Source organism: Candidatus Electronema sp. JM (assembly GCF_048287415.1).
Lineage (GTDB): Bacteria > Desulfobacterota > Desulfobulbia > Desulfobulbales > Desulfobulbaceae > Electronema.
Window position 1 is genome coordinate 1 of the sequence record NZ_JBLWEN010000016.1, and the last position, 54,506, is coordinate 54,506.

Annotated in this window: 59 protein-coding genes, 2 tRNA genes and 1 pseudogene (1 of these 62 running past the window's edge); 31 read left to right on the top strand and 31 right to left on the bottom strand. The window is 56.1% G+C overall.

Annotated features, from left to right (window positions below; all coding sequences use genetic code 11):
- Nucleotides 1–117: 117 nt before the first annotated feature.
- The gene (gene cobO, locus ACNKH6_RS03765; RefSeq protein ID WP_417914212.1) at nt 118–732 is read right to left on the bottom strand and encodes a cob(I)yrinic acid a,c-diamide adenosyltransferase; all 615 of its coding nucleotides are present in this window, start codon (nt 730–732) and stop codon (nt 118–120) included.
- A 193-nt stretch (nt 733–925) separates the two neighbouring features.
- Between cobO and ACNKH6_RS03770 the strand changes: the two genes are divergently transcribed.
- Nucleotides 926–3,382 (top strand): EAL domain-containing protein, encoded by a 2,457-nt coding sequence (locus ACNKH6_RS03770; RefSeq protein WP_417914213.1) that lies wholly within the window; start codon nt 926–928, stop codon nt 3,380–3,382.
- A 3-nt stretch (nt 3,383–3,385) separates the two neighbouring features.
- On the opposite strand, the gene ACNKH6_RS03775 is transcribed toward ACNKH6_RS03770, so the two are convergent.
- From ACNKH6_RS03775 to ACNKH6_RS03785, 3 genes are all read right to left on the bottom strand, one after another.
- A complete protein-coding gene (locus ACNKH6_RS03775; RefSeq protein ID WP_417914214.1) occupies nt 3,386–4,129 on the bottom strand; it encodes a 16S rRNA (uracil(1498)-N(3))-methyltransferase in 744 nt (247 codons plus the stop codon).
- 27 nt (nt 4,130–4,156) lie between these two features.
- On the bottom strand, nt 4,157–5,467 hold the full coding sequence (locus tag ACNKH6_RS03780; protein ID WP_417914215.1) for a pyridoxal phosphate-dependent aminotransferase: 1,311 nt from the start codon (nt 5,465–5,467) through the stop codon (nt 4,157–4,159).
- A gap of 122 nt (nt 5,468–5,589) precedes the next feature.
- On the bottom strand, nt 5,590–6,957 hold the full coding sequence (locus ACNKH6_RS03785; protein ID WP_417914216.1) for a sigma-54-dependent transcriptional regulator: 1,368 nt from the start codon (nt 6,955–6,957) through the stop codon (nt 5,590–5,592).
- 150 nt (nt 6,958–7,107) lie between these two features.
- Between ACNKH6_RS03785 and ACNKH6_RS03790 the strand changes: the two genes are divergently transcribed.
- Nucleotides 7,108–7,389, top strand: coding sequence for a hypothetical protein (locus ACNKH6_RS03790; protein ID WP_417914217.1), 282 nt, complete (start codon nt 7,108–7,110; stop codon nt 7,387–7,389).
- Nucleotides 7,390–7,426: 37 nt separating this feature from the next.
- Here the strand turns inward: ACNKH6_RS03790 and ACNKH6_RS03795 are convergent, their stop codons facing one another.
- The 9 genes and pseudogenes from ACNKH6_RS03795 to ACNKH6_RS03835 form a co-directional block, all read right to left on the bottom strand.
- Nucleotides 7,427–8,113, bottom strand: a complete 687-nt coding sequence (locus ACNKH6_RS03795) for an ABC transporter ATP-binding protein (RefSeq protein WP_417914218.1) — start codon at nt 8,111–8,113, stop codon at nt 7,427–7,429.
- Between the two features lie 5 nt (nt 8,114–8,118).
- Nucleotides 8,119–9,309 (bottom strand): ABC transporter permease, encoded by a 1,191-nt coding sequence (locus ACNKH6_RS03800; protein ID WP_417914219.1) that lies wholly within the window; start codon nt 9,307–9,309, stop codon nt 8,119–8,121.
- An 84-nt stretch (nt 9,310–9,393) separates the two neighbouring features.
- A complete protein-coding gene (locus tag ACNKH6_RS03805; RefSeq protein ID WP_417914220.1) occupies nt 9,394–10,776 on the bottom strand; it encodes a cytochrome C in 1,383 nt (460 codons plus the stop codon).
- A 146-nt stretch (nt 10,777–10,922) separates the two neighbouring features.
- Nucleotides 10,923–11,558 (bottom strand): hypothetical protein, encoded by a 636-nt coding sequence (locus ACNKH6_RS03810; RefSeq protein WP_417914221.1) that lies wholly within the window; start codon nt 11,556–11,558, stop codon nt 10,923–10,925.
- Nucleotides 11,559–11,774: 216 nt separating this feature from the next.
- Nucleotides 11,775–12,752 carry a hypothetical protein gene (locus ACNKH6_RS03815; protein WP_417914222.1) on the bottom strand — a complete coding sequence of 326 codons (978 nt, stop codon included), beginning with the start codon at nt 12,750–12,752 and terminating at the stop codon, nt 11,775–11,777.
- 2 nt (nt 12,753–12,754) lie between these two features.
- Nucleotides 12,755–13,189, bottom strand: a complete 435-nt coding sequence (locus ACNKH6_RS03820) for a FixH family protein (protein ID WP_417914223.1) — start codon at nt 13,187–13,189, stop codon at nt 12,755–12,757.
- A 57-nt stretch (nt 13,190–13,246) separates the two neighbouring features.
- Nucleotides 13,247–13,726, bottom strand: coding sequence for a hypothetical protein (locus ACNKH6_RS03825; protein WP_417914224.1), 480 nt, complete (start codon nt 13,724–13,726; stop codon nt 13,247–13,249).
- Nucleotides 13,727–13,893: 167 nt separating this feature from the next.
- Complete coding sequence (locus ACNKH6_RS03830; protein WP_417914267.1) at nt 13,894–15,423, bottom strand: cytochrome c family protein; 1,530 nt, start codon at nt 15,421–15,423, stop codon at nt 13,894–13,896.
- An 84-nt stretch (nt 15,424–15,507) separates the two neighbouring features.
- Nucleotides 15,508–15,936 (bottom strand): annotated as a pseudogene (locus ACNKH6_RS03835) (group I truncated hemoglobin); the annotation flags it as partial.
- A gap of 276 nt (nt 15,937–16,212) precedes the next feature.
- Between ACNKH6_RS03835 and ACNKH6_RS03840 the strand changes: the two are divergent.
- Nucleotides 16,213–16,962: a M23 family metallopeptidase gene (locus ACNKH6_RS03840; protein WP_417914225.1), complete on the top strand. Its 750-nt coding sequence runs from the start codon at nt 16,213–16,215 to the stop codon at nt 16,960–16,962.
- Here ACNKH6_RS03840 and ACNKH6_RS03845 read toward each other — a convergent pair whose 3' ends face one another.
- Genes ACNKH6_RS03845 through ACNKH6_RS03875 form a run of 7 tightly spaced genes read right to left on the bottom strand, consistent with a single transcriptional unit; the run spans nt 16,963 to nt 22,346 of the window.
- A complete protein-coding gene (locus tag ACNKH6_RS03845) occupies nt 16,963–17,844 on the bottom strand; it encodes a hypothetical protein (RefSeq protein ID WP_417914226.1) in 882 nt (293 codons plus the stop codon).
- Nucleotides 17,845–17,850: 6 nt separating this feature from the next.
- A complete protein-coding gene (locus ACNKH6_RS03850) occupies nt 17,851–19,455 on the bottom strand; it encodes a glycogen synthase (protein ID WP_417914227.1) in 1,605 nt (534 codons plus the stop codon).
- 28 nt (nt 19,456–19,483) lie between these two features.
- Entirely contained in the window at nt 19,484–19,699 is a 216-nt protein-coding gene (locus tag ACNKH6_RS03855) for a prevent-host-death protein (RefSeq protein ID WP_417914228.1), read from the bottom strand.
- Entirely contained in the window at nt 19,696–20,094 is a 399-nt protein-coding gene (locus tag ACNKH6_RS03860; protein WP_417914229.1) for a type II toxin-antitoxin system VapC family toxin, read from the bottom strand. The genes ACNKH6_RS03855 and ACNKH6_RS03860 overlap by 4 nt, the downstream gene beginning before the upstream one ends.
- A gap of 12 nt (nt 20,095–20,106) precedes the next feature.
- On the bottom strand, nt 20,107–21,189 hold the full coding sequence (gene aroC, locus ACNKH6_RS03865; protein WP_417914230.1) for a chorismate synthase: 1,083 nt from the start codon (nt 21,187–21,189) through the stop codon (nt 20,107–20,109).
- 6 nt (nt 21,190–21,195) lie between these two features.
- Nucleotides 21,196–21,822 carry a hypothetical protein gene (locus ACNKH6_RS03870; protein ID WP_417914231.1) on the bottom strand — a complete coding sequence of 209 codons (627 nt, stop codon included), beginning with the start codon at nt 21,820–21,822 and terminating at the stop codon, nt 21,196–21,198.
- The gene (locus ACNKH6_RS03875) at nt 21,819–22,346 is read right to left on the bottom strand and encodes a shikimate kinase (protein ID WP_417914232.1); all 528 of its coding nucleotides are present in this window, start codon (nt 22,344–22,346) and stop codon (nt 21,819–21,821) included. Before ACNKH6_RS03875 ends, ACNKH6_RS03870 begins: the two co-directional genes overlap by 4 nt.
- Between ACNKH6_RS03875 and ACNKH6_RS03880 the strand changes: the two genes are divergently transcribed.
- The 7 genes from ACNKH6_RS03880 to ACNKH6_RS03910 all read left to right on the top strand — a co-directional run bounded on the left by ACNKH6_RS03880 (nt 22,284) and on the right by ACNKH6_RS03910 (nt 28,882).
- Entirely contained in the window at nt 22,284–22,589 is a 306-nt protein-coding gene (locus tag ACNKH6_RS03880; RefSeq protein ID WP_417914270.1) for a hypothetical protein, read from the top strand. The genes ACNKH6_RS03875 and ACNKH6_RS03880 overlap by 63 nt on opposite strands.
- A 9-nt stretch (nt 22,590–22,598) precedes the next feature.
- Nucleotides 22,599–23,018, top strand: coding sequence for a hypothetical protein (locus tag ACNKH6_RS03885; RefSeq protein WP_417914233.1), 420 nt, complete (start codon nt 22,599–22,601; stop codon nt 23,016–23,018).
- Between the two features lie 261 nt (nt 23,019–23,279).
- Entirely contained in the window at nt 23,280–24,776 is a 1,497-nt protein-coding gene (locus ACNKH6_RS03890) for a peptidoglycan DD-metalloendopeptidase family protein (RefSeq protein ID WP_417914234.1), read from the top strand.
- A 90-nt stretch (nt 24,777–24,866) separates the two neighbouring features.
- Nucleotides 24,867–26,012 (top strand): hypothetical protein, encoded by a 1,146-nt coding sequence (locus tag ACNKH6_RS03895; protein ID WP_417914235.1) that lies wholly within the window; start codon nt 24,867–24,869, stop codon nt 26,010–26,012.
- Between the two features lie 123 nt (nt 26,013–26,135).
- Complete coding sequence (locus ACNKH6_RS03900; protein WP_417914236.1) at nt 26,136–26,987, top strand: universal stress protein; 852 nt, start codon at nt 26,136–26,138, stop codon at nt 26,985–26,987.
- Between the two features lie 45 nt (nt 26,988–27,032).
- Nucleotides 27,033–28,214, top strand: a complete 1,182-nt coding sequence (locus ACNKH6_RS03905; protein WP_417914237.1) for an aminotransferase class I/II-fold pyridoxal phosphate-dependent enzyme — start codon at nt 27,033–27,035, stop codon at nt 28,212–28,214.
- A complete protein-coding gene (locus tag ACNKH6_RS03910) occupies nt 28,211–28,882 on the top strand; it encodes a pimeloyl-ACP methyl esterase BioG family protein (protein ID WP_417914238.1) in 672 nt (223 codons plus the stop codon). The genes ACNKH6_RS03905 and ACNKH6_RS03910 overlap by 4 nt, the downstream gene beginning before the upstream one ends.
- Here ACNKH6_RS03910 and ACNKH6_RS03915 read toward each other — a convergent pair.
- From ACNKH6_RS03915 to hemL, 6 genes are all read right to left on the bottom strand, one after another.
- Nucleotides 28,842–29,015 (bottom strand): Trm112 family protein, encoded by a 174-nt coding sequence (locus ACNKH6_RS03915; RefSeq protein WP_417914239.1) that lies wholly within the window; start codon nt 29,013–29,015, stop codon nt 28,842–28,844. The two genes, ACNKH6_RS03910 and ACNKH6_RS03915, sit on opposite strands and share 41 nt — an antisense overlap.
- A 94-nt stretch (nt 29,016–29,109) precedes the next feature.
- Nucleotides 29,110–29,373 carry an ATP synthase F0 subunit C gene (gene atpE / locus ACNKH6_RS03920; protein ID WP_417914240.1) on the bottom strand — a complete coding sequence of 88 codons (264 nt, stop codon included), beginning with the start codon at nt 29,371–29,373 and terminating at the stop codon, nt 29,110–29,112.
- Between the two features lie 67 nt (nt 29,374–29,440).
- Nucleotides 29,441–30,163, bottom strand: coding sequence for a F0F1 ATP synthase subunit A (atpB, locus tag ACNKH6_RS03925; protein ID WP_417914241.1), 723 nt, complete (start codon nt 30,161–30,163; stop codon nt 29,441–29,443).
- Between the two features lie 3 nt (nt 30,164–30,166).
- Entirely contained in the window at nt 30,167–30,595 is a 429-nt protein-coding gene (locus tag ACNKH6_RS03930; protein WP_417914242.1) for an ATP synthase subunit I, read from the bottom strand.
- A complete protein-coding gene (locus ACNKH6_RS03935) occupies nt 30,585–30,779 on the bottom strand; it encodes an AtpZ/AtpI family protein (RefSeq protein WP_417914243.1) in 195 nt (64 codons plus the stop codon). The genes ACNKH6_RS03930 and ACNKH6_RS03935 overlap by 11 nt, the downstream gene beginning before the upstream one ends.
- A 97-nt stretch (nt 30,780–30,876) precedes the next feature.
- The gene (hemL, locus tag ACNKH6_RS03940; RefSeq protein ID WP_417914244.1) at nt 30,877–32,169 is read right to left on the bottom strand and encodes a glutamate-1-semialdehyde 2,1-aminomutase; all 1,293 of its coding nucleotides are present in this window, start codon (nt 32,167–32,169) and stop codon (nt 30,877–30,879) included.
- Nucleotides 32,170–32,407: 238 nt separating this feature from the next.
- Between hemL and ACNKH6_RS03945 the strand changes: the two genes are divergently transcribed.
- The 7 genes from ACNKH6_RS03945 to ACNKH6_RS03975 are packed head-to-tail and all read left to right on the top strand — an operon-like array spanning nt 32,408 to nt 38,513.
- Nucleotides 32,408–33,334, top strand: a complete 927-nt coding sequence (locus tag ACNKH6_RS03945) for a DNA-methyltransferase (protein ID WP_417914268.1) — start codon at nt 32,408–32,410, stop codon at nt 33,332–33,334.
- Complete coding sequence (locus tag ACNKH6_RS03950) at nt 33,249–34,016, top strand: PmeII family type II restriction endonuclease (protein ID WP_417914245.1); 768 nt, start codon at nt 33,249–33,251, stop codon at nt 34,014–34,016. The genes ACNKH6_RS03945 and ACNKH6_RS03950 overlap by 86 nt, the downstream gene beginning before the upstream one ends.
- Nucleotides 34,013–34,480 carry a hypothetical protein gene (locus ACNKH6_RS03955; protein ID WP_417914246.1) on the top strand — a complete coding sequence of 156 codons (468 nt, stop codon included), beginning with the start codon at nt 34,013–34,015 and terminating at the stop codon, nt 34,478–34,480. Before ACNKH6_RS03950 ends, ACNKH6_RS03955 begins: the two co-directional genes overlap by 4 nt.
- Before the next feature lie 49 nt (nt 34,481–34,529).
- Nucleotides 34,530–34,859, top strand: a complete 330-nt coding sequence (trxA, locus tag ACNKH6_RS03960) for a thioredoxin (RefSeq protein ID WP_417914247.1) — start codon at nt 34,530–34,532, stop codon at nt 34,857–34,859.
- A 60-nt stretch (nt 34,860–34,919) separates the two neighbouring features.
- Entirely contained in the window at nt 34,920–35,855 is a 936-nt protein-coding gene (gene trxB, locus ACNKH6_RS03965) for a thioredoxin-disulfide reductase (RefSeq protein WP_417914248.1), read from the top strand.
- A gap of 30 nt (nt 35,856–35,885) precedes the next feature.
- Nucleotides 35,886–36,707, top strand: coding sequence for an outer membrane protein assembly factor BamD (gene bamD, locus ACNKH6_RS03970; protein WP_417914249.1), 822 nt, complete (start codon nt 35,886–35,888; stop codon nt 36,705–36,707).
- 3 nt (nt 36,708–36,710) lie between these two features.
- On the top strand, nt 36,711–38,513 hold the full coding sequence (locus ACNKH6_RS03975; RefSeq protein WP_417914250.1) for a GspE/PulE family protein: 1,803 nt from the start codon (nt 36,711–36,713) through the stop codon (nt 38,511–38,513).
- Nucleotides 38,514–38,629: 116 nt separating this feature from the next.
- Here the strand turns inward: ACNKH6_RS03975 and ACNKH6_RS03980 are convergent, their stop codons facing one another.
- Both ACNKH6_RS03980 and ACNKH6_RS03985 read right to left on the bottom strand, forming a co-directional pair.
- Entirely contained in the window at nt 38,630–39,397 is a 768-nt protein-coding gene (locus ACNKH6_RS03980; protein ID WP_417914251.1) for a succinate dehydrogenase/fumarate reductase iron-sulfur subunit, read from the bottom strand.
- Between the two features lie 1,235 nt (nt 39,398–40,632).
- Nucleotides 40,633–42,252 carry a sigma 54-interacting transcriptional regulator gene (locus tag ACNKH6_RS03985; RefSeq protein ID WP_417914269.1) on the bottom strand — a complete coding sequence of 540 codons (1,620 nt, stop codon included), beginning with the start codon at nt 42,250–42,252 and terminating at the stop codon, nt 40,633–40,635.
- Between the two features lie 68 nt (nt 42,253–42,320).
- On the opposite strand from ACNKH6_RS03985, the gene ACNKH6_RS03990 reads away from it, so the two are divergent.
- A tRNA-Ser gene (locus ACNKH6_RS03990) sits at nt 42,321–42,406 on the top strand.
- Between the two features lie 19 nt (nt 42,407–42,425).
- Nucleotides 42,426–42,519: transfer RNA gene (locus ACNKH6_RS03995), tRNA-Ser, on the top strand.
- 69 nt (nt 42,520–42,588) lie between these two features.
- On the opposite strand, the gene ACNKH6_RS04000 is transcribed toward ACNKH6_RS03995, so the two are convergent.
- The 3 genes from ACNKH6_RS04000 to ACNKH6_RS04010 are packed head-to-tail and all read right to left on the bottom strand — an operon-like array spanning nt 42,589 to nt 44,151.
- Nucleotides 42,589–43,038: an SH3 domain-containing protein gene (locus ACNKH6_RS04000; protein ID WP_417914252.1), complete on the bottom strand. Its 450-nt coding sequence runs from the start codon at nt 43,036–43,038 to the stop codon at nt 42,589–42,591.
- Nucleotides 43,039–43,059: 21 nt separating this feature from the next.
- Nucleotides 43,060–43,995 carry a 4Fe-4S binding protein gene (locus tag ACNKH6_RS04005; protein WP_417914253.1) on the bottom strand — a complete coding sequence of 312 codons (936 nt, stop codon included), beginning with the start codon at nt 43,993–43,995 and terminating at the stop codon, nt 43,060–43,062.
- Nucleotides 43,996–44,001: 6 nt separating this feature from the next.
- Entirely contained in the window at nt 44,002–44,151 is a 150-nt protein-coding gene (locus ACNKH6_RS04010; protein ID WP_417914254.1) for a hypothetical protein, read from the bottom strand.
- A gap of 222 nt (nt 44,152–44,373) precedes the next feature.
- On the opposite strand from ACNKH6_RS04010, the gene ACNKH6_RS04015 reads away from it, so the two are divergent.
- From ACNKH6_RS04015 to hypD, 12 genes are all read left to right on the top strand, one after another.
- Nucleotides 44,374–45,699: a hemolysin family protein gene (locus tag ACNKH6_RS04015; protein WP_417914255.1), complete on the top strand. Its 1,326-nt coding sequence runs from the start codon at nt 44,374–44,376 to the stop codon at nt 45,697–45,699.
- An 8-nt stretch (nt 45,700–45,707) separates the two neighbouring features.
- Entirely contained in the window at nt 45,708–47,303 is a 1,596-nt protein-coding gene (gene nadB / locus ACNKH6_RS04020; RefSeq protein ID WP_417914256.1) for an L-aspartate oxidase, read from the top strand.
- 43 nt (nt 47,304–47,346) lie between these two features.
- Nucleotides 47,347–47,883, top strand: a complete 537-nt coding sequence (locus ACNKH6_RS04025; RefSeq protein ID WP_417914257.1) for a hydrogenase maturation protease — start codon at nt 47,347–47,349, stop codon at nt 47,881–47,883.
- A 3-nt stretch (nt 47,884–47,886) separates the two neighbouring features.
- Nucleotides 47,887–48,219 (top strand): hydrogenase maturation nickel metallochaperone HypA, encoded by a 333-nt coding sequence (gene hypA, locus ACNKH6_RS04030; protein ID WP_417914258.1) that lies wholly within the window; start codon nt 47,887–47,889, stop codon nt 48,217–48,219.
- Nucleotides 48,220–48,239: 20 nt separating this feature from the next.
- Nucleotides 48,240–48,920 carry a hydrogenase nickel incorporation protein HypB gene (hypB, locus tag ACNKH6_RS04035; RefSeq protein WP_417914259.1) on the top strand — a complete coding sequence of 227 codons (681 nt, stop codon included), beginning with the start codon at nt 48,240–48,242 and terminating at the stop codon, nt 48,918–48,920.
- On the top strand, nt 48,872–51,214 hold the full coding sequence (hypF, locus tag ACNKH6_RS04040) for a carbamoyltransferase HypF (protein WP_417914260.1): 2,343 nt from the start codon (nt 48,872–48,874) through the stop codon (nt 51,212–51,214). Before hypB ends, hypF begins: the two co-directional genes overlap by 49 nt.
- 73 nt (nt 51,215–51,287) lie before the next feature.
- Nucleotides 51,288–52,250 (top strand): ribonuclease T2 family protein, encoded by a 963-nt coding sequence (locus ACNKH6_RS04045; RefSeq protein WP_417914261.1) that lies wholly within the window; start codon nt 51,288–51,290, stop codon nt 52,248–52,250.
- 165 nt (nt 52,251–52,415) lie between these two features.
- Nucleotides 52,416–53,162, top strand: coding sequence for a hypothetical protein (locus ACNKH6_RS04050; RefSeq protein WP_417914262.1), 747 nt, complete (start codon nt 52,416–52,418; stop codon nt 53,160–53,162).
- Complete coding sequence (locus ACNKH6_RS04055; protein WP_417914263.1) at nt 53,141–53,320, top strand: hypothetical protein; 180 nt, start codon at nt 53,141–53,143, stop codon at nt 53,318–53,320. The genes ACNKH6_RS04050 and ACNKH6_RS04055 overlap by 22 nt, the downstream gene beginning before the upstream one ends.
- The gene (locus tag ACNKH6_RS04060; protein ID WP_417914271.1) at nt 53,310–53,432 is read left to right on the top strand and encodes a hypothetical protein; all 123 of its coding nucleotides are present in this window, start codon (nt 53,310–53,312) and stop codon (nt 53,430–53,432) included. The genes ACNKH6_RS04055 and ACNKH6_RS04060 overlap by 11 nt, the downstream gene beginning before the upstream one ends.
- 27 nt (nt 53,433–53,459) lie before the next feature.
- Nucleotides 53,460–53,702: a HypC/HybG/HupF family hydrogenase formation chaperone gene (locus tag ACNKH6_RS04065; RefSeq protein WP_417914264.1), complete on the top strand. Its 243-nt coding sequence runs from the start codon at nt 53,460–53,462 to the stop codon at nt 53,700–53,702.
- Nucleotides 53,689–54,506, top strand: the 5' portion of a protein-coding gene (hypD, locus tag ACNKH6_RS04070) for a hydrogenase formation protein HypD (RefSeq protein ID WP_417914265.1). 277 nt of this gene lie beyond the right edge of the window; 818 of the gene's 1,095 nt are visible here — the first part of the coding sequence; the start codon lies at nt 53,689–53,691; the stop codon falls past the right edge of the window. The genes ACNKH6_RS04065 and hypD overlap by 14 nt, the downstream gene beginning before the upstream one ends.

Consider the following 54,506-nt stretch of genomic DNA (forward strand, 5'->3'; position numbering starts at 1 on the left):
CTGTAATTTCGAGTTCCATGTCTTCCTCTGTGTGCGGTTATATTCGTGCTGGACAGCAGAAATATAACACATGCGGGGAAGCATGGATTTTTCAAGATTTATAGGTCACAACTTGGGTTAAAATTCAATGCCCTGCTGCGCTTTGATGCCCTGCCGGTACGGATGCTTGACCTCGTTCAGCTCAGTGACTAAATCTGCGGCGTGCAGCAGCCGCTCTCCGGCCCCTCTGCCGGTGATCACCACATGCGCTGCCGGATTCCGCCGGGCCAGCGCGGCAAGCACCTCCTCCTCAGCGAGCATCCCGTACTTGATCGGGTAGGTCAGCTCATCCAGCACCACCAGCCGGTGTTTTTCTTCAGCCAGCGTTTGCCGGGCCAGCTCCCAGCCTGCGCGGGCGGCGGCGGCATCTTTAGTCAAGTCATCTGATTGCCACGTGAACCCTCGCCCGACGACATGGATGTCGAGCAAGTCGCTGAAACGGCCCAGGGCAGTCAGTTCGCCGGACTGCCAGCCGCCTTTGATGAACTGGATAAAGCAGATCCGCCAGCCGTGGCCAAGGGCGCGCAGGATCAGGCCGAGGGCGGCGGTGGTTTTGCCTTTGCCATTGCCAGTGTACAGCAGCAGGAGGCCCTTGCGCCCCTCCGGCGGCAGCTCAAGCCGCTCGTTCTCCGGTTCGCGGTCCAAGGTGGAAAGCAGGGCGGCAGGCACTTGTGGCAGCAGCGGTGAGCGCATGTCTTTTTAATAGAAAAACAGCTTGCTATGCGGAGAGAAAAATCGGCTGGCATTGACCGCCGCCGAAATACATGGTATTTTCTTGTGTGCAGCAGAGCGGGGCAGGATATCCCGCCTTTTTACAGCACCAACTGGCTGATGCGGACGGCAGCGGCGCATACAGTAAATCTTTTCCTCTGCGGATGCAATACGTATGATTCTCTTTTGCGAGGAATGCGGACAGCGGAACAGCATCACCCTGACTCCAGCTCTGATTGAGACCAACAGTTTCACCTGCCAGTTCTGCCGGTTCAAAAGCCCTTTTCCCTTCCTTGACAAAAATAAAAACAGCACCAGCGCCAGTTCGGTGATTGCATGGTGCCCGGAAGTGCTGCGTCTGCCGTCCGCTACCGAGCATGAAACCGTGTTCCAGCTTGATTTTGAAGTGCTGGGTGTGCCGGATCCGCAGCTCACAGTTGAGCCGTTCCGGCAGTTCGCCAAGCTGATCACCGTGGTGAAAACCGGCAAAGCCAGCTTTACGGTCACGGTCAAGGCGGCGGCGAAAAACAAAGGCCTGCCGCCGGGCCGGAGCATCCCAGTCATTATTTTCTGCGAAGAGAACATCATGACGTGGGGCACCATTCCCTTGACCCGTGAGCCGGAGGTGGACAAGGGAACTGCCGAATCTGGCGAGGGCGCCGCTGCGCCGGATGAACATCCGCAGCCTGCGCCAGCCGCAAGCCTGCCGCCGGAAAATGCCGCCGCTGGCGATGACGAGGCCGCCCCGCCCGCAGACGATGCCAGTTTGCAACAGCAGCTCATGCAGTGCAAAGCCCAGCTGCATCAGGCCCGCGCCGCTTCCTTCCGCCTTCAGAAAGAGTTGACCATCCGGCGGCAGGTGATGGACAGCCAGAATTGCGGCATCCTGTTCATCAACCAAGAGCAGCAGCTGTTGTATGCCAATCCAGCTTTTCTCAACCGCTGCGGCTGCACCTTGAATGTGGCGCAGGGCAAACGGCTGGATCAGCTCATCAGCTTTGCTGATCCAGCCGTGAATGTTGGGGCGGTATTGCAGGAGGCGGCAGAAAAAGGCAGCTGGCAGGGCAAGGCGGTGCTGCGGCAGGAAGAAGGGCAGGGCCAGCCGCAGGAGGCCGCCATTGTCATCAACCGCGCTGACGGCGACACGGATGGCAACGAACAGGGCTTCACCTGCCTGCTGTTTCCGCCGGAAAACAGCTCGATGTTCCGGCAATGCGTTGTTCCGCCTGCGCCGGGCAAGCAGCTCAGTTCTGATCTCGGCCTTGATTCGCTCACGGGTCTGGCTGACCGGCCTTCGTTTCAGCAGTATCTTGAGGATTCCATCTCGCTGCTCGGTGATGAGGCATCCAAGGGCGGACTGGCCTTGGTTTATGTGGATTTAGACCATTTCAAACAGATCAACCGCATTTTCGGCCCTGGCTTCGGCGACAAAATTTTGTGCAGCGTGGCCACGATTCTGAAGCAATGTGCGGAAGACGCAGGCGCGGATCTGGTTGCCAGAGTGAGCGGGGACGAATTCGCCATTGTCCTGCCGCCGCCCGCCAATCGGGAGCGGGCGCGGAAGCTGGCCGAAAAAATCATGCAGCGTTTCCGCACGCCGTTGAATAACGAATCCCGCGCCATTCTCATCCGGCCCAGCATCGGTTTCAGCATTTACCCGGAAGACGGCGGCACTCCGCTGGAAATGCTCCGCAATGCGGACACGGCGATGGAGGCGGCGAAAGGGGAGGGCGGCAACCGCATCTGCCAGTGGAACAGCGGCATGAAAATTCAGGCCGCTGAGAGCCTGTATTTAGAGAACGACCTGCGCAAGGCGGTGGCGGACAACGAGCTGATCAACTATTTCCAGCCCCAGGTCAGCCTGACCAACGGTTCCATCTGCGGCATGGAAGCCTTGGCCCGCTGGGTGCATCCGACCAAAGGCATGATTTCTCCTGCCGCCTTCATTCCGATTGCCGAAAACACCGGCCTGATTGAAAAACTTGGCTTGGATCTGATGCGCAAGGCCTGCGTTCAAGGCAAAAAATGGCGGGACATGGGCTTCAAGAAATTCATCATGGCGGTCAACCTCTCCGGACGGATTCTCCGGCGGCGCGATCTGTATCATCAGATCATGAGCTGCATTGAGAGCACCGGCTATCCGCCAGAGGCGTTGGAGCTGGAATTCACCGAAGGCGTGCTGATTGAAAATATGGATTTTACTATTGACCTGATCAATAAATTGCGCGAACAAGGGGTAAAAACTGCAATTGATGATTTCGGCACCGGCTATTCCTCGCTTAGTTACATCCAGCACATGAAGGTGGACAAAATCAAGATTGACCGTTCCTTCATCACCAATGTCACCACCAACAAAACTGATGCCGCCATCACCATAGGCATCATCTCCATTGCCAAAAATCTCGGTTTCCGGGTGATTGCTGAAGGAATTGAGACCGAGGAGCATCTCTTTTTCCTGCAAAAAAGCCGCTGCGACGAAGGGCAGGGATTTTTATTCAGTGCGCCGATTTCCGAAAAGGACATGAGTGCCCTGCTGCTGCGCGACACCAGCGTTGCTCTCAGTCATAAGCGGATGATTGACAAGTTTTATTCGGTGCTGGCAACCGATGGGAAAAAACATCGCCGCCACTGATGGTTACCTGCTGCCGTTGAGGCTGCGCAGGAGCATGAGCTGGCCGAGGAGCACGGCGGCGGCAGTGTCAACGTGGAGTATCCGGCTGCCCATGCTGAAGGCGGCAAAATTCTGCTCCACGAAACTGCGCAGTTCAAAATCGTTCCAGCCGCCTTCCGGGCCGATGGCCAGCAGGATATTTCCTCTGCATTGATCAGAAGATGCCACTTCCGGCAGGGTTGTGGGCACGCCGGGATGAGCGAGCAGCCCTTTGCCTGTCAGCGTCGGCAGGACATCTTCCATAAAAATTTTGAACTGGGGATGAAGACGCACTTCCGGCAGGCGGGTGTCCGCCGCCGCCTGCGTCAGTCCCTCCAGCAGCCGCTCAGTGATTTTTTCCGGCAGCAGGGCAGGGGAGTGAAAGAAGGATTTCTCGACTTTCGCCGAGCGGATGAGGTGGATGCGGGCCACGCCCAGTGTCGCCGCCTGTTTGAGTATGCGCTGAAGCATGATCGGGCGGGGCAGGGCAAGGATCAGCTCCACCGGCGGCGGCGGCGGCGGCTCGCGCTCCAGCCGCACGGCCAGCCGCACGGTCGCTGCGTCCAAGCTGAGGACAGTTCCCTGCCCCAGTTTGCCGTTGATCATGCCGAGGCGCACTGTGTCGCCGGGTTGCAGCGCAAGAACGCTGCGGATGTGCTCGCCCCGAAAATCAGTCAGCAGCAGCTCTCCGCCGCGCAACTCCTGCTCAGTGAAAAGAAGAAGATTCACAGCGGCGCGGCAGAGAGCAGGACGGTCTCAGACTGAGGCCACGTACTGGCGGATGGACTCGGCGATGGTGCGGAAGATGCGGGTGAAGGTCTCCTCATCGCGTTCCAGCAGGGTGATGCGGAAGCCCTGCAAGGCCGTGGCGAAGGAGGTGAGCGGCACCACGCAGATGCCGGTCGAGCCGAGCAGATAATAGACAAAGCGCTTGTCCGGCTCCACGCCGGGGCCACTGACCATCTTTTCCACCGTCTCGCGCACCGCGTCGCTGGCGATGGGCAGGCTCTGCTTGTGATTGAGCAGGCCGTGCTCAAAGACCACGCTCATGTAGAACGCGCCGTTGGTGCGGTTGACCAGCACCCCTTTCAGTCCTTTGAGAATATCGTAGGCGATGTTCGAGTACCGCTCATAGCGGCGGATGCGCTCGCTGAGGTACTTCGGATATTCCGGGTGCGTGACCACCTTGGGCAGGACAAGCTGCGGCAGGGTGGTGGAGCAAACCTCCATCATCTTGGCGTTGAGGATGGACTTGGTGTATTTCTCGAACATGCAGTCGTGGTGGCCGTTGTAAACCTCCATCCAGCCGCAGCGTCCGCCGGGCCACGGCATCTCCTTTGACACGCCACGCAGGCAGATCGCAGGCACGCGCTTGCCGATCACGGTGGCCAGCGGCACCGCTTTGGTGCCGTTGTAAACCATGTTCTGATAGACCTCGTCGCAGACCAAGAAAAGATCGTAGCGGTCGGCGATGTCCACTATCGCCCGCAGGATGCTCTCAGGATAGACCGCGCCGGTCGGGTTGTCCGGGTTGATGATCAAGATGCCCGCGATGGCCGGGTTGTATTTGACATGGCACTCCAAATCATCCAAGTCCGGGAACCAGTTGTGATTCGGATCAAGGATGTAGGTCAGCGGGCTGTCGCCGGCATGGGCCGCCTCGGCGGACGAATGCGTGGTGTAGCTCGGTGTGGGCACAATCACCCGCGCCGTGGGCCGGAGGAAGCCGAAAACCTTGGAGATCGCGTCGCCGAGGCCGTTGAAGAAAAGAATGTCTTCCGCCGTGATCTGCGCCCCGCCCAAGGCGTTGGTCTGCGCCGCGATGAACTCGCGGGTGGCCAGCACGCCGCGTGTCGGCGAATAGCCGTAGCTCGCATCCTCTTGGGCCGCCGCCGCGACGATGTCCTTCATCCAGCCGGGAATCTGCTCACCTTTGGCGACCGGGTCGCCGATGTTCTCCCAGTTCACCTTCACGCCCAAGGCCTGAAGCTGGTTGCCGACATTGACGATGTTGCGAATCTCGTAGGTGAGTTCGCCTGCGCCGGCATGGACAATGTTCGTTCGCATGGACTTCTCTCTCTTTTTCAGCGGCTCATTCAAAATAAGAAGGGTTGCTTGCGCGATGTTTGCGCACAGGCACAAGTCATTACCACAGCCGGAGCCAGCCGTCAACAGTCAAACGGCGCAGCTCAGGACATGCCGCTGTCCAAACCGTATTTTCTCAGCTTATTGAGCAGGGTTTTGCGGGTGATTTGGAGACGGCGGGCCGCCTCGCTTTTGTTGCCGCCGGTGGCGATCAGGGTTTTGACAATCAGCTGCAATTCCGCTGAACGGAGCGTGCCTTCCGGCCCGACATCATCTTTGCGGTTCATGCTCAACCAGCGCTGGATGGACAACGGCAGGCTCTCCACATCGAGATATTCCCCTTTGGTCAAGATCACGCCGCGCTCGATGGCATTTTCCAGCTCGCGCACATTGCCCGGCCACAGATAGCGGTTAAGCACGTCCATGCAGGTTGGGGTGATGCCTTTGACCCGGCGTTTGTTGCGCTTGGAGCAGCGGCGGAGAAAAAAATCCGCCAAGAGCGGAATATCTCCGGCCCGCTCGCGCAGCGACGGCACTTCAAGGGTGACGACATTCAGGCGGTAGTACAAATCCTCGCGGAAGCGGCCTTCCTGCACTTCTTTTTCCAAATCGCGGTTGGTGGCAGTAAGCACCCGGACATCCACACTGATGAGGTCTTGGCCGCCGACCCGCAGCAATTCATGCTCCTGAAGCACCCGCAGCAATTTTGCCTGCATGGCTGGCGTGGTTTCGCCAATTTCATCAAGGAACAGCGTGCCATGCTGGGCTTGGACAAAACAGCCCTCGCGCCGCCGGTCGGCACCAGTGAACGCGCCCTTTTCATGGCCGAACAGCTCGGATTCCAGCAGATTTTCCGCCAGAGCGGCGCAGTTCACTTTGACAAAAGGGCCGTCCTTGCGCAGGCTGCGGTAATGCAGAGCGGAAGCCACCAGCTCCTTGCCGGTGCCGGAATCGCCGCTGATCAGCACCGTGGCTTCAGTCGGCGCAACTTGGATGATCATTTCCCACAGAGCCTGCATCGGCGGCGAGCTGCCGAGAATCCGCCCCGCTTCATCAAAGGGCTGACCGCCATGCGGCTCCAGCAGGATTTCCTCGTTTTGGCGGTGGCTCATCGCCATTTCCGCTGTCCGCCGCAGCCGCGCCGCATCAACCGGCTTGACTAAATAATCGTGCGCACCGAGCTTGATCGCCTCAACCGCTGTCGGCACCAACGAGTTGCCCGTCAGCATCACCACTGGAATCGCCGGATTGATCGCCCGGATTTTTCGCAAGGCCTCCAATCCATTCATATTGGTCATGATGACATCCATCAGCACCAGATCGAACGGGCTGCGGCGCACCTCCTCAACCGCTGTCTCGCCGTCATCGGCCTCCACACAAAGCCAGCCCCAGTTCGTCAGAATAGAATTGAGCAGGCAGCGCTGGGCCACCTCGTCATCCACGATCAAAACTTTTGCGGTGTTCTTTTTCATCTCTTCTGCCTGTTGTTGCGCCGGAGCTTCCGCCGTTCAGCTCATCTGCATAAAGGTAGGTGGAAAACGCCGCGCTGTCCATAAAAAAAATTGGCCGCGCTCAGGCGCAGAAGGTCCCCGGCGAAAAACTGCGCAGGGCAGAAAGCAAAAATGCCAAATCACTGTCCGCCGCGCACCGGCACGTACAGGCGCAGGCTGCGCTCCCCGCTGACGGTGGCGGGCCTCTGCCATCAGCATCCTCAAGAAACAGGAATTCTTACTGATCATGCCGCCGATGCCTATGTGAGCGTGACCGGCGGCTCAATTTCAGCGAATGAGATGCTGCGGATTCAGGCAGTGCTGGATTTGCGCGAGAACCGTTTGCAACTTAACCTGCTGGATATGAAAGATGGAGGACGGGCAGGCGCGGCGGTGCTGGTGGTGAAAGAGTAACGCCTATAGAGGGCGAAAGATTTTTCGCCCCTGCGCCCTATACCGCCATCCTTCCATCCCGCAGCTCAACAATCCTATGCGCGGTCTTGGCCAGCTCAGGGTTGTGAGTGACGAGAATGATGGTCAGGCCGTCGCGCTGGTTCAGCTCCTGCAAGACGTGGCTGATCTCATGGCTGCGGGCGGAGTCAAGATTGCCAGTGGGTTCGTCCGCCAAAAGTATCTTCGGCCTGTTGATCAGCGAGCGGGCGATGGCCACCCGCTGCATCTCGCCGCCAGAGAGCTGTCCCGGCAGATGCTTCATCCGCTTGTCCAAGCCCAGCGATTGAAGCAGGGCCACGGCGCGCTCATCTGCGTTGTCCTTCTGGTAAAAGGTGCAGGGCAGCAGCACATTTTCCAGGACGTTCAGGGTGGGAATCAGATAGAATTTTTGGAAGATATAGCCGAACAGCTCGCGCCGCACTTTGGTCAGCTCGCGCTCGGAAACGGCTTTCTGCTGGCCAAAGATGGTCCGCCCAGCAATGTCGAGGCTGCCGGACGTGGGATTGTCCAAACAGCCAAGGATGTTGATCAGCGTGGTCTTGCCAGAGCCAGACGGCCCAATAAAGGCAACGTATTCGCCCTCCTTGATCTCCAGCGAAACCTTGTTCACTGCCACAACTTCCTCAGTGCCGCGCCGATAGACCTTGCACAGGTCGCGTGCGGCAATGGCAATCGCATTGCTCATGATGCTCACCCCATTTCGTTGCGGATGGATTCCAAAGGACGAACCCGCGCCGCCTTCCACGCCGGATAGATGCCGCTGATCAAACCGATTCCAAGCACAGACACTAATGTCAGGAGAATGAGCTTGAAATCCAGCAGGATCAGTGAGCCAGTCGGGGCATAAGGCAGCAGTCTGCGGATCAGCACTTCGGTGAGTTGTGAAAGCCCGAAGGCCATGACAGTGCCGAGCAGGCCGCCGAGCAGACAGAGAATAAAGGTCTCTATCCAGATCAGCTTGAAGATATCTTCTGGCATCGCACCAATACTTTTCAAGATGCCGATCTCCTGATAGCGTTCAAAGACGGACATCAATATGGTGTTGATCACGCCGACCATAGCAATGAGCACGGCAATGACAGCTATAGACAGCACCATCACTTTTGCTGTGGAGACAAGGTTCATGATGGTCTGTTTAACTTGGGCGAGGGAGACTACCTGCACGTCTGGCAGTTTGTAGAGCTTTTCCTCCAGCTTGGCAATGTTCGCATCTTTCTTCACTTTAATGCCGAGTCCGGTCAATTCTCCAGGTTTCTCGAAAATCTTCTGCACCGCCTTGAAGGGAATAAAGATCGTGCCGTCATCCTGTGTGCCAGTGCGCTTGAGAATGCCGACTACCTTCAGCTCAATATTCTTTTCTGGAATGAGCAAGATGTCACCAACTTCACGCTGCTCCAGCTCGGCAGCCTCATAGCCCAGCACTGCTTCATAGGCCGCTGCGTCCTTGAACCAGCCGCCCTGCTTGAATTCCAAATAGGTCTTCATCTGCGGAAATGTAGCTGGATCAACGCCGAGATAGGCCGACATACCGCCGCTTTCGCCTTTGTTGGGATCGAAGATTGCCTGCATCAGCATCGGAGTCATCTTTTCCACTTCAGCATTGGCGGCAACATCTTGCACAAGGCTCTCTTTCATGTAGCGGAGGCTGGTGCCGCCTTTCAACATCAAGGTTGCGGCTTCATAAGGACAGCCTTTGGCGGTGACAACAATTTGAAATCCCATGTTGTCAATGTCACGGTTTAAGGATGCCTCATAGCCTTTGTTGAACCCCATCAGGCTGGCCAACACCCAAGCTGAGAGGCCAACACCGATAATGGTCAATGAGCTTCTGACCTTTTTCCGCAACAGATTCTTGTAGCAGACTGTGGTTATGCTGATCATTTTTCTTCCTTGCTGACAGAGGGAAGAGCAACCCCGCCTGCAAGAAAGACTTGAGGCGGGGCGGAGAGGAACGTATAGACGGTGTTAGAAACTCAGCCACGCGAACGCATAAAGGGTGTTGTTATCCTCTGCTGAACGCCCGGAACCATCATAGTTGTCACTGCTGCCATCAAACTTCGAGTAGTACGTGTATTGCAGACCAAGCCGCAGATTCTTCCATGAAGAGCTGAAGGAAGCATCTTTGCCGAATGGAATATATTCCGCTTGGATGATATAGCCTTGCGAATCAGGGCTGCCAGTTCTGCTGTCAGCATAGACAAGGCTGTCTGAATCTCCGCTGATTATGAATGGCCCGCCACTGAGCGCATAGGTCTGCTGATAAACCCAGCCAGCATTTGCTCTGAACGTGTCGAGACTGTTTGAGGAGGAACTTGCATCCCCCAGAGCATGGCTTGCATCCAGCTCTTGTTTCTCATGAATGAAGCTGAGATTGGCCGTAAAAATATTTGCGCTGTTGTTGTTAAACTGATAGGTGGCATCCCAACCGATGTCAGTATAGCGATCAGTCCCAGCACTGCTGTCGCCTCCTGGCTCAGTTTCTGCTGACATGCCAATCATGCCGACAGAAGCATAGTGCGAGCCAAAGTCATGCTGAAGCATCACACGGCCATACGGAGCCAAGCCATTGATTGGTGACTCTCCGGCAACTGCGTCGCTTGAAACACCAAAGTTACGCTGCCATTTCGTGGACAGCATTTTATATGCGCCAGCTTCCGCATAGAGCAGGTTATTGAACATCGCATAAGCAGACAACCCCACAACTTGGTCAGCGAAAGACCCCTCAAGAATAGGCGCGGCAGCAGGTGTTGGCGAAAGCGCGGAGCTTACATACGGAAATCCCCAGATCGGAGTTGAATTCCATAAGTCCTGAACGGTTGGCGAATTGTTCAGCGACAGTCCATATACCAAATCGGTCTTGCCTATCGTGGCAGTGTCGGCAAAGCGGACATCAACGTTGTCCCAAGACATGCCGAAATGCTCCAGACCATCGTTCATGCCTTGATGCTCCACGCCATCATAGGTGACTTGGCCGAACATGCCGATCTTGTCGGTGATGCGGCCAGCATAGAACAAACTGACTTCATCCAGCGCCACGTTGTCGTTGTCATTGAAACTTGGGGCTGCGCCGCCATCCTGATCTGCTTTGGTGTGACTGAACGAGCCTAAAACCATCGCGGACACAGGCGGAAGTTTCTGCGGCGCACCGTTTGACATCGTGTATCCTTTCATCTTGAAATCACGGCCAAAGGATGTCAGGGCCGGCCCAAACGCAGTGACATGGCATGCAGCGCAAGATACACCTGTCTGCCGAGCAAAACTTGGCACGGCATCAGCTCGGCTTGATAGCAACAGAACAGCCGAAAACACAGACAGTGATGCTATCAATAACCCAGATTCCCTTTTCATACATCCTCCTCGTAAATTTTGACATGATATTGAAGTGATACCGATCCAGCAAACAAGTTTGTCAGTGCCAATACCTCATTATCAAGGTCGTTTTCTTTGATGTCAAATTATTTTGCATCAAAATTATGGACCGTTATTGCTCGAAGTTATTGCAGATGCTTGTTGCCATAAACAAACTGATCCATCAGTATCAGGTTTTTCTTCGTCGCCCGCAGCGCGGCCCGGAAGTCTTCTTCCGCCTCTGGCACCGGATTCTTGATCTGATCCACCTTGCCGGGCGGCACACTCTTGCCCGCTTTCACATCGTAAGGATAAAAATCCTTCAGATTTAAGCCGATAAACTGTTTGCCGAAGTCCGGTTCGCGCAGAGCCTTGGCCGCTTTCGAGGTCAGCTTTTGGAAATAGAAGGACTTGATCGTGCCTTCCGTATCCAAGACGAGAAAGACTTGGATGCCGCCGTACTTTCCCTTCTGATTCACGCCGTGGATATAGCCGATCTTCTCTTTATCCTTGAAGATTTCATAGAGTGTGTAGGGCACGTCAACGGTTTCATATAAGCCCTGAAACGCATCGCCCAGCCGCTTCTCAATCTCTTTCAGCAACGGCTCGCCGCCGAGCTTGTCCAACGAAAGATAACTGGTTTTGTAGCCGGTGGATTCTGGATACAGGCGGGCCACATCCTTGTCCGGGTCGTTGAGATCGCAGCCCACGGCGGCATGGGCCTGATCAGGGGCGAACAGAAAAACAAATGCCAGCAGCATGAGCAGCCAGATTTTCTGCATGATTTTCTCCTTGGCGGAAATCTTTTAATCCCCGCCGACTGTTTGAAAGCAGCCGCAGGGGATGAGAACGTCCCAAAAATATATTTCCTCATAGGAAAAAGGGATGAGGAAATAGGCGCGGACTGTTTGCTCATAGGAATTTCCTATGAGCAAATAGGAAAAATACAGAAACAGCACGTTCTGTAGGGGCGGTTCGCAAACCGCCCCTACGAAAAATCACAATATCTTGCTGTAATAATAAATCTGCACCACCGCCCGGTTCTCGTCGGCCAGCTCATCGTGCTGATACATGGCCCGCAAGGTGAGTTCGTCTGTGAGCTGATAGGTCGGCCCAGCGGCGAATTGGAAGCCGTCCGCATCGCCAATCTTGCTGTATTCCGGCTGGATTTCCAACTTCAGGCGGCCTTCATCAAGCAGATTTACGCCGAAGCGGGCGAAAACGGCATAGGCATCCTGGTCCATCAGCGTGCCGCCCATCGCCTCAAAGCGGGCCTCGTAATTATCGAACAGATAGGAACAATCCAGCCCGGCCAAGGACAGTTCCATCGGCTCGTCGTGCATCACTTCATAGCCCATCGTGTGCAGAGTTTCGCCGTGCGCCAGCGAGAAGCCGAGGCTGTAATTGTCCTGATTGAGAAAGCCGTTGCTGATCCGCGCTGAGGCGAGATAGTTGCCCTCAAAGCGGAGCGGCATTCCGCTGCCGGTGGTGACGGATGCGCTGATGTTGCCCCAGGAGAGATCGTGGTTCGCGCCGAAACCCCAGTCGCGGTCAAAGCCGAAGCCGTCCATTGTGATGGTTGGCAGGAGCAGGGCGTGCGTGTCCAGCACCGAGGACAGGCCAAGTGCAGGCCGGTTGTGCCCAGCCCAGACATCCGCCCAGCCCGCCTTGTGCTTGTAATAGGCGTTGTAAAGCTGCGGCTCCAGCTCGTCCTCGGCATCAGGATCATAGGCCAGCCTGCCCTGCACCGCGATCATGCCGAAATCGCCGGTCTCGCCGGACAACCGCTGGATGAAGTCAAAGCCAACTGAGGATTTTTGCATCACGTCTTCACTGCTTTCCGAATGAAAAATGATGCCATCCTCCTTTGCGGAATATCCGGCCACGCCTTGGGCCTCAAAATAAAGCAGGCGGCTGGAAGCCAAGGCGGATGCAGGAAGCAGCGAGGCGAGCAGGGCGGCGGTCAGGGCGCGCATGATCAGATATCGAAGCTGATGATGCCGCGATACAGCACCTTGTCATCCTTGCGGAAAACGAGCTTCACCGCCCAGCCGCCGGGCATGACCACATCCACCGGCGTGACATAATCGCCCTCTTTATTTTTCTTGAATTCCACTTCACCGGAATCATGATGGCCGGGCATGGACGGCATCCCGGAATCAGCAGTGATTTTGAGCGAGGAATCCTTCTTGCCGTCTTTGTCCGCCACCTCAATCTTGAGAATTGAGATGCCCAAAGCTGGTTTCTGCGCAAATTTATAGACAAAAGAATAGTCAGTGCCTATGGCGACTTTTTTTCCTTCGCCGGGCAGCGGCTCGTATTTGTCTTCCGCATGAAGAGGAAGCGCGGCCATGAAGAAAAACAGCAGAAGCGCGGCGACTTGAAGTCCTCGTGTTGCAAAGCAGTGTTTCATGATTTCTGTTGGAAGAAGGAAAAAAGAAGGCGGGGCAACCCCGCCTCGTTAGCAGAATTATTGCCCTTGCTGCCGTTTCGGTCCGCCCGCGCCGCCACCTTCTTTGGGCGGATGATCAGGACGGAGGACGAGTTGCTCTCCTTGCTTGACGCAGGTGCCGGTGATTTTCTGCCCCTGCGGTCCAGTCAGCTCGGCTTTGTCGCCTTCTTGTTTATTCTTGCACGCCGCAAACGCTTCCGACGGCGGCTGTGGACGACCTTCTTGGCCGCCTTGTCCTTCGCGTTGCGGCGGATGATCAGGGCGGAGGAAGAGCTGCTCACCATGCTTGACGCAGGTGCCGGTGATTTTCTGCCCCTGCGGTCCAGTCAGCTCGGCTTTGTCGCCTTCTTGTTTATCCTTGCACGCCGCAAACGCTTCCGACGGCGGCTGTGGACGACCGCCTTCCTGTGCAGGCGGCGCATCCTTTTGGCCAAACGCGCTGGCCGCCAAAACCAGAGACACTGCCGCAACACCCAGCACTGCTCTTTTCCAATTCATAGCGATCACCTTGAGAGAAAAAATAAGGAACTCTTCGTAAAGTATGAGCAGAACTGCCGCAAAGGGCAAGCTGAAAACAACACCGCCCTGCTCCTTTTTCAGGAGCAGGGCGGGCAGTATTCACCAGTTCATAAGAACCGCAGCGCGCGGTTCTGGTCAGTCACAGGTCAATGTTCAGCCGGGGTTGGTGTGCCCTTGGTGCTGAAGGTTATAGTCTTGTCAGCCATATCCACCACCGGCAGCTCAGGCACTTCGGTCAAGCCATAGACCTCAGTCAGGTCGAAACCTTTCGGCTGATTAGTCAGCAGCTTTGCAGCCACCTTCTGGTCAGCAGCTCGCCAGCGCAGTTTAGCGCGGAAGGTGACCTTATGGGTCTTATGATCACCAAGGGTGGTGTAGTACACATCACGGTAGCCCTTGGGCGGAATGATGTCATGCCGGGAGAAGGAGACAATCTCCCACGGATCAACTGCAAACTTCATGTGATGATCCATACCGTCCGAGTTGAAAACATAGGTGTTCTCATCAAGATCGCCTTTATTCGGGCCTGATTTTTTGATAAATCCGCTCCGAATTTCAACCTTGCCCTTTTCATCGGTGGCAAGCACTTCAAGCCACATCTGGCGGATGTTGGTCAGCGAAGTGGGCATGGAATGACCGCAGCGGTTGTTATGCACCCGCACTTTGACCTTGGACAGCTCGCCATTTGTGTCATAAATCGGGGTGATGTCAATTTCAGCGGCAGCTTTCAGTCTGGCTACAGCCATTTCATATTTCTTGTGGGCATTAGCAGCCAGCTTCTCATCGCCCATCTTCTTGGCCCGCAGCTCCTCCAGGAAATACATGGTGAAGTTGGCGCCGTTGAAGAAATGGCGGTACTCCTGCCGTGTCGGCTTTTGGAAGGTATCGGCAGACCGCTTGAAGGTCTCGATATCAACCATGTGACAGTCTTGGCATTGAATGCCGTTGACGGCATACATGCTCCGCTTCCATTCAGCGTAAGTATGCTCAAGCGGCGTATGTTCTTTATAATGGAAGACCTGATGGCAGCCTGCGCACAGTTCGGCCCGCAGATGCAGAGGTGATTCCACGCACTCATGGAAGCCGCCGCCGCAACCGTTATAGTTAGCGAAGGGGCCATATTTAGTACGGATGCCTTGGCCAGTCTTCTCATCTTTTCTGCCTGGCGAGAGCACATACGAGCCATTCTCCGGCTCATGTGAGGGAGTCTCCCAATGCGTGTGCCGCTTGATCGAATGGCAGACATCACAGGACACGCCTGCCTTGGCAAGATCAGACAGCTTCTTGAAGTCGAATTCCTCTGGCAGATCGCCGGAAACCACCGCCGCCGCCGTGTGACAGCCTTCGCACTGCTTGGTGATTCCTTTGCCCACCGCTTTGACCGCCAGATTCAGCTCACCAAGATAGATCGGATCGCGGAACGCCTGCGCGTGCATAGAGCCTTGCCAGTCCTCATATTGCTGCGGATGACAGCCTGCGCAGGTGAAAACTGAAGGTGCGACAAACGGCACGCCGTTGTTTTCAAACTGAATATTGGACGGATAAAATGGATATTTTTTTAGCTGCTCCTCGCTGTACCGAGTGTAGGGCTGGCTCCAGACATTGGCCAGCTCTTTATCCACCTCGTTCGGATTAGGCGGCATGACGCTGGGCTGCGGCGGTGTATAAGGCGGCATCAGCGGCGCAGTCTGGCTCTGTGTTGGATTTTGAGCAGGCTTGGCTCCGCTGTCGTTCTGGCCGGGTTTGGCATCAACCGGATTCTTACCGAGGATGTCGTTGCGGACGCTGTTGGCCACCTTGGCGGCGTGCTGAATCAGCTCATCCTTCACGCCCAGCTCTTTCAGGGTTGCGCCCAGATGCTCAAGGATGATGTCGAAGTGCGTGTCGTTCAGCCCTCTGGCCACCAGATGCGCATGGGCTGCCCGCAAATCTCTGCCTTTATAATTGTTCGGCCCACCAAAGGCGAACGTCAGGAAGGCTTTCTGCATCGCCCGCTGGCGGTTCATGTCAACGCCTTGAAAGAAGCCGTTGACCCGCGAATCCGCTAACACTTTGCTGTAGAACAAATCCACAGCCGCATCAATGGCTGCTGCGCCGCCAAGCTGCTCGTATAAAGATGCTGCCTGCTCTTGCCCGGCTTGGTCGCCGGTCTGCTTTGGTGTACCGGCCTTGCCGGCGAATCCAGACACTGCTGTCGCGGCCAAACCCGCTGACAGGCAGAGAATGAACCCTATGCGCTTCTTACTCATGACTCCTCCTCCCATTGATGGAAAACATTTTTTGTAGTACTAACTGTTCGTATTATAGGGGAGGCAAAAAAAAAGGTACAAGTTTTTTTCTCTGCTTTTTTTCAGCAGAGCACAGGGCTGCCGGAGCGAAAAACAAGTTGTTAAAAGCCCATGCTTTTTGCTATAGTTAACCAGCTTCTCCGTCAACTGGCTTTTCTCATTCTCAGTTTGTTCAGCATGAAAACCGGAGCCGACCAGACCACAGTTCAGTCATTTGAACCGGCAGAACGCAGACCGGCATCCGCTGCTTGGCGGACTTTGCTGCTTCTCCTTTCCGCGCTGTTTCTGCTTGCCGCTCCGGCAGAGGCGACTCAAGGGAATATCTTGGCAAAAGGGCTGGTCTATCAGGCCGCGACCTATATTGGCCATCCGAAGTACGGCACCCATCCCAGCTACTACGGCAACCGCCCGGAACAGGTGGTGGACATCAATATCGGCGCAGGCAGCGACGATGACGAAGGACTGCCCCTCTTCGCCCCGGAAGACGGCAACGTAGCGATAATCCACCGCAACACCGATGCGTGGGGCTATTCACTTGAATGGCGGAAGCAGGACGGCGGCGAACGACTTTTCTTGGCGCACCTGAAAAAAATTGTTCGCGCCGGGGCAGTGCGGGCTGGAGAAAAAATTGCGGAACTGGGCGGCACAGGCGGCTGGAAGCCGCATCTGCATATTGAAAGTGCCATAGGCTGGCTGGAGCTGTCCGGCGGCATTGTCATTCCGCCGGTGAATCCCAGCGGCAACGGCATGTTCGTGGTCTCAAACGGCCCGGCTGACACGATGCGCCGTCACACCCTCGCGCCGCCCTTTGTCACCATCACTCCGCAGCGGCAGGCGGTAAAAAACGTCACTGAGCTGGGCGGCGGCGTAAAGGCAGCAGCTCCCAAACGCTCAGGCTGGCCGCCAGGCATGCGCCTGACCGAATGATTAGGCCGCTCCCAGACAGCCGCCGGTCTGCTGGATGAGCAGTTGCAGCTCGTCCACTTTCGCCGCCGCTTCAGCGCAGCCGCAGTCTAGCTCCAAGGCACGGCGGTACATGATCAGGGCGCGGGTGTGCCACTGGCCGCTCATGTAGCTTCGGCCAGCGGCGCAGAAGCCTTGGCTCGCTTGGTCGAACATGTCCTGAAAAACAGAGCATAAACTTTCGCTCCACAGTTCCTCGACGATATCCTCTCGCTCCACTAAAAAACGGACCAGCAGGATGTTGCCGGACAAGGTGGGAAGCAAAGTGCGGAGCATGTTGCTGGCCTGACCGAACAGCAGCGCAAGCTGCTCCATCTGCCGCATGACATCCACAGCCACCCGCTGAATCAGCCCTTTGCGGTCCATGATCTGCGGCAAGTGCCCAAAATGCCGCGTTGGGCTGCCGCTCCAGAAGGCGGCGGAGCTGTAGCTGTTGAGGATATGCACATCCTCTTTCAGCTTCACGGCCTCATGAAAAATTGAGCTGACTAACCACTCGATCAGCGAATCTTCAATTTTCTGCGTCGGCCCGCCATCCGGCCAAATCTGCTGGCCAAGGTCTTTCAGCAGCCAGAGCGGGCCTTTTTCCATTTCCGTGCCGACCAGCACCGCAAGCTGATCCCAGATGCTGCATTGCTCATGCTGCTCGCTGCTGACTAAGAGGCAGCAGGACGAGCCGTCGCGCCGGGTGGTGCGGCAGATGCAGTAGGAGCGGTACAGCTCCTGAAATGAAAGCATCAGGTTGAAAAAATCGGCAAAGAATTGGCGGACGAAAAAATCCCGCTGCCGTTCAAACCAGTTGACGCGCAAGGTGCTGCGGAAAGCTGGCTGGAGAAAGGCGGACATCGCCGTTCAGCGCAGGGCCTGCCGGTAGAGAGCAAGGTAGTCCTGCATCACTCGCTCCCAGGTGTGCCGCTCATGGATGTGGGCGACTGCGGCCCGTCGCATCGCGTCCAGCCGGGCTGGGTCGCTGCGGTGCAGGGCCAATGCCTGCTGCATGGCCGCAGCCAAGGCTTCCGGGGCGTGCTCCTTGTAAGCGAAGCCGGTCTCGCCGTCCAGCACCTTGACCAAGCCGCCGACATGGCGCACCACCGGCAGATTGCCGAAGAGCTGGGCGATGTAGTCGGTCAGGCCGCAAGGCTCATAGAGCGAGGGGATGAGAAAGAAATCTCCGGCGGCGTAAATCCGGTTGGCCAAGGCCGGGGCGTAGCCTTGGAGGAAGCAGAGCCGCCCGCCGCCTTCGGCCATTTCTTTCAGATGCTCCTCTAAATATTTCTCGCCGCTGCCGAGAATCAGGGTCTGGAAGCCGGTTTCGCCGGTGGCGGCCAAGAGAATCAGGGCCTTGAGCAGCACATCCACGCCCTTTTGCGCGGTCAGCCTGCCGATGAAGGTGAAGAGGGGCAAATCCGGCTCCGGGCGCAGACTGCCGTGTTGCGTTACTTTATTCCAATGCTGTCCCTCGCCGCAGGCCGCCAGCAGCCGCTCCTTGCAGACGCGCTTGCCGTGCAGGTCGCCCGAAGCTGGATCAAAGGGCGCATCCAAGCCCAGCTTCTCGGCCTCGCGGGGATTGAAATCCTCCGGGTTGATGCCGTTGGTGATGCCTGCCAGCGTCACGCCTTTGCGCAGGAGATGATGACCGAGCCAGCCGGTGCGGCTGTCCTCCTCGCTTTTTTGCAGCTCGCGGGCGTAGTTCTCGCTGACCGTGTTCATCACCGCGTAGCTCGCGGCGGCGGCGAAGGGATCGAAGCAGTTGTTGAAAATTCCGGAGCGCACTGCTGAGGGCGGCAGGGAAGTCACTGCCTCGGCGAACTCGATGTCCGCCACTTCCTGATGATAACCCATGCCCGCGTTGTGGATGGTCACCGCCGCGCCGGTGCGGCAGAACCAATGCCGCCAGCCTTGATTTTCCCGCATCATCGCGGGCAGAACAGCGGCGTGGCCGTCGTGGCCGTGAATGATGTCCGGGCGGAAATCAAGCAAAATCAACAGCTCCAGCGCGGCCTTCTGGAGGAGGATGTTCATGGCGAAGTAGTCGTAATGCCCGGCTCCGGCCTGCTGCCAGCTTTTCTGCGTCTCCTCATCGGCGGTGTAGGTATAAACCCCGTGCTTCTCGGTAAAGCGTTTGGAATCGAGCAGATAGACGATCACGCCCCGGATGTTGCGCTGCCAGACGCTGACCTCCTCGCGCCGCTCACGCCCCGGATAGTTCATGTCCACCTCGAAGCTGAAGGCGGGTTTTCCGGCGGCATCTCGGCAAGGCAGCGGCAGCCGCTCAAAGCCCAGCGCGGCGGCATCCATGAAGCCGTAGAGCGGCAGCGCGGCCCGCACGTCGCAGCCGCCATGCTGCGCCAAGGCCTCGGCGAGCTGGCGGCAGACATCCTTCACCCCGCCCGCTCCGGCCAGCCCCTCGTACTCCCGGCTGACCATCAGGACGCGCTCGACTTTTCGTTCTTCCATATTCACCTTTGCGTTCGTCAGCAAGCAATCAGCGTGACCGCGATTCGCTGACCGCATTCAAGATATCTTCGCTTGTCACGTTCGTCCGTATTCCAAGGACATCAAAAGGCGATGCTGGCCTTTTTTCTTTGGACACCACAGAAAAAACAACCCCATCTCTGATGATCTCAATTTCTTCCGAACAGGCAAGGTTAAGCAAGTCAGAGAAATTTTTTGCTGCCTCAATATAGCTGAATGTCTTCATGGAGACAGTTCCAAAGTCTTTATGCCGAGATCGTTTGCAACCTGCTTCATTTTTCTGTCCAGCGAGAGCAGCGGGCATTGCAACTGTCTTGCGCATTGCAAAAAATATGCGTCATAAGCATACATTTTATATGCGCAAGCAAGACGCAAAGCGTCATCAATTGTCACAGGAATCAGCCTGACAGGGATCAACGAAGCAATCCTGAACGCAGAATGCGCTTCTTCAGCGGACAAACGATTCCGTTTCACCAAAGCCGACAGCGCATTGCCAAGCTCGTAGGGCAGCAGCTCCGGCGAAACAATTTCGGCACCGATTGTCGCCCTGATGATATGCGCCTTCTCTGGTTCATCAAGAGCGGCGGCCAAGAAAATATTTGTGTCTGCGACAAGCTGCATTTTCTGGCAAAATTAAAATGACTGAATCCCCCGCACCGCCATCTGCCGCAAGAGCTGATCCGCCAGCACCAGCCGCACCATCGCCTCGCAGACCGGAATGATGCGCGGAATGGCGGAGATGTCGTGCCGCCCGCCGATTTTGATCGTTGTCGGCTCGTTGCTGCGGGTGACCGTCTGCTGCTCCTTGCGGATGGACGGAATCGGCTTGACCGCAACCCGCATGAGCAGCTCCTGGCCGCTGCTGACTCCGGCGAGGATGCCGCCAGCGTTGTTGCTGAGGAAGCCTTCCGGCGCAAGCGGGTCGTTGTTCTCCGAGCCGAGCATTGCCGCCGCCCGGAAGCCTGCGCCGATTTCCACGCCTTTCACCGCGCCGATGGACATCAGCGCGCGGGCCAGCTCCGCATCCAGCTTGTCAAACACCGGCTCGCCCAGACCAGCGGGGCAGTTGGCCCGGATTTCAACGATGCCGCCCAGCGTGTCGCCCAGCTCGCGCACTTCAACGATGCGCTCTTCCATCCGCGCTGCGGCCTCGCGGTCCGGGCAGAAAAGGCTGTTTTCACCAATGATGGACAAATCACGCTCTTGCGCGACGATGCCGCCCAGCGCGACCGTATAGGCCAGCACCTGTATATTGTACTGCTTGAGGAGCTGTTTGGCAACTGCGCCCGCCGCCACCCGCGCCGCCGTCTCCCGCGCCGAGGCCCGCCCGCCGCCCCGGTGGTCGCGGATGCCGTATTTAGCCTGATAGCTGAAATCACCGTGGCCGGGCCGGTATATCTCCTGCAAATCGCTGTAGGATTTGGAGTGCGCGTCCTTGTTGAATATCACCAGCGAGATCGGCGTGCCGGTGGTTTTCGGGCAGGCCGCGCCTTCCGGCTGAAAAATGCCGGACATAATTTCAACCTTGTCCGGTTCCTGCCTAGGCGAGGTTGCGCCGCCCTTGCCGGGCCGCCTGCGCTCCAGCTCCTGCTGAATTATTTCCGGGATCAAGTCAAGGCCCGGCGGACAGCCGTCAATGACCGCGCCAAGGGCGGTGCCGTGCGACTCGCCCCATGTTGTCACCCTGAACAGGGTGCCGAAGGTGTTTCCCGCCATGATATTTTATTGTTTTGATTTTGCTATCTGTTCTTTTGCTTCAGCAATTCTTTTATCAAGCGAAGCAAGAAGACGTGGACCGATTTCAATTGCCCAATTAGCAGCGCGACTATCGACCTCTGCTCCATGCGCTGCGGCGTTGAGCATATTCACCATATCTAAAAGAATTGATCGTTCTTCGCTAGTTATGACTTCAGTCTGCGTGAGAATTCTAAGCATCTGCCCAACACTAACTTTATGACGTAATTCGATACTATGAATCTCTATCAACAATGACAGCCTCTTTTCTATTTCTATTCTTAATCCAGCTAATGCCAAATTAGGATCGCGAGAAGCGATTGACTGAAATAAGAAAGCAGCATCCTCTTTCTGGGCAGGGGCATCTGAAAGCAATCCAGCGGATTCAGCACGTAATGCGGCTTGTTGAAGTTCTTGAAATTCAACTTTCCAGCCTCCGGGCAGTTCAAGGGATTTGATCAACGGAGCAAGCCATGGAAGAATAGCAATAACGATCAAAGCAAGCGCAACGGCATCTATTGCTAATAGAGGCCAGATAATATGCACAATGGCGAGAGCCAAGGCTCCAAGTGAAACAATTTGCCTCAGCCGTTTCAAAGGTGTTGCTTCCTTCATAATATTGTTATGTTAAAAATCAATTCCGCCAATTCTTCCGCCCTTTTTCCCGCTGTATCAATCACCAAATCTGAACCAACCTGGTAAAGCGGCTCCCGCTCGGCGAGCAGGGCGGCGGTTTCCTCTTCCCAATCAGCAGCTTCCTCGTGCAAGCGGGGCCGTTGTCCGGCGGTGTGCTCATCCTGCCGCAGCCGGGCCAAGGTTGCAGCCAAGTCCGTCCGCAGCCAGACCACAACCGCCGACCTGCGCAGATGCTCCCATTCCCGCTGATGCAAAATGGCCCCGCCGCCAGTGGCAAGCACCACATTCCGCCGCCCGGCCAGCTCATGCAGCAGGCGGCGTTCCTGTTCACGGAAAAACTCCCAGCCCTGCTGCCGCACCAGCTCGGCGATTGAGCAGCCCATGCGGGCCGTCAGTTCGGCATCGGTGTCGAGGAAATCCCAGCCCAAACGCCGGGCCAGATGCCGTCCGACCGCCGTTTTGCCGGTTGCCCGAAATCCTGTGAGAACAATGAGCTGCGCCATGCCGGAAAGACCATCTACGTTGAAGGAAAAAGACGCTGGCGATTTTTTCGTTTTCCCGAGCCGCTGCGCCTGCGCGTAAGACTACTGCACTTTTCATTTCTCGGCAAGCACCTGAACCGCAATGGCCAGCTCATTGCCAAGGAGGCGGGAAAGCTGTACGATACGCGCAGCAATCTGATCAACCGCGCTGAGGCGTTGAAAAATTTGGGAATGCAGTCGGCGAAGGAATTGCCGGGCGAATAAGGAGTGCTGATGGAGCTGAAAACTTTCATAGAAGAAGCTCTGGTGGACATCGTTGACGCAGTTGAGGATGCCCAGAAGCAGTTGCTGTACGGCGAAATTGTGCCCGACCGGGGCGAAAAAACCGGCGATGCCGATATTGAATTTGAAATAACGGTCAAGCCGGAAGCCAAAGAAGGGCAGCGGCCCAAGCTGATTGTGGTCACAGGCGCGGCGAGCGTCAAGCCGCCGAACGCCGCCCCGCCGCCCGCAGGTGGCGGAGCACCTCCTCTTGGCGCACCGCCGCCGCCACCGCCTGCGGGCAAGCTGAAGTTCAAAGTCCCTGTGCGCCTGCCAAGACGGAGAGGCTGCTTTCTCAGCCGCTGGATTGAATATCTGATTATCACCCGAAGAAAGAACAAAGCAGTGCCGCCGAAGAAGGAAGGGCAATGATGAGCGGGTGTTTTTTACCCAACGTCATGCGGCTGGCGGGTAAAAAATATCCATTTCAAGAAAACTTTCTTTTTTGTAAAAAAAGTCATTTTTGCTTCTGCACCGGCGCAAGCACCACAATGTGCGACATGCTTTATTTTTCTTATTGCATCTCCTTGAAAAATGTGTTATACCCCCCCCCCATATAAACTGGATATGCAGTCGTTCAGGCTGGCTGGCGGCAGTGTTTCCCGGATTCCTTCACGGTTAAGGAGAAGAAAAATGAGAGCACGGAGCAAGGGCAACTGGTTGGCGGCGTTCTGCGCCGCATTCTGTGTGCTGACGGCATTTGCCGCAGGGGCATGGGCGGAAAGCCCTGATTACGGCAACAGCATCAGCACGGCAACATCGGTTACGCTGAACAGCAGCAAGGCTGGTGCAATTGGTTATGCAGGAGATTGGGATTACTTCCGTATTTCGGTACCGTCCAGCGGAACACTGACGGTTTACACCACTGGCAGCACAGATACCTACGGCTACCTGAAAAATTCCAGCGGCACTGATCTCGCCAGCAACGATGATTCCAGCGATGCAAACTTCCGTATCTCCAGAACGGTGACTGCTGGAACCTATTATGTTGCAGTGCGGCATTACAACAGCAGCAGAACCGGCAGTTACATCTTTAACAATCAGTTCAGCGGCAGCACGGCGATGGATGACCACGGCAACAGCATTAGCACGGCAACAGCCATCAATTTCAATACCGGAGTTTCTGGCGTAATCAATAACGCCGGTGACGTGGATTACTTCCGTGTTCAAGTGCCATCCAGCGGAACGCTGACAGCTTACACCACGGGCAGCACGGATACCTACGGCATCCTGAAAAACTCCAGCGGCACTGATCTCGCCAGTAATGACGACTACAATGGCAACGCGAACTTCCGTGTTTCCGCATCGGTACCTGCTGGGACTGACTATATTGCAGTACGGCATTACAATAGCACAGGCACAGGTGCTTATGCAGTATATGCAACATTTACGGCAACAGCCCAATCTACTCCTACGTTGCTTTATCCTGTAAACGGTAGTGCCAATGTATCAGCGGTCACGTTTCAGTGGAATTCATCGCCAGGTGCAACGAACTATCGGATTATCATTAGTCAAAACAGCAATTTTAGTGGATTCAATGAATCAAGCATGACATGCGATGGCACATGTTCTACTGCAACCACGACAGGAACTCAATATGCCAGATCATCGTTCAACCTCTCAGGACACACCTATTACTGGCGCGTAAGAGCAAATAATAGTACAACCAACAGCGCAAGTGGATGGAGTGCTGCTTGGAGCTTCACTACAGCGGGCATATCTTATGGCTATCCATATAAAAATGGCCCCTACTCATATTCACAATCTCATTCTGATCCAAAGGCACAGTATGCTTATGATTTTGGAATGCCTCTCGGAACAGAGGTCGTCGCTTCGGCCGGAGGCACTGTAGCTAGTATCAAGCAAGACTCTACAAAGTATTGCCCAGATACTTCTTGCGCTAACGATGGAAATTATGTTGTAGTAAATCATGCCGATGGGACATCAACATTGTATCTCCATCTTCAAGCTAATTCTGTGCCTGTTTCCGTTGGTCAGTCGGTTGCAAAAGGTCAAGTTGTCGGCAAGGTAGGTCTCAGTGGATATACCTACGGACCTCATTTGCACTTTCAGAGACAGCAGGTATGTAGTTCATGGTGGTGCCAGTCTATGCCTGTTACACTCCAATAGGATAGACAGGCTACGCTGTATAACAGCCTAAACCATCACAGAGGACGGGGAGAAGTTTCCCGTCCTTTTTTCTTTCAGCATGAGGTGAGTATGCAGCTAAAAAACAGCACGCTCTTTGCCATAGCAGCCAGCCTCGCCGTCGTCGCGCTGGCCTTCGGCTATTTTTCCTTCCAGCTCTTCTCTCCTCAAGAAGAGTTGCTTCCTGCCGCCCCGGAAAGTGCAACTGCCCGGCAACAGCCAGCCGCATCTTCTGCGCAGCAATATCATCCTGTTGCTGCCGATAACGCAGACTCTTCTCCCGCTGAAACCCCTGCGAATAAAACAGTAAAAGAGCAGCAGCCAGTCGCACCTGAACATAATCCCCCGCCCGAAATTGCGGAGCAGCCTTCGCCCAAGCCCTGCGCAGATTCCGCCTGCGCCGAGCGCGTTCTTTCCTTTCTCAACGATCCGGCCAACGACGAAGCCGCCAAGGTGAAGATGGCGCAAACATGGCTCAAGCCGGAAACCGCAGAAGAGACTCTCTCCCTGCTGCACGTGCTGAAAGAGGCGAACGAGACCCAGCAGCACGATTTGGCAGACCGCCTGCGCCAGATGCTCGCCGGAGCGGACAGCAGCGAATCAGCCGAGTTGCTTCTCAAAATTTTGAAAGGTGAAGAACCCAATTTTTCTTTGCAAGAGCTGCCCGAAGATTTGCAATACGAAATAAAAAAGGCGATCCGCCTCAATCCTGATAAACGCATCGGCGAATGGCTGGCAGATGCGTTCAGCCTTCCGCAGCAGTCAGAGGAGGTGCTTGCAGCGGTTCAGGATGTCAAACACCCGGAGATGGTTTATGAACTGCTTGCGAAGGAAAGCGATCAGGAAAAAATCCGCGAGCAGGTGCAGTCCTTGCAAAGCTATTCTGATCCAAAAACGCTTGATGTGATCATGCGTCTTGGCGATGAAAAAATTCTTTCTGCTGAAGATGCGGCGCAGGCAGCCTACAACTGGGCGGATGCCAACGGAGACACCTTCAACGCGGAGCACTGCGCGGCTTATTTAAGTGAATCGGAGCGCAGCCCGGCGCAACGGGCCATTGCCGCAGCCGCCTTGGCCGCAGCCAGTGATCCGGCGCAAGCGATGGCGGCGTTGCAGAAAGCCTATGACGCAGAAGTGGATCAGAATTTGCGTCTCTCCTATGCAGAGGCACTTGAGCGGGTGCGCCGCCGCAGGGAACCTGTCCGCACAGCGGAATAAGGCGGAATTTGCCACGCGGCAGCGCATCCGGCTTGCTATTTTTGGCAGCAGCGTTATGATGAGCAAACCTTTGCTGTGGGCAAAGGCTTCTCTTCTCAACCAGATGCGGAAATGGAGGGCGTTATGAGCGGACGGCTGATCAGCCAAGCGGAAGTCATCGCATTGGCGACAGATGGTTCTTCGTGCACCGACGGCGCAGTGCAGGAGGCGATTTTTTTAGCCCAGAGCTGCGGCAGCAAATTGGTGGTGCTGAACATCATTCCAATTGAGTCGGAATCTGAATCGGCGATGGCGGCGTATGTCTCCGTGGACCCGGCAAGCGAGGAGATCAAGGCCTATCTGGAGGACATCCGCAAGATGGCCAAGGACAATGGCATTGAATGCGAGCTGGTGCTTGAGGAATCGTATCAGCCGGATAAAACAATCGTTGAGCTGGCCCGCCAGCATCACGCTGACCTGCTGATCATGGGCCGCCACGGCAGACGGGGTCTGCTCAAGCTGCTGGTCGGCAGCATGACCGCCAAAGTGATCGGCCACGGTTTTCCAAGAGTGCTGGTCGTGCCGCAGCAGAGCACCGCCAGCGGCGAACGGATTCTGGTGGCGGTGGATGGCTCCGAAGCCAGCGAAATGGCGGTGGAAGAGGCCATCGGCATGGGCAAACATTGCTCCACGCTGAAAGAAATCTGCTTTGTTTCGGTCGCGACAGCGGAAAAACTGGATCAGGCCAAAGAGCTGACTGAGGCGGCGTGCAGGCGCGGCGCGGCGCAAGTCGCTCATGCAGCCTTTCATCCGCTGGCCCTGCTGGGCAAACACGCGCCGGACGTGATCGCCGCCACCGCACTGGAACGCAACGTGGACATGATTTTAGTCGGCGGCCACGGCAAAGGACTGAGCAAGCTGCTGATGGGGCATGTCACGGAAAAAGTTATCGGCAAGGCCCATTGTCCTGTGCTGGTGGTGGAAAAACGGGCGTAAGCCAGCGAACACAAGGGCGGCGGTCTGCCGCCTTTTTCAGAACGTATGCCAACTTTTCTCCATCTTCATGAACAGCTCCGCCTGCTGGATGAACAGCACTTGCGCCGCAGTCTTGTGCCGACCGAGCCGCTGGGCGCAGGCAAGATTGCGGCGGACAGCAAGACGTATCTCAACCTTGCCGGTAACGATTATCTCGGCCTGAGCGGCAACACTGCGTTGCTGCGGGACTTTTACGCCGGGCTTGCCGCTGGCGACGTTGTGGCGCAATACGGCCTCGGCAGCGGCGCGTCCCGCCTGATGACCGGCAGCCATAGGCAATATCAGGAGCTGGAAGATGCACTGGCTCGGCTCTACGGCACGGAAAGCGCACTGCTTTTTAACTCCGGCTGGCAGCTCAACACCGGCCTGCTGCCTGCATTGGCCCGCAAAGAAGACATTATCCTTGCCGACAAACTCTGTCACGCCAGCCTGATTGATGGTCTGCGCCTGACATCGGCCCGGCACATCCGCTATCCCCATCTGGATTATGCCGCGCTGGAGCACCTGCTGCAACGGCACTGTAGCCCAGAAAAAACGGTTTTCATCGTCACCGAATCCATTTTCTCAATGGACGGCGACTGCGCTGATCTGCGCCTGCTGGCGGATTTGAAGGACAAATACGGCGCAATGCTGTATGTGGATGAGGCTCATGCAGTCGGCGTGCGCGGAGAATGCGGTTTGGGGCTGGCGGAAGAACAGGGTGTGTTGGAGCGGATTGACCTGTTCATCGGCACCTTCGGCAAGGCGTGGGGCGGGCAAGGCGCGTTTGTCGTGTGCAGCCGTGCTGTCCGGGATTTTCTTGTCAACACAGCCCGTTCGTTCATTTTCACCACTGCGCTGCCGCCGGTCAGCATCCATTGGCTCAATTTCGTTTTGCCGAAAATCACGGCGATGCAGGAGGAACGAAAGCAGCTATCCTGTCTGGCGGAGCAACTGCGCAGCGGCCTGCGCAACAAGGGGCTGGCCACCGGCGGCGAGAGTCAGATTATCCCGGTGCTGATCGGTGATGCGGCGCAGGCTGTGGCTGCAGCGGCCCGGCTGCGCGAGCACGGCTTCTGGGTGAATGCGGTCAGGCCGCCAACTGTGCCACGCAACACAGCACGGCTCCGCCTTTCCCTGACAGCGGATATAGATTGGGAGCAGCTTGCCGCCCTGCCGGAGCTGATTGCGGCGGCGGTTTCGTCATGAAAAGCTGCTGGCTCCCGCGCGGCGGCGGCAAGGATTGCCTGCTTTTCCTGGCAGGCTGGGGAATGGGGCCGGAGCCGTTTCAGGATGTGGATTTCGGCAAAGCGGATGTGCTGCTGGTCTATGATTATCGCAGCATAGACGACAGCCTCTTTGCCGCGCTGCCGCAGGAAAAAACGCTGCATCTGCTGGCGTGGTCAATGGGAGTCTGGGCGGCGGCGTGGCTGGCCGAGCATGGGCCGCATTTTGCCGCGCTGCGGTTCAGCACCGCAACAGCGATTGGCGGGACGCTCAACCCAATAGATGATCAAAAAGGCATTCCGGCGCAGAGCTTTGAGGCAATGCTGGATGATTTTTCGCCTCTGATACTGGAAAATTTTTACCGCTCAATGTTTGACAGCGAGGCAGATGCGGAGCATTTTCTCGCCCGCAGGCCGCAGCGGCCTTGGCAGGAGCTGCGCGAGGAACTGCGCTGCCTGCGCGATCTCTGCCGCAGCTCGCCTGCGCCGCCGGACATCTCCAGCCGCCGGATTGTCACCAGCCGCGACCGAATTTTTCCAGCCCGCAATCAGCTCCGCGCCTGGGGCCGCGACCGCTGCGAAATCCTGCCCTTGCCGCATTTTCCTTTCTTCAGTTCTGCCGCAGCGGCTTGGCTTCATCCAACAGCATGATCGGAATATCATCTCTGATTTCATAAACAAGCTGACAGGCCAGACAAACAAGGCTGTCTTGGGTTTCGGCAAGCTGAACTGGCCCTTTGCACTTGGGGCAGGCAATAATATCAAGGAGTTTTTGACTGATCATAGTGTGTTGGCTGGATATTCCGAATTGATGACATGCGCCAAACAAAAAAGGCCGCAGCCTGAAAAAGCTGCGGCCTTTTTTGCCTTGCTGAAAATCAGCCGCCGATCAGCGCAGCCTTGTACGGGTTGGCGAAAAGCAGGATGAAGGCGATGACCAGACCGTAGATGGCGATGGACTCAATCAATGCCAAGCCGAGGATCATGGCGGTGGTGATCGGCCCTTTGGCCTCCGGGTTGCGGGCGATGCCGCTGCACGCGCTCTCCACGCCGCGTCCCATGCCGAGAGCGGCGGCAAAGCCGGTCAGCCCGATGGATGTCGCGGCGGAAAAACATACTAATGCGAGAGAAAGTTTGTCCATGACAGTGCTACCTCCAAGAGATGAAAAAATAAAAGAAAGTTGGCCTTCTTCCTTTGGGTGATCAAAGTTAGTGGGCGTGTTCCATCGCGCCAACGCAGTAAATGACCGAGAGTAGTACGAAAACAACCGCCTGAATCAGCGAGACCAGCACGCCGAGGCAAAGTATCGGCAGCGGCGCAAAGATGGCACCGGCCAGCATAAAGAGCACGCCAAGTAGTATCTCTTTGGCGAGAATGTTGCCAAAAAGACGCATAGACAGTGAAACCAGCCGGGCGAGATTGCCGATCAGCTCGAGAACAAACATGAACGGAGCCATGGCCGGGATTGGCCCAGTGAAATGTTTGTAGTAATGCCAGCCGTGCTCGCGAAAGCCGAGAAAATGATGAAAAAGCCAGACGATGAGCGTCATAGCCAAGGTGATATTGAGGCTGGATGTCGGTGACATGAAGCCGGGCAGCAGGCCGATCATGTTGCCCAGTGCAATGTAGATGAAAAAGGTCGCCAGCACCGGAAAAAGTACCCTAGCCTTCTCCCGGCCCATGTGCTCGGCAAAAAAGTCCATTAGCCCGCCAATCAGAGCCTCCCAAAAATTCTGACCAGTGCCAGGCACCAGCTCCAAGCTGCCCAAGGTCAGCTTGGGCACGACAAAGAGGAAGGCCATCAGCAACCAGCTGTAAGTCAGATACGGCTCGCAGAGCTTCTCCAGCAAGGTCGCGCCGATTGGTCCATGCGGAACCGGCAGGCCGATCCAGCTCAGAATCACCGAAATAAACAATATTGGATGCTCCATGACCTATGCTCCTCTCACGTGTTTTCCTTTTCCTGAAAAATCTGTCAAGCCCTTGGCGAGAACAACGCTGATCACGCTGACCATCACCGTGGACAATCCTGCAAGCAAACCCAGCAGATGCAACTGCACGCTCATGCCCAAGACCGCCAGCAGGATAGCCAGCACGAGCAAACGCAGATAAAATTTGACGGCAAAGCCCGCCGCCGGATTTTGGCTACCCATCCGGCTAACCAATTGCATCATCGTTCGCTTCAGCAGCAGAAAACTGCCGAGCGACAAGCCGCCACCAAGCAAGGCTGAGCGCGCGAACTGACTGCCGGACAGGTATCCGCCGCCTAGCACGAGCAACAGAATGACCAGCAGACTGCACTGCTCAACCCGATGCAGAAGGACATAATCATCCTCCTGCCTCTGCTCCGGCTCAGTCGTCATCCTTGGCGATCTTCCTGCTTAACTCCCAGAGATGCTTGAAACCCGCCGCAATGCCGAAGCCAAGAAAAATGAAACTCAGCCACGGCGCAGTACGGCCCACAAACACCTTGTTGTCCAAATACCAGCCAAAACCAAAACCGATCAGCACAGAAAGAGCAAAGGCCATACCGCTCTGACTGTACATAGCTAGATCAGAAAGAATACCTTTCTCTTCTTTTTTCTGCGGTTGGTTCGGGTGAGTCAATTTGATAGCACGGCTGCACGGCAAACGCAAGTCTTTTCTATGCGTTCGCCAATTTTGCCAGCGAGGCGGCGGTTGCGTCCAAAGCCTGCTGCAAATGCGCCCGGTCGTGGGCAGCGGAGACAAAGGCGGCCTCAAACTGCGAGGGCGCGAGCCAGATGCCACTGGCGAGCATGTTGCGGAAATGCTGGGCATATCGTTTGGCATCCGCCTTCATTGCCGAATTGAAATCCGTCACTGGCGCGTCGGTGAAGAAGCAGGTCATCATCGAGCCGATGCGGTTGAGCATGGTCGGCACCGAAGCTTTGGCCCTGATTTCCGCCAATTTTTCCGCAAACCACGTGCTTTTTTCCTCCAGCTCCGCGTAGAATCCGGGCCGCCGCACCACCTTGAGCATCGCCAGTCCGGCGGCCATTGCCAAAGGATTGCCAGAAAGAGTTCCAGCCTGATACACCGGCCCGTCCGGCGCGACTAAGTCCATGATTTCCTTCTTGCCGCCATACGCGCCGACCGGCAGGCCGCCGCCTATAATTTTGCCGAGGCAGGTCAGGTCGGGCAGAATGCCAAAACGCTCCTGCGCCCCGCCAAGTGCCAACCGGAAACCAGTGATGACTTCATCGAAAATCAAGATGATGCCCAGCTCGGCAGTTAGCTCGCGCAGCCTGCGCAGAAAGGCCATTTCCGGCACAATTACGCCCATGTTGCCCGCCACTGGCTCGATGATCACGCAGGCGATGTCCAAGCTGGCATCACGCAGCGTCTTTTCGAGTATTTCTATATTATTGTACGGAATGGACAGAGTGTTTTTGACGATATCCTCCGGCACGCCGGGACTGCCAGGAATGCCAAGCGTGATCACCCCGGAACCCGCTTTGACCAAGAAGGAATCCGCATGTCCATGATAACAGCCGTCAAATTTGACAATCACCTTGCTCCCAGTATAGCCCCGCGCCAGCCGCACCGCGCTCATGGTGGCTTCGGTGCCGGAGCTGACAAAGCGCACTTTTTCGATGGACGGCACGGAATCGCAAACCAATTCGGCCAGTTCGACCTCCAGCGCGGTGGGCGCGCCGAAACTGGTGCCGCCGGGCACGGCCTCATGAATAGCCTTGACCACTTCGGGATGGCCGTGGCCCAGAATCATCGGCCCCCATGAACCAACAAAATCAATGAATTCATTGCCGTCCGCGTCCGTGATCGTGCAGCCCTGCGCCTTGGCGACAAAAAGCGGGTCGCAGCCCACGGATTTGCAGGCCCGCACGGGCGAGTTCACGCCGCCGGGGATGACTTGGCAGGCTTTGGCGAAAAGGGCGGCGGAGTTCTGGGTTTTCATGAGCGATTTTCAGTCGTTGGTGCTGGTTCAAATGATTCCGGGCTTTGCGTCTTGAACTGTCAGGCCCATCTATGGTAAGCTGCACGGGCAAGACAGTTCTGAATCAAGGGCTTGCAGCGGTGCGCCGCCGCCCGCTGACTATAGCATCTTGCCTGTTTTTCTGCAAAAGCAAAAAGAGGCGGGGTGCCCTTTCCTTAGGGAAAGACAGACCAGAACACGGAGCGAAGCACGGCAACGGATGCAAAAAATTACTGCTGACATATATCTTGGCGACTGCAAAGAGCAGCTCAAACTGCTTGCCGACAACTCAGTTGACTTGATTGTCACGTCGCCGCCGTATGCCGATCAAAGAAAAAACACCTATGGCGGCATTCATCCTGATGAATATGTCGAATGGTTTCTTCCTATTTCTGAACAGCTCCTGCGCGTTTTGAAGCCGACTGGCACGTTTGTTTTGAATATCAAAGAAAAAGTAATCAATGGCGAGCGCAGCACTTATGTGATGGAGCTGATTCTTGCCATGCGCAAGCAAGGCTGGCTGTGGACAGAAGAACTCATTTGGCATAAGAAAAATTGCTATCCGGGAAAATGGCCGAATCGTTTTCGTGACGCATGGGAACGACTGCTGCAATTTAACAAAAGCAGAAAGTTCCACATGTATCAGGATGAAGTGATGGTGCCGATGGGTGATTGGGCCAACTCACGCCTGAAGAAACTTTCCGATACTGATAAAATCAGAGACAATTCAAAAGTTGGCAGCGGCTTTGGCAAGAATATTTCCAACTGGCTTGACCGCGACAAGGCATATCCAACTAATGTTCTGCATTTAGCAACAGAATGCGGCAACAAGAAGCACAGCGCGGCGTTTCCAGAATCTTTGCCGGAATGGTTCATCAAACTTTTTACGAAAGAAAACGATATTGTTCTTGATCCGTTCATGGGTTCAGGAACAACATTGATCGTTGCGAACCGGATGCAGAGAAATTCCATAGGCATTGACATCATGCCTGAATACTGCGAGGCGGCAAGAAAGCAACTGAGGCCGGTCACGCTGTGTTTGTTTGAGCCAAAGAAGAATTATGAACAAGATAAATCTGCACGAGGTCTCGGAATACGTCGGCCAGAACATCGGAATTTTTCATCAGAAGCGGATTCACAGCCTTGATGGTCTGAAGCTGCCGCATGTTCTGAAAAGAAAAAATCCATATCTGTTCCGGGCCAAGCATGTGTTGACTGCTGAACAGATAGTAAAAAGTCTGGTTGATGCGCATATTTCCTCCAATGAGGAAACGCTCTTCGGCGACTGGCTGGAAGGTCTTGCCTTGTTTATCAATGAACGAGCTTATGGAGGATGGAAATCAGGTATTACCGGGATTGATCTCGAATTTGATGCGGATGGCGTGAGAAATATTGTCGCCATCAAGTCCGGGCCAAACTGGAGCAACGCTTCTCAAATTGCAAAAATGCGGCTCGATTTCAAGACCGCCCAGAAGACACTGCGGACCAGCAATTCAGGCTTGCGGATTGTCGCTGTCAACGGCTGCTGTTACGGCAGAGACAGCAGGCCGGACAAGGGAGATTATTTCAAATATTGCGGCCAGAGGTTTTGGGAGTTCATCTCCGGCGACAGTGAATTATACACAGCAATTGTTGAACCGCTCGGATATCAAGCAAAAGAGCGAAACGAAGAGTTTGTTAGATCATATGCGCAGATGATCAATAGGTTCACTAAAGAATTCATGAATTCGTTCTGTAAAGACAGCGGAGAAATCGCTTGGGACGAGCTGGTGCGTTTCAATTCTTCAGCTGCACAGAGAAAAAATAAAGCTAAAAAAGGAACCCCATGAAAATACATGCCAAAAACACCCTTGCCGCTCTGCTGCTGACCGCCCTTTCCTGCTCGTCCGCATGGGCGAAATTTGAGCTGCCGAGTCACGTTTATCCTGCCAGCCAATGGAAAACAGCGCAGGAGCAGGCCAAAAGTGGCAAGAAAGCCTTGGTATTTGTCGGCACGGACAAAGAAACCACCTGCCCTATTGCCACAGCCGCCAGCTTGGATATATTCAACGGCCTGAAAGATTCCAGCGTGCTGGTGTATGTTGAGCAGAGCGAGTTGGACAGTCTGCCGAAAATTGCCAGCGAGGCATTGGATTCCGAAGCAGCGGGCAAGCTTATTCCAAAGACAGCGGTGGTCAGTGCTGATCTGAGCAAGCTCATTCTTGTGCTGCCTGATGCGGAACCTGCGCAGCGGGCGGAAAAGATCAAAGCGGCGCAGGAAGAGATCAGCAGCTATTTGCAGAAAAATAACTGAATGGCACAGTTTATTCTTTCACTTCAAACACGATCAAGGAGATTTGATTATGGCAAGCGACAAAGTCATCAATGTTACAGACAGCGCATTTGAAAGCACGGTCATCAGCAGCGATCTGCCCTGCTTGGTTGATTTCTGGGCACCGTGGTGCGGACCCTGCAAGGCCATCGGCCCGGTGATTGACCAGCTCGCGGATGAATTTGACGGCAAAGTGCGCATCGCCAAGATGAATGTGGACGACAACCCGGAAACTCCCGGCAAATTCGGCATCAGGGCCATCCCGACCCTGATTTTGTTCAAAAACGGCCAGAAGCTGGACACCATCACCGGCGCAGTGGGCAAAGGCCAGCTCGTTGCTCTGATCAACAAGGCTCTGTAAGCGGCGCGGTCTCCGGGGCGCAACGCGCTCCGGGGCTGAATTTCATTGCGAAAATTTTCTATGAACAAGCCAGATTATCAGCTGATCATTGTCGGCGGCGGCCCTGCCGGGCTGACTGCCGGGCTGTACGCTGCGCGGGGGCGGATCAAAACTCTGCTGATTGAGAAAGGCGCGACCGGCGGCCAAGTGCTGATGACCGACTGGGTGGACAACTACCCGGCCTTTGCCGACGGCGTGACCGGTTTTGAGCTGATGGACAAGATGACCGCCCATGCCGAACGTTTCGGGCTGGAAAAGAAATTTGCCGCTGTTGAGTCGCTTGACTTGCGGGGCGATTTGAAAAAAATTCGGCTGGATTCTGGCGAAATCCTGACCGCGCAGGCGGTGATACTCTGTACCGGGGCCAAGCCGCGCCAAATTGGCGTGCCGGGCGAGGCCGAGCTGCAAGGCAAGGGCGTGTCCTACTGCGCCACCTGCGACGGCCCCTTTTACCGCAATCAGGAAATCGCGGTGGTCGGCGGCGGCAACACAGCCATTCAGGAAGCCATTCATCTGACGCATTTTGCGAAAAAAGTCACAGTCATTCACCGCCGCGACAGCTTGCGGGCCACAGCGGTGCTGCAAGAAAAAGCCTTGGCGAACGAGAAAATCAATTTCATCTGGAATGCGCAGGTGAGTGAAATTCTTGGCGCGGACGGTGTCGAGGCGGTGCGGATCAAGCATAACGACGACTCGGCTTCCGTGCTGCCAGTGACCGGCATTTTTGTGCTCATCGGCGTGAAGGCAAATAATGAAGCACTGCCGCTGGAGCAACTTCAAACCGACGCGGACGGTTTTCTCATTACCGACAGCGAAATGGCCTGTCCCGGCCTGCCCGGCGTGTACGCCGCAGGAGACATCCGCAGCAAAAAATTCCGCCAGATCATCAATGCAGCCGGCGAGGGCGCGAACGCTGAACTCTCCGCTGAACATTATCTCGGCATCCTGCCGGGTTGAAGCAACCACCACGACTCTCAGAACGCCGCCATGCAGAACCCCATCCGCCGTCCTTTTTTTAAGCAGCAACGCCTCGTCGCCTGCACGCTGCTGGCCGCCGCCAGTCTGTCCCTCAGCGGCTGCGGCATGATGAAAGACATGTTCAGCTCGTGGAATTTCTTCGGCTCCGGCAAAGAGGATGAGATTGAACCGGCGGAGACCTTGGCGGCCAAGGGCATGGAGGCGTACAAAGTCGGCAATTATTCCGACGCGCTCAAATCCTTTCAGGATATTATTGACCGTCACCCCTTCAGCCCGCAAGCGGTTCTGGCCGAGCTGAAAGCGGCGGACTGCCAGTATTACACTGAAAAATTTGCTGAAGCCAAAGACCTCTACAAAACCTTTGCCGAGCGGCATCCGACCAACGAGGCCGTGCCGTATGTCATGTTCCAAATCGGCATGTGCGACCTCTCCCGTTCCAGCCGAATTGACCGTGACCCCAGCGGCGCACGTGACGCGGTGCAGGCGTTCAACCGGCTGCTGAAGGCCCATCCTGATTCGCCCTACACGAAAGAGGCTAAGGCGCGGACGCAGGAGGCGAAGGAGTTCATCGCCAGCCATGAGTATTTCGTCGCGGTTTTCTATGTCCGCACGAAAAAATATGAGCAGGCCAAGCACCGCCTGAAATATCTGCTGGCGGCGCACCCGGACGCGGCGGTTATTCCCAAGGCCAAGGAGCTGCTCGATAAATTGGAAGCAGGACAGCCGCCTAAATGGGGCGTGGCCAAATGGCTGCCCGACTGGAGCTGGCTGCAAGACGACAGCGAGACTGCCGAGCAGACCAGCAAAGAGGCGGCGCGGGCCGCTGAATAATTCATGGGCCTGCTGGACAGCGAAGAGCTGCTTGACCTGCTCCTGCGGCAGCGTCTGCTCACCGAGCAGCAAAAACAGCTTGTGCTTCGCAGCAAGGAGCGGCAGACCCAGCTGCTGCTCAAACAGCACGGGTTGCGTAAACCGAATAGCGGCTTCCCGAACATGGCGGACATAGTCGCCTCGCTGAATTTGGAAATCCCCAGCTCTGACAGCAAAAAAAAGATCCTCACCGAAGAAAGGGTGATGCGGGCTGTCGCGCACCATTTCAATATTCCTTTCAAAAAGCTTGACCCGCTGGAGCTGAATATTGAGATTGTCACAAAGACATTCCCGCGCAACTTTGCCATCAGTCGTCTTATCCTGCCTTTTGAAACCCGCAACGGCGTGCTTCAGGTGGTCACCTACGACCCAGAAAGCAAAAGCACGCTGGAGGAACTCGAACAGGCTCATAAAATCAAGGTCAATCCTTGGTTAAGCACTCGCTCGGATATTAAGAAAATTCTGGCGGAGTTCTTTGGCTTTCAGCAGTCCATCACTGAGGCGGAAAACCAATTCAGCAGTTCCGGCAGCGGCCCGGCAGTTGATATCGGCAATCTGGAACAGCATCTCAAGCTGTCGAGCACAGAACTCAGCTCCACGGACCAGCATATCAAGGCGGCGGTCAATCATCTTTTCAAATATGCCATCGAGCAGAAGGCCAGCGACATCCATATTGAGCCGAAGCGCGAGGCCTGCATGGTGCGCTATCGGATTGACGGCATCCTGCACACCATCTATAAGCTGCCCAAGGCCGTGCATTCGGCCATCACCTCGCGGATTAAAACCCTTGCCCGCTTAGATATTGCTGAAAAGCGGCGGCCTCAGGACGGCAGAATCAAAATCAGCCAAACTGACGGTAAAGAAGTTGAGCTGCGTGTTTCAACTATTCCGGTCGCTTTCGGTGAAAAGACGGTCATGCGTATTTTGGACACCAGTGTCATCTTTCAGGATATTGAAGACATGGGGTTTTCCAAGCGCGACCGGGCGATTTACAACACCTTCATGACCGCGCAGCACGGCATAGTCTTTGTCACCGGCCCGACCGGCAGCGGCAAATCAACAACCCTCTATTCCACACTGAAAAAGGTCTCCACACCGGAAATTAATATCGTCACGGTGGAAGATCCGGTGGAAATGGTGCATGAGGACTTCAATCAAATTGCGGTGCAGCCGCAGATTGATGTCACCTTTTCCACTATCCTGCGTAACATCCTCCGGCAGGACCCAGATATCATTATGATTGGCGAGATCAGGGATTTGGAAACAGCCACTCATGCTGTGCAAGCCGCTCTCACTGGCCATCTTGTCTTTTCAACGCTGCACACCAACGACGCAGTTTCCACCGTTATCCGTCTGCAAGATTTAGGTTTGGAACCGTTCCTCATCGCCTCAACCATGCTGGGCGCATTAGCCCAGCGCTTAGTGCGGAAAATCTGCCCGCACTGCATCATCAGCTATCAGGAAGACCTTGCCGAACTGCAACGGATGGGATTTCCGGTTTCCGGCCAAGGCCAGATTGAGCTGAAACGCGGCAAAGGCTGCAAAGAATGCCGCAAAACCGGCTATTCAGGCCGAATGGGCATTTTTGAAGTTTTCCCGATGAGCGACCGCTTGAAAAAATTGGTGACAGACAAGGCGGCGGATGCCGAGCTGCGGCACGTCGCAATCCGTGAAGGCATGACCACGCTGAAAGAAGATGCTTGGCAGAAAGTGAAAGACGGCAAGACCACGGTTGAAGAAGTGATGCGGGTCTGCGGGTCTGCGTAATTTTTGCAATCCATCCGACCTCTTGCAGAACTGCCTCTGCTCTGAGCAGGCTGCGCCAAGCATGTGCGCGATGTAGGGGCTAAAAATTTTTCGCCCCTGTTGCTTACGCAAAATGTCTATTCCTCTCCGCGCATCACAGCGGCGAGATATTCCCGATTCATTTTGGCGATGCTGCGGATGGAAATCCCTTTCGGGCAGACCCGCTCGCACTCCCGCTGATTGCCGCAGCTACCGAAGCCTTCGTTGTCCATAGCCACGACCATTGCCAGAGCGCGGCGGCTGCGCTCCGCTTGGCCTTGCGGCAGCAGGGCAAGCTGAGAAATTTTCGCTGAGACAAAGAGCATGGCCGCCGCGTTCGGGCAGGCCGCGACGCAGGCTCCACAGCCGATGCAGGCCGCTGCGTCCATCGCCTGCTCGGCGACACGCTGCGGCACCGGCAGGGTGTTGGCTTCCGGCGCGGAACCGGCATTGACCGAGACAAAGCCACCCGCCTGCATGATTCGGTCAAAGGCGGAGCGGTCAACAACCAAGTCTTTGATAACAGGAAAGGCTCTGGCCCGCAGCGGCTCAAGCGTGATGGTCTGGCCGTCCTTGAAATGGCGCAGATGGAGCTGGCAGAGGGTGCCGCCGCGCTCCGGCCCGTGCGGGATGCCGTCCACAACCGCCCCGCACATCCCGCAGATGCCCTCGCGGCAGTCGCTGTCAAAGGCCACCGGCTCGCGGCCCTCCTGCGTCAGCCGCTCGTTGAGCACATCAAGCAATTCAGGGAAGGACATATCCGGGCTGAGGCCGCTCAGATGATGCGTTTCAAAGCGGCCCAGCACAGTTGGCCCGGCTTGCCGCCAGATTTTTAAGGTGAGGGAAAGTGAGGTGTCTGGCTGCATATCTTTTGGTAAAGCTGAAATTTACTTAAAACACAGATAGAAATTTCCCCTATCCGTTTGTTGTAAAACAAATACTACTTTCATTTTGCTTGATTTTCTTAAATCCTTGGCCACGCTGCTTGAAACATGGTTCTAAACACATCTGTCGCGTCTTCAGTCCATATACCTCCATCCCGATGCAATTTTTTCGCTTTACCGGAAGTTTTGTCTAATTCATAACAAGTGATAAGACGTGCCATGCCGAATGGCAAAGTTTCTGCTGAATTCTCGCAGTCAGCAATAAACTGCTTCAAATTATCTGTGAACCAATTTCTGAATTGTATAATGAATTCAAATTTATCTGTGTCTTATTGAGTGATCTGTGCATTCAAATCTCTTTGGGTAAACAGGAGTGCAACTGCGATCTTGTTTACTCGGCAAAAACTGATCAGATATTTAATACTTGGAGAAAAAGGATCGTTATCTGGCGATATTTCTTCTTTCCCAAAACACCTTGAATTTATGAGGATAATCAGAGCGTCACAGCGATGGAGATAATCATCAATTTCTTTTCTTATTCTCTTTGTCTCTGTATCTGTAATTTCATTTCCGGCATGAATTTGATCGGATATGGAGTTGAAATGCGTGCCAGCAAAGTCCAACAAATATAGGGGCAAGTACGAGCAACCAATTTCTTTGCTCTCCTACCTAGTAAGCTGGATGTTGAGCTGGGCAGCTTTTTTTTCTGTCGTGAGAGTCGGAGTAACCTTGCCAGTAGCTCGTATAGAATTTTCCTGATATTTAAAATATGCTGCCCCGCCAGTGGATTTTCGGTCGAAATATACAATTCTTTCAGGAAACAGCTTGTCAGTGCAGTTGAATATCGAAGTTAGGAAAACCGTTTTGCCAGCACCGCTCTCTCCGCAAACACCTATCATTACGGATTCTTTCTGAATAGATAAAAATGCGCTATCTGATTGATCATCATGCAAATTATTAACAACTTCGATATGTTCTTTTTTCTGGTTAAATGCAATATCTTACCGATCATTTTTGCAAAATTCTGTATCGCAGAATGATCGTGTTTTTTCATAGGATGAATAATAAAATATTCAACTACTAAAGCGAATACAGCTACAACTAATGGATAGATAAAAATAGTTGATAAATCAGGTATGATTTTATTCCTATAAAAATAAACAATTCAACGTGTGTAATGAGCTATCTAATAGAACGACAGCATTTGCTCCATCGCCTCACTTCACCTTATACTGCTTCGGCTCAATCCCGTAGTTGTGAATCTTGTAGTTGATGATCCGCAGGCTGGTCTCCAAGCGCTCGGCGGCCTTGGTCTGGTTGCCGTTGCACTGCTTGAGGGCCTCAATGATCAGATCGCGCTCGAAGTTTTCCACTGCTTGCGTGAAGGAAAGCGGACTGCCGCTGCCGCCCACGCTTTCCGCGCTTTGCAGAGTTGGCGGCAGATGCACTGAAGTTATCGCGCTGGAATCGCAGATCAAAACCGCCCGCTCCATGCAGTTTTGCAGCTCGCGGACATTGCCCGGCCAGTGGTATTTGATCAGCAGATCAATGGCCGAGGTGGAAATGCGCTCGATTTTCCTGCTGTTTTCGCGGCTGTACTGTTCCAAAAAATAATCCGCCAGCAGGAGGATGTCGGTGCGCCGCTCGCGCAAGGGCGGCAGATAAATGGGAAAAACGTTGAGGCGGTAGTAGAGATCTTCGCGGAAGCGGCCCTCGCGCACCGCCGCTTCCAAATCGCGGTTGGTGGCCGCGACCAAACGGATGTCCGCCTTGAGCAGCTCCGCGCCGCCCAGCCGCTGGAAGGTGCGCTCTTGAATCACGTTGAGCAGCTTGACCTGCACCGCGTTGCTGATTTCACCGATTTCATCGAGAAAAAGCGTGCCGCCTTGAGCCTGCTCGAAACGGCCCATTTTGCGCTCCACCGCGCCGGTGAAGGCCCCTTTTTCGTGGCCAAACAGCTCGCTTTCGAGCAAGGTTTCCGGCAAAGCCGAGCAGTTGACGATAACAAAAGGCTTCTTCGCCCGGCCTGAGTTGTGGTGCAGAGCCTTGGCGATCATGGACTTGCCCGTGCCGGACTCGCCGCGCAGCAACACCGTGGCGTTGGAGTTCGCCACCCGGTGCACCATCGCGAAAACCTCCTGCATCCGCGAGGAATTGCCAATAATTTCTTCTATCCGGTTCTTGGCCGACAGCTCGCGCCGGAGCTGCTGGTTCTCGCGGCGCAGGGCATCCTTTTCCCGGCTGACGCTCTGGATGCGGTGCACCGTCTGCGCTATCAAGGCGCTGACTATGGTCAGAAAGCGCAGATCCTGCTCCGCCTGCGGGCCGAAGTCGGGGCCATAGCAGCGGTCCACCGAGAGCGCGCCGATGCAGCGGCTCTGCGCCCGGACATGTCCTTCGCTCAGGGCGGCCTCGTTCTCCACCGTGGCCTTGATCGGCACGCAGATGAAGGAGCTTTTCCGCTTCTGCTCCTCGCTGCGCATCCCGGTGCGGTTGAGGAACAGCGGCTCCTCGCCGATGCAGGGGACAAAGACCGGCTCGCCGCTCGCCACCGCCCGGCCTGTGATCCCCTCGCCGAGCTTGTACTTGCCTTTTTTCCGCGCCGCCGCTGTGCTGCCGCAGGCCACCTCAATCTCCAGCTCCAGCGTCAGCGGGTTGACGATGGTCACGGTGCCGTTCTCCATTTTTTTCATCGCCGCAAGAATGGCCACGGCCTTGTCCAAAGCCTCCTGCAAATCCGTGGCTGCGGCAAGATTTCTTGTGATTTCATAGAGGCAGGAAAGATCCTGCATGGCGATTTTCTGGTCAGCCGGGGCTGCGCCCGCTTCAGCGTTCATGGCGAATGAGAGACAGAGATTGTTGACAAGAAACATTGAACATGGTATATCCTCTGCTGCGGGAAGCAGGAGGAATGGCCGAGCGGTTGAAGGCGGCGGTCTTGAAAACCGTTGTGCGAAAGCACCGTGGGTTCGAATCCTACTTCCTCCGCCATACACACGATGCACATCCCGGAGAGATGACCGAGAGGCCGATGGTGCTCGCCTGCTAAGCGAGTGCAGGGACTTAAATTCCTGCCGAGGGTTCAAATCCCTCTCTCTCCGCCACGAACTGAAAACCCGCTCCTGATGCAGGAGCGGGTTTTTGTGTTTTGCCTGTCCAGTATAGCCGCCGCATCAGAAGCCCCAGAGCAGGTCTTCGTTCACCCAGCCAGTCACGCCGCCCTGCCGGACTTTGACCCAGTCCTTCTTTTTCTCCAAAGTTTGGAAGACCACGCCATACCCGGCTTTAGCCACAAGTTTGCCCTTTTGGCTCGGCTCGCTGCGCAGATTGACCTTCTTCCGCGTTTTGACCACCATGTGCCCTTCCTTGCTGGCCGCAGTTTTATGAATCCAGCCGCTGGAATTTTCAAAGTCGCAGACTTTCAGCCAGCTGCCGGAACGTTGCAGCACTTTCAAAGGAAAGCCTTTGCCAAGTTTCCACAGCACTTTTTCTTTTCCGCCCGGCCCGGCCAGCATTTTCGCGTTTTCACGACTGACAGATACCATTTCTGCCCATGCCGCCGTGTGCAGCATCAGCAGTGCCAAGGTCAGCAGCAGAATGAGACGGGATGATGCGTTCTTCATGGACACTCCATTGGTTGAGGTTCAGGCGGATTTGTCTTTCTTGCGCAGTTTCCGCAAGGTGCCGTCAAAAAGGCTTGGTCTGGTTTTGGCCAAATCCGGCCCGAAAACCGGGAAACCGGCCACTTCCACCGAAATCGCGTCAAAGGCGCAGGCTTCGGTCATGCACTTCATGCAGTTGACGCACTCGCAGCTATTTGGGTTTTCATTGAATTTGATATCCACCGGACAGACGCGGTGGCAGACCCCGCAGCCGGTGCAGTTGTCCTCGTTGAGCTGAAGCCGGATGAGCTGAAAGCGGCTGAAAAGGCCGTAAAACGCTCCCAACGGGCAGGCCGTGCGGCAGAAAGGCCGTGAGGCGAAAACCGACCAAACGGTGAAGCTGAGGGCTATGGCTAATTTGTTGACAAAAAGCCAGCCCACCGCGCCGCGCAGGTTCGGATCAAGAATCAGCATCGGGATGCCCGCCTGAAAGGTGCCTGCCGGGCAGACGTACTTGCAGAACCACGGCTGGCCCATGCCGCTGCTGTTGACGAAAATCAGCGGAAAAACGATGACCAGCAGGACAAGTACGGCGTATTTCAGCCAGTTCAGCGGCGCGGGAATGGAGAACTTGCGTGAAGGCAGCTTATGCAGCAGTTCTTGAAAAAAGCCAAAGGGACAGGCCCAGCCGCAGATGAAGCGGCCAAACACTGCGCCGAACATGCCGATGGAGCCGAGAACGAACGAGCCGACATAATATTGGCCGAATTGGATGGAGCTGCGGACATTGGCCAAAAGCTGCTGTAGGCTGCCCATTGGGCAGAAGGCGGTCGAAGAAGGGCAGGAGTAGCAGTTCAACCCCGGCGAGCAGACCACCTTCATCGGCCCCTTGTAAATGGTGCGGGTCCACGGGAAGGCCAAGTAGCCGTTGACCAAGAAGAACCAGACACCCTGCACCCACTTCCGCGCGCGTTCCATAATCGTTTATCCTATGCCGATGCAGCTCAGGCAGATGGATTTGGCCTGCTCCAGCACCCGCGCCGGTTCGTTCAGCGTCACTCCGGCCAGCCAGAGGAAGAGGAAGAACACGAGCAGCACGAAGGGAGTTTTCCGCAAGGTTATTTTTTTCCGCATCGCCGCCGCTCCGGGCCTGATAATTTGTGAATGCCGAGATTGTTCAGTCAGGCGGTAATGTAAGCAGGTCAGAGAATGGCTGTCAATAAGAATCAGACAAGTTTGTTCTGGTCACTGGCGCAAGAACTTGCTATATTTTCAAGCAACATTACGCTGTTCCTGCGGCGCGGGCAGTCCCCGTCCGCCGCCTCCGTCCTCAGATTGCGAGATAAGGAAATTATTTTGAGCAGTTCCGCGTGGGAAGTCCTGATCATCTTTCTGCTTTTGCTCGCCAACGGCATTTTTGCGATGGCGGAGATCGCCGTGGTCTCGGCCCGGAAAGCCAAGCTCCAGCAGCTTGCCGAGGCAGGCAACATCAAGGCCCGCGCCGCCTTGGACTTGGCGAATGAACCGAATCAGTTTCTCGCCACCGTTCAAATCGGCATCACCCTGGTGGGCATCTTTGCTGGCGCGTTCGGCGGGGCCACGCTGGCTGAGACTGTGGCCGTCTATTTGAGCTGGATTCCCTTTCTTGCACCCTATGCCGAGACTGCCGCAGTCGTCCTCGTGGTGATCTGCATCACCTATTTTTCTTTGATTATCGGCGAGCTGGTGCCGAAGCGGCTCGCCCTCAACCATGCCGAAGGCATCGCCATCATCGTGGCCGGGCCGATGCGGGCTTTGTCTGTTGCTGCCGGGCCAGCCGTGCGGATACTCAGTTTTTCCACAGAAATCGTCATCCGCCTGCTTGGAGTCAAGCCCTCGGTCGAGCCGTCCATCTCGCCAGAAGAAATCAAGGTGCTGATTGAGCAGGGCACGGAAAGCGGGGTGTTTGAGGAAAGCGAGCAGGATATGATAGAAAATGTCCTCCAGCTTGACGAGCGGCGGATCAGCGCTTTCATGACCCCGCGCACCCAGATCGTCTGCTTTGATATTGAAGACTCACCGGAGGACATTCGCCGCAAGGTGGCGGGCTGCCAGCATTCGCGCTTTCCGGTGGTCAAAGAAAGTTTGGACAATGTGCTGGGCATAGTCCGGGCCAAAGACCTGCTCAACCAGGTGCTGTCCGGCCAGACCGTGGATTTGCGGGCCTTGCTGCATCCGCCCCTGTTCGTGCCAGAAAGCATGACCGCCCTCAAGGTACTGGAATTATTCAAGCAGCAACGGACGCACCTCGCCCTCATCGCTGATGAGTACGGCGGCATCCACGGCATGATCACCCACAACGATATTTTGGAAGACATCACCGGCTATGTGCCAACTGGCGGGGTCGCCGAGCCGCAGGCCGTGCAGCGCGATGACGGCTCTTGGCTGGTGGACGGCCTGCTGTCCATTGACGAACTCAAGGAGCTGTTTGAGCTGGACAAACTGCCTGACGAGGAGCACGGCCACTATCAAACCGTCGGCGGTTTGGTGATGGCGCAGATCAGAAGCATCCCTACCGCCGGGCAACATTTTGACTGCGCCGGTTTGCGCTTCGAGGTCATGGACATGGATGGCCGCCGGGTGGACAAAGTGCTGGTGACGACGCTGCGCAGCGAGCCGCCGCCGCAACCTGAAAACAGCTGAACAATCTCATGCACACCACTGACATTCTCATCATCGGCAGCGGCGTGGCCGGTCTGTCCTTCGCCCTCAAGGCTGCGTCCTTCGCCCGCGTCACGTTAATCACCAAAAAGAAGAAGGCGGACACCGCCACCAACCTCGCGCAAGGCGGCGTGGCGGCAGTGCTTTCTACTGAAGACCGGCTTGATGATCACATTCACGACACCCTTGTTTCCGGCGACGGCCTTTGCCAGGAGGACATAGTCCGCCTTGTCGTGACTGAAGGCCCGGAGCGGGTGCGTGAGCTGGCCGCGCTCGGCGTGCATTTTCAGCGCGGCCAACGCGGCGAGGAATTTGATCTTGGCATGGAAGGCGGTCATTCAGCGCGGCGGGTGGCGCACGCCAAAGACCTCACAGGCCGGGAGATTGAAACCGCGCTGCTCGCACAGGTTTATGCCAATCCGCAGATTGAGGTGCTGGAAGATCACATGGCCATTGATCTGCTGATTGAATCCAAGATCACGGGCCGGAAAGAGGGCAATGACCGCTGCCTTGGGGCCTACGTTCTCCGCCGCAGCACCGGCGAGGTCGAAACGTGGCGGGCGCATGTCACCGTGCTGTGCAGCGGCGGCTGCGGCAAGGTCTACCGCTACACCACCAACCCGGACATCGCCACCGGCGACGGCGTGGTGATGGCTTGGCGGGCCGGTGCGCAGGTGGCAAATCTGGAGTTCATCCAGTTTCATCCGACCTGTTTTTTCAACCGCGAGGCGAAGAATTTCCTCATCTCCGAGGCGGTGCGCGGCGAAGGCGGCATCCTGCGCAACCAAGAAGGCCACGCCTTCATGCAGCACTATGACCGCCGAGGCGATTTAGCCACGCGGGACGCGGTGGCGCGGGGCATTGACGCGGAGATGAAGAAGAGCGGCGCGGATTGCGTTTATCTCGACATCACCCACAAGGGCCGCGACTTCCTCCAGCAGCGTTTTCCCAATATTTACAGCACCTGCCTGAAATACGGCGTGGACATCAGCAGCCAGCCAATTCCGGTGGTGCCTGCGGCGCACTACATGTGCGGCGGGGTTCGGGTGGACGAATGGGGACGGAGCACGGTCGGCAATCTGCTGGCCTTAGGCGAGACCGCCTGCACCGGCCTACACGGCGCAAACCGGCTGGCGAGCAACTCGCTGCTGGAGGCGGTGGTTTTCGCACACCGGGCCGCGCTCTGGCTGCGGAGCAATTGGCCGGAGCTGCAAGCGCAGAACCTGCCGCAGGTGCAGGCTTGGCGCACCGGCTTCGCCCGCTCCATTGAGGAAAACGTGCTGATCAGCCACAACTGGGATCAGGTGCGCCAGCTCATGTGGGATTATGTCGGCATCGTGCGGACGCAGAAGCGGCTTCAGCTCGCGGCCCGGCAGCTCGCGCCGATTCTTGCCGAGACCACGGAGCATTTCCACGACTACCTGCTCTCGCCGGATTTGGTGGAGCTGCGCAATATTGTTCTGATTGCCGAGCTGATCATCCGCAGCGCGGCAGCGCGGCATGAGTCGCGGGGCCTGCATTACATCACCGATTTCCCGGATAAGGATGAGGCGCAATCTGGGAAGAACACGGTGCTGGAGAAATAAACCCCTTCACCTTGAATCAGGCCTCAATCAATCAAATGCCACGATGAGCACTGCCAGCAACCCCCGTCACACCCTCATTGTCGGCCTTGGCAACCCCATTCTTGGTGATGACGGCGTAGGCTGGCGTGTTGCCGAAGAAGTCAGTCGGCGCAGCGGCATTCCTGTCGGCGACGCGCCGCTGCACAGCCCGCAGACATCCCGCCGCGAGCCGGTGACGATTGAATGCTATTCGCTTGCCGGACTGAGCCTGATGGAGCGGCTGATCGGCTATGACCGCGTCATCCTCATTGACGCGCTCAACACCGGCCAGCACGAGCAGGGCGCGGTGGTCTGCTTCACCTTGGCGGAGATGGACGACCTCACCTGCGGCCACAGTGCATCGGCGCATGATGTCTCCCTCAAGCAGGCCCTCAAGCTGGGCCGGAGCATGGGCGAGCCGCTGCCGGAGGACGCGCAGGTGCATGTGGTTGCGGTGGAGGCGCAGCATGTTTATGATTTCCAGGAAAGCCTCAGCCCGGCGATTGCGGCGGCAGTGCCGCTGGCGGCGCAGAAGGCGCTCGATCTGCTGCAATCAGCCTGAATCATGCACGAGCTGGCCGTCACCCAGAGTATCTTGGACATCGCCCTGAAGCACGCCGGAGGCAGAATGGTGCGGCAGGTGAATTTAGTCATCGGCCAGTTCTCCTCCATTGTCGATGATTCGGTGCAGTTCTATTGGGACATCATCGCCAAAGGCACCTTGGCCGAAGGCGCGCAGCTGCGCTTCGAGCGCATTCCCGGCGAGATGCGCTGCGCCGCCTGCGGCCATGTCTTCCGTCCGGGCAGCGAGAGCTTCGCCTGCCCGGCCTGCGCCAGCAGCGCGGTGCGGGTCAGCAAGGGCCGCGAATTTTATATGGACAGCATTGACGTTGCCTAACCTCTGCTTGGAGAACCGCCATGTGCAGCAGCGCAGCCCCGACGCGGGTGCAGGTCGTGGAGAACATTCTCTCCGCCAATGACATGATCGCCGCCAGCAACCGCCATCTGCTTGATCATGCGGGTGTGTTCGGCATCAACATCATGGCCTCGCCCGGCGCGGGCAAGACCAGCTTCATCCTCAAAACCTTGGAGGCTTTGCAAGGCCGTCTGCGCTTCGGCGTGATTGAGGGCGACTTGGCTTCCTCAATTGACACCGACAAGGCGCGGGCCGCCGGGCTGCCTGCGGTGCAGATCAACACCGGCGGCGAATGCCATTTGGACGCGGTGATGCTGGCCAAGGCCCTGCCGTCGCTGCCGCTGCACGACTTGGATTTGGTGCTGGTGGAGAACGTGGGCAATTTGGTCTGCCCGGTCAATTTTCAGCTCGGCACGCACCTGAATGTGCTGATCGCCTCCATCCCGGAGGGCGACGACAAGCCGTACAAATATCCCGGCATGTACATGGGGATGCAGGCTCTGATCATCAACAAAACCGACCTGCTGCCCTATGTGCCGTTCAATATGGATTATTTCCGCCAAGGCGTGGAAATCCTCAATCCCGGCCTGACTGTCTTCCCGGTTTCGTGCAAAACCGGCGAAGGCATGGCTGCATGGGCGGATTGGTTGGTGGAGCGGGTGCGGAACAGCCGCAGGCAATGACAGCCGCGCTGCGCCTCTCCGTGCGCGGCGTGGTGCAGGGAGTCGGCTTCCGGCCCTTTGTCTATGGATTGGCCGCAGAGCTGGGCCTGCGCGGCTGGGTGCGCAACACATCGGGCGGCGTAGAGATTGCGGTGCAGGGCCCAGCAGCGGCTGTCGAGCAGTTCCAGCTCCGTCTGCGCAGCGAAGCCCCTCCCTTAGCGCGGTTAGATGCCGTAGATGCGCACGAGGACGCAGCTCCTGTTGATTGCGCAGGCTTTGCCATCCTGCCTTCCGCAGAGCAGCCCGAATCCCGCCAAGCTCTGCCGCCGGATGCGGCTCTCTGCCCGGCCTGCGAGCGCGAGCTGTTCGACCCGTCTGACCGCCGTTATCTTTATCCCTTCATCAGCTGCACCGCCTGCGGGCCGCGCTTCACCATAATCAGCAGGCTGCCCTGCGACCGCGAGCGCACGGTGATGGCCGCATTTCCCTTCTGCCCGGCCTGCGCCGCTGAATACGAGAATCCGCTTGACCGCCGCTTTCACGCTCAAGCCTCGGCCTGTCCGGCCTGCGGCCCGCGCTTCGCTTTGAAAGAAGATGCAGCAGAACTGAGCGGCTTGACAGCCATTCTCCGGGCGCGGCGGCTTCTGCGCGAGGGGCGTATTGTGGCAATCAAAGGCATAGGCGGCTTTCATCTCGCCTGCGATGCGGGCAACGCCGCTGCAGTTGCCAAGCTGCGCCGCCGCAAGCATCGGCCAGACAAGCCCTTCGCCCTGATGGCGGCGGACTTGGCGGCAATTCGGGCGGCCTGTCAATGCAGCGAAGCTGAAGCGGAGCTGCTGCGCAGTCCGGCGCGGCCCATCGTGCTGCTGGAGCGCAGGCAGCCGGAATCCTTTCCCGGCATTGCCCCGCGTCTGAACCACCTTGGTTTCCTCCTGCCTTACACGCCGCTGCACCTGCTGCTGCTCGCGCAGAATGAGCCTTGCCTCAGTCAGGAGCCTGCGCCCTCCATCTTAGTGATGACCAGCGCCAACCGCAGCGGCGAGCCGTTGGCGGCGGACAACGACGAGGCGTTGTCCCGGCTTGCGCCGCTGGCGGATGCCTTCCTCCTCCATGACCGGCCCATTCTCGCCCGCTGCGATGATTCGGTGGCGCAGGGCACTGCGCTGCTCCGCCGCAGCCGTGGCCATGCGCCCGCGCCGCTGCGCCTGCCCTTTGCTGCGAGCAGGCCGCTGCTGGCTGTGGGCGGCGAATTGAAAAACACTTTCTGTCTTGCCCAAGGCGATCAGGCCTTCCTCAGTCAGCACATCGGCGGCTTGACGAATGCCGAAACCTGCGCCGCCTTTGAGCAGAGCATTGCGCAGTTCTCAAGCCTCTTTCATATTCAGCCGGAATGCGTCGCGCACGACCTGCATCCCCAGTATTTCAGCACGCGCTACGCGCAGAGGCTCGGCATTCCGTGTGTCGCTGTGCAGCATCACCACGCGCATATTGCTGCCTGCATGGCAGACAACGGCCTGAGCGAACGGCAATTGATCGGCCTTGCCTTTGACGGCACTGGCTATGGTTCGGACGGAACAATCTGGGGCGGCGAGGTGCTGTTAGCGTCCTATGCTGGCTTTGAACGCTTCGCCCATTTAGAATATCTGCCCTTGCCAGGAGGTGACACAGCCATACGCAAGCCTTGGCGCATTGCTGTTGGTTATGCGCACGCTCTTGGCCTTGACATAGAAGGACTGCCTTTCTTGCGGCGCATCAGCAGGCAGGAGGAGGCCATAATCCGGCAGCAGGTGGATAAACAAATCAACACGCCGCGCACCTCTTCAATGGGAAGGCTCTTTGATGCAGTCGCCAGCCTGCTTGACATCTGCAATGAGATTTCTTATGAAGGGCAGGCCGCGATTGAATTGGAGACCATCTCGCAGCCGTTCATGGCTTCGGCAGCCGCGTATGCCGTCAATTGGAAGGAGCTGCGCGGCACTCTTGGCATTTCGTTAAAGCCCTTGCTTCAGGCTGTCATTGACGATGTGCGGGCCGGAACGCCTGCGGGCCTGATTGGAGCGCGTTTCCATCGCGCCATTGCCCAGCTTGCTCTTGCGCTGTGCGAGCATGCCCGCCGCGCTGCTGGTCTGCACGAGGTGGCATTGTCTGGCGGAGTGTGGCAGAACCAGCTTTTGCGGTGCTTGGCCTGCGCTGGCCTTGCCGAAGCAGGCTTTATCGTATATGTTCACAGGCAGGTTCCGGCCAATGACGGCGGCTTGGCCTTGGGGCAGGCGGCAGTAGCGCAGGCTGCTTTGTCTCAAGGTTTTCTTTGTTGACAGAGGCAGTTCCGGTGCGTATGCTGGCCGTAGTATCTACGTTACTCAATCATCCCTTTTATAGAGAAAAAGCATGAAGAAGTTTGTTCTGGCAGTTGCTGCCCTTTCCTGCTGCTGCGGCAGCGCGTTGGCGACAGAAAAAGCAACCGGCACCTTCAAGGTCGAGAAGGACTGTGATGCGTATCTTTCCTTCAAAAAGAAGACCCAGCCCATTAAAGTGCATCAGGGTGAATCTTACGATGTGACTGAAGTGAACAAGCCGGGCGACTGGGACTGGGTGCACATCTCCATTAAGAATGATCTCCGCTGGATTTCCAAGCAATGCGGCACGGCAGACGTGAAGGTTGCAAGCAGTCCAGAGAAGGAACATCAAAAAACAAGCTGCTCAACAGCAAATGAGTTCGATAGCTATGTGCTGGCCACGACATGGCAACCAGGATTCTGCGAGCATGACGATTATAATGGTGTCAAGCCTGAGTGTGATGCCATGATGAAGGATAAAATCGACGTATCACACCTCACCCTGCATGGTCTCTGGCCGAATAAAAAAAGCTGCGGCACCAAGTACGGAGACTGCGCCAGCACACCATTGGTGTTGAAAGATGAAACCAAGAAGGAGATGGCTCCGTGGATGCCGAACTTCTACTACGAGCAGCGTTTTGCTGAACACGAGTGGAGCAAGCACGGCACCTGCCAAGAGAAAAGTGCTGATGCGTACTTCCTCTTTGCCAAGGATATCTTGCAGCGGATGGATAGCTCCGTTATTGGCGGATACCTGAAAGAGCATATCGGCCAGAAGATCAGCACCGCAGCCTATCAGAAGGCGATTGAGGAAAAGTTGGGCAAAGATGTTGCCGACAGGATGCAGATTCACTGCGCTAAACGGCAGTATTTGGATGAGATCAGGATTAATCTGCCGAAAGATGTCGTTGCTGATGACAACATCGGCAAGATGGTTGCCGGAGCGGAGACATTCGGAAAATTCGCACCGGGCTGTGATGAAGAGATTTACATCGAGAAATCCGGGAAGAACTGACGGGGTTTCCAATCTGCTGCACAAAAGGCTTCTCATTCCGCTGCAAAAAGGATGAGAAGCCCATCGCCCGTAGAATTTCAATCGCATCGAGTAACCTTCTTGCCGTTGGCCGGGAAGCCCGCCGCCGCGCTTGGTTCTGCTTGCCTGTGCCAAGATAAGTAAGCTATGCGCTTTGATCCCGGAAGCCTTGTTGACATGGGCAGTGCTGGTGCTTATCGTGGAATGGCAATTTCGGTAAATAAGAAAAAAGGATTTAATATGGGGCTTGACTTCCTGCAAATCATAAGAGAAAACTGGATTGCTTTCACTCTTGGTGTAACTTTTACACTTATCAGTGCTGCTGTTCAAACCGCAAAAGGTGTTATTGATTTTCATGAGGAAATTTCCGTAACCCGTTATATGAATAAGCTGAAATCGCTCCTCGAACATACAGATGCGAATTCAGTCATGTATCAGCATATCAAAGCATTGAGAGAAAACGAAACATTTCGGATAGCATCGGGCATAGATGCCTATCCAGAGAAAGCGAAGTTGCTGATGGAGATTTATCTGGATGGAGTAGCAAGCAAGAACGAGCTGAAGAGGTTATCACCATACTTAATACCAAAAAATAATCTTGTTTCCATTACAGTAACTAAGTTGGACAAGTTCGAATTTCTTTATTCAGCTATCTCAAAGACTATACTCGTGACTCTTGGTTTTCTTATTGGATTACTTAATTGCCTCACAAGTAACTGTTTCCAAACCATCGCTGGGTTGATATTCATGTTTATTCTTATGATTATAGGTATGCTCTTAGGAAGAGTGTATGACACGTTACGTATTCTTCGCAGGGTTCGGGAGCGACTTATTGAGCTTGACAAAGTAACAAATCCTGCTGACAGCATTGAATGGAACCCTGTTCTTCGGTAGTCATAGCCGCTGCGATGGCGGCGGAAAATTCGAACTACAGCCTGGAAGACAACAAAACCATGCTGGCAAATCTGGTGCGCGTCATCCAGAAGAACCTGCTCGACGGCACGCAGAGCACGATAGACGGCGGAAGACACGGTGCTGGGCATGTCTGCTGATTTCTGGCTGGGCTTGCAGCAGGACTGGGACTTATGGCAGGCCCTGCACAGCCCTGAAGCGCGGGCCATCTTCCGTCTGAAGCCCATAACCGCAACAAGCATTGCCGCTTAACCTCTTGCCTCAGCAAAAAGGTGAACCATGTGCCTCGCCGTTCCCGGCAAACTGACCGAGATTTACGAGAAAGACAGCCTTCGCATGGCCAAGATTGACTTTGGCGGCCTTGCCAGAGAAATCTGCCTTGCTTACACGCCGGAAGCCAAGGTCGGCGATTACGCTTTGGTGCATGTCGGCTTCGCCATCAGCCTGATGGACGAGCGCGAGGCGCAGGAGACGCTGAAGCTGCTCAAAGACGTTGCGGATGCGGGCCATGAACTATCTTGAGGAATACCGCAGCCCGGCCAAGACGCAGGCCTTGCTCCGGGAGATCAGCTCGCTCATCACCAAGCCTTGGGTGATCATGGAGATTTGCGGCGGCCAAACCCACGCCTTCCTGCGGCATGGGCTGGATGCCCTGCTGCCGCCGCAGATTGAGCTGGTGCATGGGCCGGGCTGCCCGGTCTGCGTCACGCCGCTGGAGCAGATTGACAAGGCTATCGCCATCGCCTTGCGGCCAGAGGTGATTTTCACTTCTTATGGCGACATGCTGCGGGTGCCCGGCTCGACTAAAGATTTGTTCGCAGTGCGGGCGGGCGGCGGCGATGTGCGGGTGATCTGGTCGCCTTTGGAGGCGGTGCAGCTTGCTGAAGCCAACCCGGACAAGGAGGTGGTTTTCTTCGCCATCGGCTTTGAAACCACAGCTCCGGCCAATGCGATGGCGGTGCTTCACGCCCGGCAGAAAGGGTTGCGCAATTTCTCCATCATTGCCGCGCAGGTGCGGGTGCCGCCCGCGATGGAAGCGATACTCTCCAGCGCAGGCAATCGCACACAGGCCTTTCTCGCTGCCGGGCATGTCTGCGCCGTAATGGGTTATCATGAATACCTGCCTTTGGCCGCAAAATATCAGGTGCCGATAGTCGTCACTGGTTTTGAGCCGGTTGATTTACTCAACGGCCTTTGCGCGGCTGTGCGGCAATTAGAACAAGGCCGATGTGAGGTGGAGAATCAGTATCAGCGCATGGTCACGCTGTCCGGCAATGAGGCCGCCCAGCGCAGCATTGCGGCGGTGTTTCAGCCGGTTGACCGCAA

Bases quoted from the DNA above. Each gene is read 5' to 3' on its own strand.
- ACNKH6_RS03785 (WP_417914216.1), bottom strand. From the start codon at position 6,957: ATGAAAAAGAACACCGCAAAAGTTTTGATCGTGGATGACGAGGTGGCC.
- ACNKH6_RS03815 (WP_417914222.1), bottom strand. From the start codon at position 12,752: ATGCGCGCCCTGACCGCCGCCCTGCTCGCCTCGCTGCTTCCTGCATCC.
- ACNKH6_RS03905 (WP_417914237.1), top strand. From the start codon at position 27,033: ATGCCAACTTTTCTCCATCTTCATGAACAGCTCCGCCTGCTGGATGAA.
- hypB (WP_417914259.1), top strand. From the start codon at position 48,240: ATGTGCAGCAGCGCAGCCCCGACGCGGGTGCAGGTCGTGGAGAACATT.
- atpB (WP_417914241.1), bottom strand. From the start codon at position 30,163: ATGGAGCATCCAATATTGTTTATTTCGGTGATTCTGAGCTGGATCGGC.
- ACNKH6_RS03820 (WP_417914223.1), bottom strand. From the start codon at position 13,189: ATGAAACACTGCTTTGCAACACGAGGACTTCAAGTCGCCGCGCTTCTG.
- ACNKH6_RS03840 (WP_417914225.1), top strand. From the start codon at position 16,213: ATGAAAACCGGAGCCGACCAGACCACAGTTCAGTCATTTGAACCGGCA.
- ACNKH6_RS03935 (WP_417914243.1), bottom strand. From the start codon at position 30,779: ATGTACAGTCAGAGCGGTATGGCCTTTGCTCTTTCTGTGCTGATCGGT.
- ACNKH6_RS03895 (WP_417914235.1), top strand. From the start codon at position 24,867: ATGCAGCTAAAAAACAGCACGCTCTTTGCCATAGCAGCCAGCCTCGCC.
- ACNKH6_RS04060 (WP_417914271.1), top strand. From the start codon at position 53,310: ATGTCTGCTGATTTCTGGCTGGGCTTGCAGCAGGACTGGGACTTATGG.
- ACNKH6_RS03825 (WP_417914224.1), bottom strand. From the start codon at position 13,726: ATGAATTGGAAAAGAGCAGTGCTGGGTGTTGCGGCAGTGTCTCTGGTT.
- ACNKH6_RS03885 (WP_417914233.1), top strand. From the start codon at position 22,599: ATGGAGCTGAAAACTTTCATAGAAGAAGCTCTGGTGGACATCGTTGAC.
- ACNKH6_RS03870 (WP_417914231.1), bottom strand. From the start codon at position 21,822: ATGAAGGAAGCAACACCTTTGAAACGGCTGAGGCAAATTGTTTCACTT.
- ACNKH6_RS03975 (WP_417914250.1), top strand. From the start codon at position 36,711: ATGGGCCTGCTGGACAGCGAAGAGCTGCTTGACCTGCTCCTGCGGCAG.
- ACNKH6_RS03875 (WP_417914232.1), bottom strand. From the start codon at position 22,346: ATGGCGCAGCTCATTGTTCTCACAGGATTTCGGGCAACCGGCAAAACG.
- ACNKH6_RS03945 (WP_417914268.1), top strand. From the start codon at position 32,408: ATGCAAAAAATTACTGCTGACATATATCTTGGCGACTGCAAAGAGCAG.
- ACNKH6_RS04050 (WP_417914262.1), top strand. From the start codon at position 52,416: ATGCGCTTTGATCCCGGAAGCCTTGTTGACATGGGCAGTGCTGGTGCT.
- trxA (WP_417914247.1), top strand. From the start codon at position 34,530: ATGGCAAGCGACAAAGTCATCAATGTTACAGACAGCGCATTTGAAAGC.
- ACNKH6_RS04005 (WP_417914253.1), bottom strand. From the start codon at position 43,995: ATGGAACGCGCGCGGAAGTGGGTGCAGGGTGTCTGGTTCTTCTTGGTC.
- ACNKH6_RS03780 (WP_417914215.1), bottom strand. From the start codon at position 5,467: ATGCGAACGAACATTGTCCATGCCGGCGCAGGCGAACTCACCTACGAG.
- trxB (WP_417914248.1), top strand. From the start codon at position 34,920: ATGAACAAGCCAGATTATCAGCTGATCATTGTCGGCGGCGGCCCTGCC.
- ACNKH6_RS03860 (WP_417914229.1), bottom strand. From the start codon at position 20,094: ATGCAGCTTGTCGCAGACACAAATATTTTCTTGGCCGCCGCTCTTGAT.
- ACNKH6_RS03915 (WP_417914239.1), bottom strand. From the start codon at position 29,015: ATGATCAGTCAAAAACTCCTTGATATTATTGCCTGCCCCAAGTGCAAA.
- ACNKH6_RS03985 (WP_417914269.1), bottom strand. From the start codon at position 42,252: ATGAACGCTGAAGCGGGCGCAGCCCCGGCTGACCAGAAAATCGCCATG.
- atpE (WP_417914240.1), bottom strand. From the start codon at position 29,373: ATGGACAAACTTTCTCTCGCATTAGTATGTTTTTCCGCCGCGACATCC.
- ACNKH6_RS03810 (WP_417914221.1), bottom strand. From the start codon at position 11,558: ATGCAGAAAATCTGGCTGCTCATGCTGCTGGCATTTGTTTTTCTGTTC.
- ACNKH6_RS03950 (WP_417914245.1), top strand. From the start codon at position 33,249: ATGAACAAGATAAATCTGCACGAGGTCTCGGAATACGTCGGCCAGAAC.
- ACNKH6_RS03855 (WP_417914228.1), bottom strand. From the start codon at position 19,699: ATGAAGACATTCAGCTATATTGAGGCAGCAAAAAATTTCTCTGACTTG.
- ACNKH6_RS04065 (WP_417914264.1), top strand. From the start codon at position 53,460: ATGTGCCTCGCCGTTCCCGGCAAACTGACCGAGATTTACGAGAAAGAC.
- ACNKH6_RS03800 (WP_417914219.1), bottom strand. From the start codon at position 9,309: ATGATCAGCATAACCACAGTCTGCTACAAGAATCTGTTGCGGAAAAAG.
- cobO (WP_417914212.1), bottom strand. From the start codon at position 732: ATGCGCTCACCGCTGCTGCCACAAGTGCCTGCCGCCCTGCTTTCCACC.
- ACNKH6_RS03910 (WP_417914238.1), top strand. From the start codon at position 28,211: ATGAAAAGCTGCTGGCTCCCGCGCGGCGGCGGCAAGGATTGCCTGCTT.
- ACNKH6_RS03930 (WP_417914242.1), bottom strand. From the start codon at position 30,595: ATGACGACTGAGCCGGAGCAGAGGCAGGAGGATGATTATGTCCTTCTG.
- ACNKH6_RS03850 (WP_417914227.1), bottom strand. From the start codon at position 19,455: ATGGAAGAACGAAAAGTCGAGCGCGTCCTGATGGTCAGCCGGGAGTAC.
- hypA (WP_417914258.1), top strand. From the start codon at position 47,887: ATGCACGAGCTGGCCGTCACCCAGAGTATCTTGGACATCGCCCTGAAG.
- ACNKH6_RS03955 (WP_417914246.1), top strand. From the start codon at position 34,013: ATGAAAATACATGCCAAAAACACCCTTGCCGCTCTGCTGCTGACCGCC.
- ACNKH6_RS04025 (WP_417914257.1), top strand. From the start codon at position 47,347: ATGAGCACTGCCAGCAACCCCCGTCACACCCTCATTGTCGGCCTTGGC.
- ACNKH6_RS03980 (WP_417914251.1), bottom strand. From the start codon at position 39,397: ATGCAGCCAGACACCTCACTTTCCCTCACCTTAAAAATCTGGCGGCAA.
- ACNKH6_RS04000 (WP_417914252.1), bottom strand. From the start codon at position 43,038: ATGAAGAACGCATCATCCCGTCTCATTCTGCTGCTGACCTTGGCACTG.
- ACNKH6_RS03770 (WP_417914213.1), top strand. From the start codon at position 926: ATGATTCTCTTTTGCGAGGAATGCGGACAGCGGAACAGCATCACCCTG.
- ACNKH6_RS03890 (WP_417914234.1), top strand. From the start codon at position 23,280: ATGAGAGCACGGAGCAAGGGCAACTGGTTGGCGGCGTTCTGCGCCGCA.
- ACNKH6_RS03880 (WP_417914270.1), top strand. From the start codon at position 22,284: ATGCCGTCCGACCGCCGTTTTGCCGGTTGCCCGAAATCCTGTGAGAAC.
- hypF (WP_417914260.1), top strand. From the start codon at position 48,872: ATGGGCGGATTGGTTGGTGGAGCGGGTGCGGAACAGCCGCAGGCAATG.
- ACNKH6_RS03795 (WP_417914218.1), bottom strand. From the start codon at position 8,113: ATGAGCAATGCGATTGCCATTGCCGCACGCGACCTGTGCAAGGTCTAT.
- ACNKH6_RS03805 (WP_417914220.1), bottom strand. From the start codon at position 10,776: ATGAAAAGGGAATCTGGGTTATTGATAGCATCACTGTCTGTGTTTTCG.
- aroC (WP_417914230.1), bottom strand. From the start codon at position 21,189: ATGGCGGGAAACACCTTCGGCACCCTGTTCAGGGTGACAACATGGGGC.
- ACNKH6_RS03845 (WP_417914226.1), bottom strand. From the start codon at position 17,844: ATGTCCGCCTTTCTCCAGCCAGCTTTCCGCAGCACCTTGCGCGTCAAC.
- hemL (WP_417914244.1), bottom strand. From the start codon at position 32,169: ATGAAAACCCAGAACTCCGCCGCCCTTTTCGCCAAAGCCTGCCAAGTC.
- nadB (WP_417914256.1), top strand. From the start codon at position 45,708: ATGCACACCACTGACATTCTCATCATCGGCAGCGGCGTGGCCGGTCTG.
- ACNKH6_RS03790 (WP_417914217.1), top strand. From the start codon at position 7,108: ATGCCAAATCACTGTCCGCCGCGCACCGGCACGTACAGGCGCAGGCTG.
- ACNKH6_RS03900 (WP_417914236.1), top strand. From the start codon at position 26,136: ATGAGCGGACGGCTGATCAGCCAAGCGGAAGTCATCGCATTGGCGACA.
- ACNKH6_RS04010 (WP_417914254.1), bottom strand. From the start codon at position 44,151: ATGCGGAAAAAAATAACCTTGCGGAAAACTCCCTTCGTGCTGCTCGTG.
- bamD (WP_417914249.1), top strand. From the start codon at position 35,886: ATGCAGAACCCCATCCGCCGTCCTTTTTTTAAGCAGCAACGCCTCGTC.
- ACNKH6_RS04045 (WP_417914261.1), top strand. From the start codon at position 51,288: ATGAAGAAGTTTGTTCTGGCAGTTGCTGCCCTTTCCTGCTGCTGCGGC.
- ACNKH6_RS04055 (WP_417914263.1), top strand. From the start codon at position 53,141: ATGGAACCCTGTTCTTCGGTAGTCATAGCCGCTGCGATGGCGGCGGAA.
- ACNKH6_RS03830 (WP_417914267.1), bottom strand. From the start codon at position 15,423: ATGCCGCCTTATACACCGCCGCAGCCCAGCGTCATGCCGCCTAATCCG.